The organism is Levilactobacillus yonginensis (genome assembly GCF_964065165.1).
GTDB classification, from domain to species: domain Bacteria; phylum Bacillota; class Bacilli; order Lactobacillales; family Lactobacillaceae; genus Levilactobacillus; species Levilactobacillus yonginensis_A.
On record NZ_OZ061549.1, the window covers coordinates 1 to 57269 of the forward strand.

53 protein-coding genes, 14 tRNA genes and 3 rRNA genes (1 of these 70 running past the window's edge) are annotated in these 57269 nt (G+C 47.0%); 53 read left to right on the top strand and 17 right to left on the bottom strand.

Annotated elements, in window-relative coordinates; translation table 11 throughout:
- Positions 1-103: 103 nt before the first annotated feature.
- From AB3Y94_RS00005 to AB3Y94_RS00025, 5 genes are all read left to right on the top strand, one after another.
- Positions 104-1450 (top strand): DEAD/DEAH box helicase, encoded by a 1347-nt coding sequence (locus tag AB3Y94_RS00005; RefSeq protein WP_367294611.1) that lies wholly within the window; start codon positions 104-106, stop codon positions 1448-1450.
- 50 nt (positions 1451-1500) lie between these two features.
- Positions 1501-1573 (top strand) — tRNA-Arg (locus AB3Y94_RS00010).
- A gap of 330 nt (positions 1574-1903) precedes the next feature.
- Positions 1904-2167 carry a hypothetical protein gene (locus tag AB3Y94_RS00015; protein WP_367294612.1) on the top strand — a complete coding sequence of 88 codons (264 nt, stop codon included), beginning with the start codon at positions 1904-1906 and terminating at the stop codon, positions 2165-2167.
- Between the two features lie 431 nt (positions 2168-2598).
- Positions 2599-3051 carry a universal stress protein gene (locus tag AB3Y94_RS00020; RefSeq protein WP_367294613.1) on the top strand — a complete coding sequence of 151 codons (453 nt, stop codon included), beginning with the start codon at positions 2599-2601 and terminating at the stop codon, positions 3049-3051.
- A gap of 158 nt (positions 3052-3209) precedes the next feature.
- Complete coding sequence (locus AB3Y94_RS00025; RefSeq protein ID WP_367294614.1) at positions 3210-4565, top strand: gluconate:H+ symporter; 1356 nt, start codon at positions 3210-3212, stop codon at positions 4563-4565.
- 188 nt (positions 4566-4753) lie between these two features.
- Here AB3Y94_RS00025 and AB3Y94_RS00030 read toward each other — a convergent pair whose 3' ends face one another.
- Positions 4754-5695: a glycosyltransferase family 2 protein gene (locus tag AB3Y94_RS00030; RefSeq protein ID WP_125683704.1), complete on the bottom strand. Its 942-nt coding sequence runs from the start codon at positions 5693-5695 to the stop codon at positions 4754-4756.
- A 456-nt stretch (positions 5696-6151) separates the two neighbouring features.
- Here AB3Y94_RS00030 and wecB point away from each other — a divergent pair, with 456 nt between their 5' ends.
- From wecB to AB3Y94_RS00045, 3 genes are read left to right on the top strand one after another with little or no spacing between them, the layout of a single operon-like run.
- Complete coding sequence (gene wecB, locus AB3Y94_RS00035; protein WP_367294615.1) at positions 6152-7285, top strand: non-hydrolyzing UDP-N-acetylglucosamine 2-epimerase; 1134 nt, start codon at positions 6152-6154, stop codon at positions 7283-7285.
- Positions 7278-8135 (top strand): nuclease-related domain-containing protein, encoded by an 858-nt coding sequence (locus AB3Y94_RS00040; protein WP_125683708.1) that lies wholly within the window; start codon positions 7278-7280, stop codon positions 8133-8135. The genes wecB and AB3Y94_RS00040 overlap by 8 nt, the downstream gene beginning before the upstream one ends.
- Positions 8136-8156: 21 nt before the next feature.
- Positions 8157-9095 (top strand): YihY/virulence factor BrkB family protein, encoded by a 939-nt coding sequence (locus AB3Y94_RS00045; protein WP_367294616.1) that lies wholly within the window; start codon positions 8157-8159, stop codon positions 9093-9095.
- Between the two features lie 89 nt (positions 9096-9184).
- Here AB3Y94_RS00045 and AB3Y94_RS00050 read toward each other — a convergent pair whose 3' ends face one another.
- Positions 9185-9646 (bottom strand): flavodoxin, encoded by a 462-nt coding sequence (locus tag AB3Y94_RS00050; RefSeq protein WP_367296455.1) that lies wholly within the window; start codon positions 9644-9646, stop codon positions 9185-9187.
- Between the two features lie 180 nt (positions 9647-9826).
- Here AB3Y94_RS00050 and recX point away from each other — a divergent pair, with 180 nt between their 5' ends.
- Together recX and AB3Y94_RS00060 are read left to right on the top strand one after the other, a co-directional pair.
- Positions 9827-10627, top strand: coding sequence for a recombination regulator RecX (gene recX, locus AB3Y94_RS00055; protein WP_367294617.1), 801 nt, complete (start codon positions 9827-9829; stop codon positions 10625-10627).
- Positions 10628-10656: 29 nt separating this feature from the next.
- Positions 10657-11838, top strand: a complete 1182-nt coding sequence (locus AB3Y94_RS00060) for a serine hydrolase domain-containing protein (RefSeq protein WP_367294618.1) — start codon at positions 10657-10659, stop codon at positions 11836-11838.
- 233 nt (positions 11839-12071) lie between these two features.
- Here the strand turns inward: AB3Y94_RS00060 and AB3Y94_RS00065 are convergent, their stop codons facing one another.
- Positions 12072-12317: a YdeI/OmpD-associated family protein gene (locus tag AB3Y94_RS00065; RefSeq protein ID WP_367294619.1), complete on the bottom strand. Its 246-nt coding sequence runs from the start codon at positions 12315-12317 to the stop codon at positions 12072-12074.
- Between the two features lie 165 nt (positions 12318-12482).
- Here AB3Y94_RS00065 and AB3Y94_RS00070 point away from each other — a divergent pair, with 165 nt between their 5' ends.
- The 5 genes from AB3Y94_RS00070 to AB3Y94_RS00090 all read left to right on the top strand — a co-directional run bounded on the left by AB3Y94_RS00070 (position 12483) and on the right by AB3Y94_RS00090 (position 17882).
- On the top strand, positions 12483-13040 hold the full coding sequence (locus AB3Y94_RS00070) for a DUF402 domain-containing protein (RefSeq protein ID WP_367294620.1): 558 nt from the start codon (positions 12483-12485) through the stop codon (positions 13038-13040).
- Between the two features lie 167 nt (positions 13041-13207).
- On the top strand, positions 13208-14350 hold the full coding sequence (locus AB3Y94_RS00075; RefSeq protein WP_367294621.1) for an AI-2E family transporter: 1143 nt from the start codon (positions 13208-13210) through the stop codon (positions 14348-14350).
- A gap of 125 nt (positions 14351-14475) precedes the next feature.
- Positions 14476-14892 (top strand): glycerol-3-phosphate cytidylyltransferase, encoded by a 417-nt coding sequence (tagD, locus tag AB3Y94_RS00080; RefSeq protein ID WP_125683723.1) that lies wholly within the window; start codon positions 14476-14478, stop codon positions 14890-14892.
- A 66-nt stretch (positions 14893-14958) separates the two neighbouring features.
- Complete coding sequence (locus AB3Y94_RS00085; RefSeq protein WP_367294622.1) at positions 14959-15843, top strand: hypothetical protein; 885 nt, start codon at positions 14959-14961, stop codon at positions 15841-15843.
- A gap of 14 nt (positions 15844-15857) precedes the next feature.
- The gene (locus AB3Y94_RS00090; protein WP_367294623.1) at positions 15858-17882 is read left to right on the top strand and encodes a CDP-glycerol glycerophosphotransferase family protein; all 2025 of its coding nucleotides are present in this window, start codon (positions 15858-15860) and stop codon (positions 17880-17882) included.
- Between the two features lie 74 nt (positions 17883-17956).
- Here AB3Y94_RS00090 and AB3Y94_RS00095 read toward each other — a convergent pair whose 3' ends face one another.
- Positions 17957-18508: a hypothetical protein gene (locus tag AB3Y94_RS00095; RefSeq protein WP_367294624.1), complete on the bottom strand. Its 552-nt coding sequence runs from the start codon at positions 18506-18508 to the stop codon at positions 17957-17959.
- 171 nt (positions 18509-18679) lie between these two features.
- Between AB3Y94_RS00095 and AB3Y94_RS00100 the strand changes: the two genes are divergently transcribed.
- Both AB3Y94_RS00100 and AB3Y94_RS00105 read left to right on the top strand, forming a co-directional pair.
- Entirely contained in the window at positions 18680-20257 is a 1578-nt protein-coding gene (locus tag AB3Y94_RS00100) for a peptide chain release factor 3 (protein WP_367294625.1), read from the top strand.
- A 317-nt stretch (positions 20258-20574) separates the two neighbouring features.
- Entirely contained in the window at positions 20575-22701 is a 2127-nt protein-coding gene (locus AB3Y94_RS00105; protein ID WP_367294626.1) for a lectin-like domain-containing protein, read from the top strand.
- A gap of 83 nt (positions 22702-22784) precedes the next feature.
- Here AB3Y94_RS00105 and AB3Y94_RS00110 read toward each other — a convergent pair whose 3' ends face one another.
- Entirely contained in the window at positions 22785-24140 is a 1356-nt protein-coding gene (locus tag AB3Y94_RS00110) for an FAD-dependent oxidoreductase (RefSeq protein WP_367294627.1), read from the bottom strand.
- Between the two features lie 240 nt (positions 24141-24380).
- On the opposite strand from AB3Y94_RS00110, the gene AB3Y94_RS00115 reads away from it, so the two are divergent.
- Positions 24381-25814 carry a C69 family dipeptidase gene (locus AB3Y94_RS00115; RefSeq protein ID WP_367294628.1) on the top strand — a complete coding sequence of 478 codons (1434 nt, stop codon included), beginning with the start codon at positions 24381-24383 and terminating at the stop codon, positions 25812-25814.
- 519 nt (positions 25815-26333) lie between these two features.
- Positions 26334-28925: a cation-translocating P-type ATPase gene (locus tag AB3Y94_RS00120; RefSeq protein ID WP_367296456.1), complete on the top strand. Its 2592-nt coding sequence runs from the start codon at positions 26334-26336 to the stop codon at positions 28923-28925.
- A gap of 105 nt (positions 28926-29030) precedes the next feature.
- On the opposite strand, the gene AB3Y94_RS00125 is transcribed toward AB3Y94_RS00120, so the two are convergent.
- Both AB3Y94_RS00125 and AB3Y94_RS00130 read right to left on the bottom strand, forming a co-directional pair.
- On the bottom strand, positions 29031-30137 hold the full coding sequence (locus tag AB3Y94_RS00125) for a MucBP domain-containing protein (RefSeq protein WP_367294629.1): 1107 nt from the start codon (positions 30135-30137) through the stop codon (positions 29031-29033).
- A 383-nt stretch (positions 30138-30520) separates the two neighbouring features.
- Positions 30521-32764 carry an AAA family ATPase gene (locus tag AB3Y94_RS00130; RefSeq protein WP_367294630.1) on the bottom strand — a complete coding sequence of 748 codons (2244 nt, stop codon included), beginning with the start codon at positions 32762-32764 and terminating at the stop codon, positions 30521-30523.
- Positions 32765-33063: 299 nt separating this feature from the next.
- Here AB3Y94_RS00130 and AB3Y94_RS00135 point away from each other — a divergent pair, with 299 nt between their 5' ends.
- The 24 genes from AB3Y94_RS00135 to AB3Y94_RS00250 all read left to right on the top strand — a co-directional run bounded on the left by AB3Y94_RS00135 (position 33064) and on the right by AB3Y94_RS00250 (position 48121).
- On the top strand, positions 33064-33267 hold the full coding sequence (locus tag AB3Y94_RS00135; RefSeq protein WP_164508722.1) for a hypothetical protein: 204 nt from the start codon (positions 33064-33066) through the stop codon (positions 33265-33267).
- 165 nt (positions 33268-33432) lie between these two features.
- On the top strand, positions 33433-33699 hold the full coding sequence (locus tag AB3Y94_RS00140; protein WP_125692229.1) for a phosphocarrier protein HPr: 267 nt from the start codon (positions 33433-33435) through the stop codon (positions 33697-33699).
- 8 nt (positions 33700-33707) lie between these two features.
- Complete coding sequence (ptsP, locus tag AB3Y94_RS00145; protein WP_367294631.1) at positions 33708-35429, top strand: phosphoenolpyruvate--protein phosphotransferase; 1722 nt, start codon at positions 33708-33710, stop codon at positions 35427-35429.
- A 212-nt stretch (positions 35430-35641) separates the two neighbouring features.
- Positions 35642-36820: a glycosyltransferase family 4 protein gene (locus tag AB3Y94_RS00150; protein WP_367294632.1), complete on the top strand. Its 1179-nt coding sequence runs from the start codon at positions 35642-35644 to the stop codon at positions 36818-36820.
- A gap of 12 nt (positions 36821-36832) precedes the next feature.
- Positions 36833-37855, top strand: a complete 1023-nt coding sequence (locus AB3Y94_RS00155; RefSeq protein ID WP_367294633.1) for a glycosyltransferase family 4 protein — start codon at positions 36833-36835, stop codon at positions 37853-37855.
- 4 nt (positions 37856-37859) lie between these two features.
- On the top strand, positions 37860-38894 hold the full coding sequence (locus AB3Y94_RS00160; protein WP_367294634.1) for a YbhN family protein: 1035 nt from the start codon (positions 37860-37862) through the stop codon (positions 38892-38894).
- A gap of 76 nt (positions 38895-38970) precedes the next feature.
- Positions 38971-39207, top strand: a complete 237-nt coding sequence (locus AB3Y94_RS00165) for a YkuJ family protein (protein WP_367294635.1) — start codon at positions 38971-38973, stop codon at positions 39205-39207.
- Between the two features lie 135 nt (positions 39208-39342).
- The gene (locus tag AB3Y94_RS00170) at positions 39343-41400 is read left to right on the top strand and encodes an LTA synthase family protein (RefSeq protein ID WP_367294636.1); all 2058 of its coding nucleotides are present in this window, start codon (positions 39343-39345) and stop codon (positions 41398-41400) included.
- A gap of 560 nt (positions 41401-41960) precedes the next feature.
- A 16S ribosomal RNA gene (locus tag AB3Y94_RS00175) occupies positions 41961-43526 on the top strand.
- Positions 43527-43608: 82 nt separating this feature from the next.
- Positions 43609-43683: transfer RNA gene (locus AB3Y94_RS00180), tRNA-Ile, on the top strand.
- 22 nt (positions 43684-43705) lie between these two features.
- A tRNA-Ala gene (locus AB3Y94_RS00185) sits at positions 43706-43778 on the top strand.
- A 175-nt stretch (positions 43779-43953) separates the two neighbouring features.
- A 23S ribosomal RNA gene (locus AB3Y94_RS00190) occupies positions 43954-46872 on the top strand.
- A gap of 69 nt (positions 46873-46941) precedes the next feature.
- Positions 46942-47058: ribosomal RNA gene (gene rrf, locus AB3Y94_RS00195) — 5S ribosomal RNA — on the top strand.
- Together the 16S, 23S and 5S rRNA genes with 13 tRNA genes alongside form the textbook arrangement of a ribosomal RNA operon.
- Positions 47059-47065: 7 nt before the next feature.
- A tRNA-Asn gene (locus tag AB3Y94_RS00200) sits at positions 47066-47138 on the top strand.
- A 9-nt stretch (positions 47139-47147) separates the two neighbouring features.
- Positions 47148-47238: transfer RNA gene (locus AB3Y94_RS00205), tRNA-Ser, on the top strand.
- A 12-nt stretch (positions 47239-47250) separates the two neighbouring features.
- Positions 47251-47323, top strand: a tRNA-Glu gene (locus AB3Y94_RS00210).
- 4 nt (positions 47324-47327) lie between these two features.
- Positions 47328-47400, top strand: a tRNA-Val gene (locus tag AB3Y94_RS00215).
- A gap of 25 nt (positions 47401-47425) precedes the next feature.
- A tRNA-Asp gene (locus tag AB3Y94_RS00220) sits at positions 47426-47499 on the top strand.
- Positions 47500-47551: 52 nt separating this feature from the next.
- Positions 47552-47624: transfer RNA gene (locus AB3Y94_RS00225), tRNA-Phe, on the top strand.
- 5 nt (positions 47625-47629) lie between these two features.
- Positions 47630-47712: transfer RNA gene (locus tag AB3Y94_RS00230), tRNA-Tyr, on the top strand.
- Between the two features lie 7 nt (positions 47713-47719).
- A tRNA-Trp gene (locus AB3Y94_RS00235) sits at positions 47720-47790 on the top strand.
- A gap of 14 nt (positions 47791-47804) precedes the next feature.
- Positions 47805-47877, top strand: a tRNA-His gene (locus AB3Y94_RS00240).
- Positions 47878-47934: 57 nt separating this feature from the next.
- Positions 47935-48005: transfer RNA gene (locus tag AB3Y94_RS00245), tRNA-Cys, on the top strand.
- Between the two features lie 31 nt (positions 48006-48036).
- Positions 48037-48121, top strand: a tRNA-Leu gene (locus tag AB3Y94_RS00250).
- 164 nt (positions 48122-48285) lie between these two features.
- On the opposite strand, the gene AB3Y94_RS00255 is transcribed toward AB3Y94_RS00250, so the two are convergent.
- From AB3Y94_RS00255 to AB3Y94_RS00290, 8 genes are all read right to left on the bottom strand, one after another.
- Complete coding sequence (locus AB3Y94_RS00255; RefSeq protein WP_367294637.1) at positions 48286-49470, bottom strand: tyrosine-type recombinase/integrase; 1185 nt, start codon at positions 49468-49470, stop codon at positions 48286-48288.
- A 73-nt stretch (positions 49471-49543) separates the two neighbouring features.
- On the bottom strand, positions 49544-50155 hold the full coding sequence (locus AB3Y94_RS00260) for a hypothetical protein (RefSeq protein WP_367294638.1): 612 nt from the start codon (positions 50153-50155) through the stop codon (positions 49544-49546).
- An 84-nt stretch (positions 50156-50239) separates the two neighbouring features.
- Positions 50240-50458 (bottom strand): hypothetical protein, encoded by a 219-nt coding sequence (locus AB3Y94_RS00265; protein WP_024855613.1) that lies wholly within the window; start codon positions 50456-50458, stop codon positions 50240-50242.
- 182 nt (positions 50459-50640) lie between these two features.
- Positions 50641-50862 (bottom strand): hypothetical protein, encoded by a 222-nt coding sequence (locus tag AB3Y94_RS00270; RefSeq protein ID WP_042749418.1) that lies wholly within the window; start codon positions 50860-50862, stop codon positions 50641-50643.
- Between the two features lie 670 nt (positions 50863-51532).
- Positions 51533-51856: a hypothetical protein gene (locus tag AB3Y94_RS00275; protein WP_251953147.1), complete on the bottom strand. Its 324-nt coding sequence runs from the start codon at positions 51854-51856 to the stop codon at positions 51533-51535.
- A 129-nt stretch (positions 51857-51985) separates the two neighbouring features.
- Positions 51986-52723, bottom strand: a complete 738-nt coding sequence (locus tag AB3Y94_RS00280) for a zinc-ribbon domain-containing protein (protein ID WP_367294639.1) — start codon at positions 52721-52723, stop codon at positions 51986-51988.
- A 100-nt stretch (positions 52724-52823) separates the two neighbouring features.
- Positions 52824-53234 (bottom strand): ImmA/IrrE family metallo-endopeptidase, encoded by a 411-nt coding sequence (locus tag AB3Y94_RS00285; protein WP_367294640.1) that lies wholly within the window; start codon positions 53232-53234, stop codon positions 52824-52826.
- Positions 53235-53238: 4 nt separating this feature from the next.
- The gene (locus AB3Y94_RS00290) at positions 53239-53622 is read right to left on the bottom strand and encodes a helix-turn-helix domain-containing protein (RefSeq protein ID WP_367294641.1); all 384 of its coding nucleotides are present in this window, start codon (positions 53620-53622) and stop codon (positions 53239-53241) included.
- A 138-nt stretch (positions 53623-53760) separates the two neighbouring features.
- Here AB3Y94_RS00290 and AB3Y94_RS00295 point away from each other — a divergent pair, with 138 nt between their 5' ends.
- Complete coding sequence (locus tag AB3Y94_RS00295; protein ID WP_081320364.1) at positions 53761-54051, top strand: helix-turn-helix transcriptional regulator; 291 nt, start codon at positions 53761-53763, stop codon at positions 54049-54051.
- Complete coding sequence (locus tag AB3Y94_RS00300) at positions 54051-54236, top strand: hypothetical protein (protein WP_047021379.1); 186 nt, start codon at positions 54051-54053, stop codon at positions 54234-54236. Before AB3Y94_RS00295 ends, AB3Y94_RS00300 begins: the two co-directional genes overlap by 1 nt.
- Here the strand turns inward: AB3Y94_RS00300 and AB3Y94_RS00305 are convergent.
- Entirely contained in the window at positions 54229-54402 is a 174-nt protein-coding gene (locus tag AB3Y94_RS00305; protein ID WP_125583702.1) for a YjzC family protein, read from the bottom strand. The genes AB3Y94_RS00300 and AB3Y94_RS00305 overlap by 8 nt on opposite strands.
- Positions 54403-54502: 100 nt before the next feature.
- Between AB3Y94_RS00305 and AB3Y94_RS00310 the strand changes: the two genes are divergently transcribed.
- Positions 54503-54673: a hypothetical protein gene (locus AB3Y94_RS00310; RefSeq protein ID WP_156470520.1), complete on the top strand. Its 171-nt coding sequence runs from the start codon at positions 54503-54505 to the stop codon at positions 54671-54673.
- A 22-nt stretch (positions 54674-54695) separates the two neighbouring features.
- On the opposite strand, the gene AB3Y94_RS00315 is transcribed toward AB3Y94_RS00310, so the two are convergent.
- Positions 54696-54911: a hypothetical protein gene (locus tag AB3Y94_RS00315; RefSeq protein WP_061777468.1), complete on the bottom strand. Its 216-nt coding sequence runs from the start codon at positions 54909-54911 to the stop codon at positions 54696-54698.
- Between the two features lie 209 nt (positions 54912-55120).
- Here AB3Y94_RS00315 and AB3Y94_RS00320 point away from each other — a divergent pair, with 209 nt between their 5' ends.
- The 7 genes from AB3Y94_RS00320 to AB3Y94_RS00350 form a co-directional block, all read left to right on the top strand.
- The gene (locus AB3Y94_RS00320) at positions 55121-55618 is read left to right on the top strand and encodes a transcriptional regulator (RefSeq protein ID WP_367294642.1); all 498 of its coding nucleotides are present in this window, start codon (positions 55121-55123) and stop codon (positions 55616-55618) included.
- A 4-nt stretch (positions 55619-55622) separates the two neighbouring features.
- Positions 55623-55904, top strand: a complete 282-nt coding sequence (locus AB3Y94_RS00325) for a hypothetical protein (RefSeq protein ID WP_367294643.1) — start codon at positions 55623-55625, stop codon at positions 55902-55904.
- A 5-nt stretch (positions 55905-55909) separates the two neighbouring features.
- Complete coding sequence (locus tag AB3Y94_RS00330) at positions 55910-56077, top strand: hypothetical protein (protein WP_156470519.1); 168 nt, start codon at positions 55910-55912, stop codon at positions 56075-56077.
- 109 nt (positions 56078-56186) lie between these two features.
- Complete coding sequence (locus AB3Y94_RS00335; protein ID WP_367294644.1) at positions 56187-56465, top strand: hypothetical protein; 279 nt, start codon at positions 56187-56189, stop codon at positions 56463-56465.
- Positions 56450-56674 (top strand): hypothetical protein, encoded by a 225-nt coding sequence (locus AB3Y94_RS00340; protein WP_061777466.1) that lies wholly within the window; start codon positions 56450-56452, stop codon positions 56672-56674. Before AB3Y94_RS00335 ends, AB3Y94_RS00340 begins: the two co-directional genes overlap by 16 nt.
- Positions 56674-57159 carry a siphovirus Gp157 family protein gene (locus AB3Y94_RS00345; protein WP_367294645.1) on the top strand — a complete coding sequence of 162 codons (486 nt, stop codon included), beginning with the start codon at positions 56674-56676 and terminating at the stop codon, positions 57157-57159. Before AB3Y94_RS00340 ends, AB3Y94_RS00345 begins: the two co-directional genes overlap by 1 nt.
- 12 nt (positions 57160-57171) lie before the next feature.
- Positions 57172-57269, top strand: partial view of an ERF family protein gene (locus AB3Y94_RS00350; protein ID WP_125642700.1) — the 5' end (the start) only. 598 nt of this gene lie beyond the right edge of the window; 98 of the gene's 696 nt are visible here — the first part of the coding sequence; the start codon lies at positions 57172-57174; the stop codon falls past the right edge of the window.

Genomic DNA, 57269 nt, shown 5'->3' on the forward strand with positions numbered 1-57269 from the left:
GTGGCTCAAATGGAGTATCACCGTTAACGACGTGCTTTACAGTTTACGGGTAGCGGGTAACCTCCGTTTCCCCGCTGATGAGCACTAGCAGAAAGGAAACAGTATGTTAAAACAATTTGAGGCGCATTTTAAAGATTTAGGTTACAGCGAACCCACCGCCATCCAAACGGCTGTCTATGATTCAATGGTCGGGGATAAGAACGTGTTGGGGCTTGCGCCAACCGGATCAGGGAAGACGGTGGCGTTTACGTTACCAGCCCTGGCCAACCTGTTACCAGGAGATGGTATTCAGCTGATTGTCTTAGAACCCTCGCAGGAGTTGGCCATTCAGACTAGTCGGGTGATTCGAGACTGGGCCAAATTGCTGGACTTGAAAGTCGCCGCTTTAACGGGTGGCGCTAACGTAAAACGACAAACAGAACGATTGAAAAAGCGCCCAGAAATCGTGGTGGGGACACCAGGTCGGGTATTGAACCTGGTTAGCGACCGAAAACTGAAACTGCATCTGGTTTCACTTATGATTGTTGATGAAGCGGATGACCTGTTAACGGGTGATACGCTGGATACGGTCCGTTCAATTGCTCAGGCGGCGCCCGCGGACGTGCAACTCGGTTTCTTTTCCGCAACTGACACACCAATCCTACATGAGCTGGACCAGTGGTTTGGTCAGACCGTCGAACGAATCGACGTGCGGGATCAAGATGATACACAGGGGCAAGTTCACCATGGTATGTTAGAAGTGGGAATGGGCAAGCGTGACCAGATGCTCAAGCGGCTGTTAGCGATGCCTAACTTTCGGGCGTTAGTTTTCTTCAAACAGGCCAATACTTTACGAAAAACGGCAACTCGGTTTTATCATGACCACGTTTCTGCGGCCAGTCTGACGAGCGATTTACGGCAGGTACAGCGGGAAAAAGCCTTACAAGACTTTCGACTGGGACACATCAAGTTGTTACTGACGACCGACGTAGCGGCACGGGGATTAGACATTCCGAAGTTGCCAGCTGTCATCAATTATGATCTGCCAACTTCGGTCAATGAATACGTTCACCGGGTCGGCCGGACCGGTCGGATGGGTGAACCAGGGCAAGTAATTAGCCTGGGGGATGATCATGATTTACGGGATTTAAAGAAACTTTTGAAGGAGACGGATTATGAGTTAGAACCCGTTTACTTCAGTGGACGGGCGTTGACCACTGAACGCCCAGTGGCAACGGCCAAAACAGTGGAGAAAGCTCCGGTAACGGCAACGTCCACAGGTTCTAAGCAACAAACGATGGTTGAGGAGACGGTGGCAGATTCGCAATCAGCTAAGCAGAAGCCACGTAAAGCCACCGTAGCCAAGGCAGAAACACCGAACCCAACTAAGAAAAAGAAACATAAGAACCGACATACTAAGAACAAAGGGATGCGGAAAAAGTGGCGGGATCAAGATGCCCAAAATAAGTAGTCCTTTACAATTAAAAAGATCCGTGTCAGAATAAATTACGGATCTTTTATGGCCCTATAGCACAACTGGATAGGGCACTCGCCTCCTAAGCGAATGATCCCGGTTCGAGTCCGGGTGGGGCCATTATCAGCGTGTGACTGCGGGTCGTTAGCTGGTTCCGCTTAGCGTCACAAGTGCACGTTTTAGCAACGGTCACGGGAAAAATTCCCTGGCCGTTTTTTGTATACCACCAATTAACAACCCTACCACCGGTTTACCAACATAATAAGTTGAAACCTATTGTGAGATTATTATTAATAGGAAGAGTTTCACCAAATAGGTGGTCCACGGAAGATTGAGGACGGTCTGAGATTGCTGCTTACTAGGTATTTTCATCATAAATTCAACCGCTCACAAGAGTAACTTGGCAAGTCCGCTAATCTCCCGTATCCTAGAATTAAAGGAGGGGAGCTAATGTTTCGAAGATCGATGCGGGATGTTTGGGGGTTATTTGGTTTAGGTATCGGACTTGAAATTGTCTTTTTACCGCTAACATTCTTATTTCACCGTAAGATTCAGGCCTGGGAGTTGTTCAAAGTTTGGTGGCAAGGGCCAGATAAGCTGGCAACGTTGGCCCTGATAGTGGCAGTTATTTTGGGATGCTGGCTAGTCACCACATTGGTAATTTATGGTTTTCGTTGGTTGAATGCTAAGTTACGTGAACATGATGTTTACTAACCAATATCGGTACTGTTAATTAGTTTAAGTTGGTCGCACGCCAGAGGTCAGGGAGTTTGGTGAATATGGTAATCGCTGCAGGTCCTATGAACGTAGTTTTAAGAATAACTCATGATAGCCTTTTTAGGCATCCTTAGACCGCCATGAATTATGGTGTGAGCTGAGGGGCGATCGCTATAGGTGTAGGTGCATCAGTCTACTTAATCAGTACTTTTTTACTGGCTTAGTAGAAGATCAGGCTTGTAGACTCGGACTTTTCAAGGCTTCAAGTTAGGTCCGTGCCGTTCTAGCCCGTAGCAGGCGGCTGGTAAGGCGGGAAGGTCTGCGAATATTGGTTTACTGGGCTTTAAAAGCTTTCAACTGTTCAGACTCCCCATGGGGATAGTTTTCATCTATAATGGGGGTAGTCAAACAAGGAGGATGATTTTTCGATGGATAACGTTGAATCAATGAACCCTAAGAAATTTACACGCATCTTGGTGGGGGTCGATGACTCACCTGACGCGCAGTTGGCTTTCCGGTATGCAATGAACCGAGCCAAGTTTGATGACGCTGAACTGGTCATTTGTTCTGTGTTGGAATCGGATAACATGAATATCTACCAGGCGTTGAGTAAGGATTACGTCCACGGTCAACGTTCGGACTTACAAAAACATTTACAACAGTATCAAAAATTGGCGGAGCGCTTCGGTATCACCAAGGTGAAGTTTGTCATCGGTGAAGGGGACCCCGGCGAGACTATTGTTAAAAAGATTATTCCAGAGGTTCAACCGGACCTGTTAGTCATCGGGTCGCTGTCTCAATCCGGTGTTCGCAAATACTTTGGGAGTCAGGCAGCTTACATGGCAAAATATTCTCCAATCTCTGTGATGATTGTCAGATAGCGTTTTCACGACTGTTTTCACGCGTGAATTGTAAATAACATTCAATTGCCCCCTTGCAAGTTGAAAATATTTTTCATACAATGGTTCTTATGCGAAAGAGTTGAAGCGACTGCGGCAGGTCGTTCATCAGAATTAAGCATAAGAAAAGAGAGAGAAAAATGCAGTTCGTGATTTTGTTATTGGGTATTTTACTGTTACTCTTCTTGATTATTCGAGTAAAGTTAAACACCTTCGTATCACTGATCGTTACCTCAATTTTGGTAGCGCTTGGATTAGGCATGAATCCCGCAAATATTGCGGAGTCAATCAAAAACGGTATTGGGAGCTCCATGGGCGAACTGATTATCGTTTTTGGTTTTGGTGCCATGATTGGTCGGTTGGTGTCCGATGCTGGTGGATCCTACCGGATTGCCCGGACACTGATTAAGATTTTTGGGAAGCGACGTCTTCAGGTTGCCATCGTAGTAGCTTCCTTTCTAATTGGGATTTCCCTATTGTTTGAAGTGGGGCTGGTACTGGTTACGCCAATCGTCTTCGCGGTTGCGCTAGAGGCCGATGTGCCGTTCCTCTACCTAGGAATTTCAATGGCCGCTGCACTGTCAGCCACACAAGGATTCTTACCACCACAACCGTCACCAACTGCTGTTGCAACCGCTTTGGGTGCTAACGTTGGTGAAATGTTGATGGTCGGAATCATTGTGGCGATTCCGTGTGTCATTGTCGCTGGTCCTATCTGGACACGCGTCATTCGTCGGTTCAATCCCGGTTTGTTCGTCGTCAAAAAGTCCTTACCCGCCTTTGGTGAAGTGAAGGAATTTGATTTGAAGGAAACGCCAGGCTTTGGTCTGTCCGTCTTCACGTCACTGTTCCCAGTTGTCTTCATGATTTTGGCAACGATTTATCAAATGACAGTTAACGGAGGGACTGCTCCAAAAAATCCGCATGGTCTAGACGCTGTCATCACAATGCTGGGGAATCCAGTGATCGCCATGGTGATTGCTTTGCTGTTTGCCATCTGGTCCATGGGTTTCCATCGTGGTCGTACCATGAAAGAAATCAGTGGAACGCTGGAAGATGCCATTAAGTCGATTGCTATGTTACTGATGGTTATTGCCGGTGGGTCTGCCTTTAAGCAAGTCTTGATCGACGGTGGCGTGGGGAAGGCCGTGCAACAGTTGATGATGCACTCTAGTTTCTCACCGATCCTGTTAGCTTGGTTAATTACCGTCATCTTACGGATCTCACTGGGTTCAGCCACGGTATCTGGGATGACTGCTTCTGGGTTGATCACACCACTGATGCACACATTAGGTGCTGACCCCGTCATGATTGCTTTAGCAATTGGGGCCGGTTCATTAGCTGCTTCTCACGTGAACGATGCCGGTTTCTGGATGTTCTCTGAGTACTTTGACCTGAGCGTTAAGCAAACATTCCAGGTTTGGACAACTTTGGAAACGGTCATCTCAGTGGTCGGACTGTTGATGGTCTTACTGATGAACCTCATTATTCACTAAATCATTTAAACTTTGGGTTCGGGACAATTGTCTCGGACTTTTTTTATTACCGTATGTGTCAGAACATGGTCGGGCAAAGCTGGCTACCTGCTGTCACATGTTGCAGTAACGTAAGATTATTTGAAACTATTTGGGAGCAAAAGAAAAGGGCCCGCAACGCTCTGTGAGCATTTGGGTCCAAATGAGTCTTATTTTTCTTCGCGAACAATGTACTGTGGGCGGTGTTTCGTTTCTAGGTAAATCTTACTGATATACTGGCCTAATATCCCTAGACAGAATAATTGGATTCCACCAACTAATAAGAGGATAACGACGAGTGATGGCCAGCCTGCGACCGAACCCCCAACGGTGAGGGCCCGAACAATGACAAAAATTAAGCCGATGATCGACAAGATAAATGAAATACTGCCGACCCAGGTGGCCAAGCGCAGGGGAGCATTGGAAAAATCAATGATTCCTTCGATTGAGTATGAGAATAATTGCTTTAAACTCCAGTGGGTAGTCCCCGCGGCACGTGGTTGGCTTTCATAAGCCAGGTAGGTCGTCTTGTAGCCGACCCAACTGAAGATTCCCTTGGAAAATCGATTGAATTCGGGCAATGAGAGCACGGTATCAACAAATTGGCGGGTCATCAAGCGGTAGTCCCGGGCGTTGGGTTCAATCCGCACGTCCGAAATCTTGTTGATGACGCTGTAGAAACTCGTTGACAGGAAGGCCCGCAACTTGCTTTGACCACGACGTTCCTTCTGAATGGTCCCAACACAGTCATACCCATCGTTTTCAATTAACGCGAGCATTTTTGGCAATAACTCAGGTGGATCTTGTAAGTCGACGTCCATGACTGCCACCACGTCCCCGGTCGTGGCTTGAAGTCCGGCAGCGAGAGCCGACTCTTTCCCAAAGTTGCGGGAGAACGATCGAAAATGAACCGTCTCAGGATACTTTTGGTGTAACTCTTTCATTTCGTTTAAGGTGTGGTCACTCGACCCATCATCCACAAAAATGTATTCCGGCGTTACCGTCGGTGTAGGGGTGTTCATTGAATCGATCACCTTGCTAACGGTTCGGTAAAATAAGGGAATTGACTCCTCCTCGTTATAGCAAGGAACGACCAGACTAAGCTTTTTCATCACAGACATTCCTTTCACACAACGTTACTATCTTACCTCAATTATTGGGGGCTTACCATGACAATTCCTTTAAATTTATGCGACGATTAATCACATGCTCAATTGGCTGAAAGGGTTGATACCAGTAGCGACGGTCGTGTAAGCGGGAACGTCTTACCTGACAACCGTGAATAAAAATCCAGACTTTGTAATTGGCGCGGAATTAAAGCGATTGCGAAGTTGATGGTTTTATGGTTTCAAATTCGAGTGAGAAGTCAGTTCGGTAGCCGAAACGCCTCCGTGACAGGTTTCATCCCTGGCCGCCGTATCGCAATCGGCTTAAATCATAGGCCCTTAGAGTTGAAGCTAAAAATTTTCCCTCAGTTTAGCACATTTGCCAGCAAAATTCGTATTTAATATCATGAAGGCAGGGGTTCTGCTATAATTGACCTAATCAACACCACTGGAGGAAGAATTGTGACGAAACCAATTAAAGTTATGACGGTGTTTGGTACCCGTCCGGAAGCCATTAAGATGGCACCAATCATCCTAGAAATGCAACAACGTCCCGCCGAGTTCACCCCGATTACGGCCGTTACGGCGCAACACCGGGAGATGCTGGACCAGGTGCTTGATATCTTTAAAATTAAACCAGATTATGATTTAAATATCATGCGGCCTAAGCAGTCGTTGAGTCAGATCACGACGCGGGTGCTGACTAAACTTGATGCGGTCATTGAAGATGCACAACCAGATATCGTTTTGGTCCATGGGGACACGACAACGACCTTTGCAGCCAGCGTTAGTGCCTTTTACCACCAAACCATGTTAGGCCACGTTGAGGCGGGGTTACGGACTTGGGATAAGTACTCACCGTATCCGGAGGAAATGAATCGGCAACTGACGGATGTATTAAGTGATCTGTATTTTGCACCAACTCAGCTGTCCCGGCAGAACTTATTAAAGCAAGCGCACGCTGACAATCATATCTTTGTCACGGGGAATACTGCTATTGACGCTCTCAAACAGACGGTTGATGCGGATTATCATCACGCCGTGTTAGATCAAGTTGACCCTAACCGTCGACTGATTCTATTGACGATGCATCGGCGGGAAAATCAAGGGGCACCTATGCACGCGGTGTTAAAGGCTGTTCGCCGCGTGGTTGAGGCTCATCCTGACGTTGAAGTGATTTATCCAGTTCATTTGAGTCCTGCCGTTCAGAGTGTGGCTCACCAGGAGCTAGATGGGATGGACCGGATTCATTTGATCGATCCGTTGGACGTTATTGATTTCCACAACATTGCCGCACGGAGTTTCCTGATTATGACGGATTCAGGTGGGGTTCAAGAAGAAGCTCCCTCGTTGAACAAACCGGTATTGGTCCTTAGGGACAGTACGGAACGGCCAGAGGGTGTTGAAAATGGGACATTGAAGTTGGTAGGCACCGACCCAGAACGGGTCACAACAGCTATGGAAAGCTTGTTGTCCGACCAAGCAGCTTATGATCGCATGGCTCAAGCCGAGAATCCTTACGGTGATGGTCACGCTTCAGAACGAATTTTGACAGCTATCCAAGCTGCCATCAATGGAGGCAATGCGAATGGCTGAGACGGCGTATGACCGGGCCGAGATTAAGACCACTGAGCAATTATCTGAAATTATGCGGGATATTCACCAAGCCGCAAAGAAAAAGAATGAACGCTTTGACTACAAAATTTTAAGAAACGTTCACTTTGCCAATAAGGTCAAAAATCCTGTGACGCAGGAAATGAACGAGGGTGATTCCTGGCGGGTCATGCAGATCGATAATCTGTTGGTGACGTCATTTGGGGTCATTAACGTGGAGAGTAAGTATTGGCGGGGCATGATTTTCCATGACTTGTCGGAAGAAATCTTTTCGTCCAGTCTGGATGATTTTTCAGCGGTCAATTTATCCAGTCGAGAAAAAGAAAAAGAGACAACGAAGATGCTGACTGGACGGCTCGACCGATTCTTCTTGCCCAACTTATCGGAAGAAAATGAATCTCTGACTCAGGGCTACACGATGAGTTTGGAGCAGGAAGGACGAGGGCAGCGTTCCATTACGTTGCACACGGGGATCAGTAACCCGGCGACCCAGTCGGAGCTTTCTTCGAAGCTGTTGGTGCGCTACATTAACAGTGAAATCACGATGCATAAGAAATTAGAAAATAAGAATGAACGAATTATCGACTTTGTTAAGCCATTAGTCTATTACAACTACTACGATCGGTATGATCACAGCAATTCACTGGTCGTCGGCAATAAGACAAAGCTGAATCCTAATGATGCGTATAATTGTACGGCCGTCGGTAACTATCAAGACCTGGCGACTTTCATTGAGTCGTTCCGGCAGGCAAAGCGGGTCCGCTTTAGTCGCAAGACGCTGGAAAAAATGATCAGCACACTTAAGTTCGCTGAGGATTATGGGTCGTTCTAAAGCGAAAGGGGGCTGAACACAGTGGTCATTCAGTGGCGTAAGCGTGCGAAACAGGCAGTGCACGTGATTAAAACCATCAGTAAGCATTACACAATGGCTAACGTTTCCGATTCGGCCGTTGTGCTGGCTTACTATACCCTCTTATCGTTATTCCCAGCGTTGTTGGTTCTAGCGAGCCTGTTGCCGTATCTTAATATTCAGACGGATACGGTTTTAAATAGTCTTGAGCCACTAATGCCAGAACGGATTTTTGACATGATGGCCCCCATTATTCACTCTTTTCTCAATAATCGGAGTGGTGGCGTATTGTCCATTGGGGTCGTCATCTCCATTTGGTCTTCTTCACGGGCAGTAGCCGCATTTCAGCGAACGGTCAATAGTGCGTATGGGGTTGCGAAAAACCAAAACGGAATCGTTAATCGAATCGTGGCATTTTTCTGGATGGTTGTGCTGATTGCGTTAATGTTTATGTTGATGATTTTCTTTAGTTTTGGTCAGATTGTGTTGGAACAATTGACACCATTGCTACATTTGCCAACCACAATCTTGGATTATGTCAACGGGTTGAAGTGGCCACTGACTTTTTTCGTGGTATTCGTGGTCCTTATGATTTTATTTTACTTTGTGCCTAGCGCCAAATTAAAATGGCGGTTCGTGTGGCCAGGAGCCTTAGTGGCGACGGTTGGTTGGTTATTGCTATCGCAAGCTTTTTCACTTTACGTTAAGTATTTCGTTCACAACATCGATAGCTACAAGACGATTGGCACGTTTATTTTCTTAATGTTCTGGCTGAACTTTACTGGTCTGATTCTGATGTTTGGGGCGGTTTTGAATGCGTCGATTCAAGAACTCATTGTCGGTGCGATTCAGGAGCAAAAGTCGTTGGCATTACCTAACCTGCTCAAATATCGACGATATCGGTTGAAAAAAAATGGCGTGCGGCCTAAGGCCAAAAAATAGCGAATTGTATATTGTAGTAAGTAAAACGACCCACGGCGACCTGTATCAGGACAGGTTGCCGTGAGTCGTTTTTGGGCTGAATGTTTGCTTTAGTCGGTATGCGTCTGCCGGTAAGTGTTGACCAGCTGGGTGGCAAATAGATCGAGTTGGTCAATAGCTGCCTGATCAGGCTCTAGGTTTATTTTGACGCCAGTAGCGCCACTAGTGGCATGGGTCTGGTGAAAAGCTGCTTCAAAGTGGTCAACGGTGGTGTTGTAGTACTTGCCGTAGAAAGTATCCCCCGATCCGGCAACACCATAAATTTTGCCCTTCAGGTCCAACGTCTGTAGGTCCTCGTAGAAGTCGATCCCTTCGTCGGGCAGAGATCCTTCATCGTAGGTGTAGGCACAAACGACGCAGATGTCAGCTTGTTTGAACGCTGCGGCATCAGTCTGAGAAATCTCGGTTTCTTTGACCTGACAGCCGAGTTCTTCTAACTTTTCTGTGACGATGTCTGCCACGTCTTCATTGTTTCCGGTGATGGTGGCAAAGACCACGTGAGCTGTTACCAAATCAGACCACTCCTTCAAGTTGATTAGTTGTGCTAATTATAGCAGGACATGGTCAACCCGAAAAGTTAATTGGCTAACTAATCTGGCTGTTCGCTTTCCCCGAGTGCCTGAGAACTGGTAGAATAATTGCAAGAACAGCCATAAGTTGTTCGGCGAAATTTCTAAAAGGATGTGACATTAATGGCCGTCATTACCATGATTGAGGCTCAGAAACGTAGCGGCCGTTATAACGTTTACGTTGACGGAGAATATGCTTTTCCAGTGAGTGAGAGTGTCCTGATTGATTTCAGCCTATTTAAAGGCATGGAAGTCGATAAGGAATTAGAAGCACAACTAGTTGATGCGGATAACGTCTCGAAAGCCTATAACCGGGCGTTAGATTATCTTTCAAAACAGTTGCGGACGGAAAAAGAAGTCCGGGATAAACTGGCTGACTTGGAAGTGCCACCAGAAACCATTGATTTAACCCTACAAAAACTACGGGAACTGGTTTTGGTCGATGACGCCCATTACGCTGCCAGCTACGTGCGGACGGTGATGCACACCGGGGACAAGGGCCCACGGGTGATTCGCCAGCATCTACGTCAAAAAGGTGTCGGAGAAAAGGGGATTGACGATGCGTTGACCCTTTATACGCCAGAAGAACGCCTTGCCGTGGGGACGGCAGTGGCCGAAAAATTGGCTAAGCGGTATCATCGGCAAGCGTTTGGGACCCAACAGCAGAAGATTCGTCAGGGGTTGCTGACCCGTGGGTTTGACAACGATGATGCCAGCAAGATGCTGGCCACGTTGGAGCTGACGCCCGACGTTGATCAGCAGCATGACCTGCTGGTTAAACAGGGAGAGAAGCTGTGGCACCGTTATCGCACACTGAGTCATTCTGAACGTCAATATAAGACCAAGCAAGCATTGTACCGAAAGGGATTCAACCTGGATGACATTAGCGCTTGGCTTGCTGATTTAGGGGAATCGGCTGATTAGTTGAGAATAAGAGTAAGGGGGAGCTTGCAATGAAGAGACAAACGATGGGGGCAGTTATCGCGTTGGGGCTGGTGTTAGGACTTGGTGGGGGCCTCGCATGGTGGTTCAGTGGTCAAACCAATTCGGACGCCCAACCGGAGTCATCTAGTAGCTCAATTGTGCAGCCGGTCAAGCTTAAGCCACGACCGAAGAAGGTCGTCCCTCCCAAGAAGGTTGTGCCTAAGGAGACCGCGGCAAGCCGGGAGATTGATACTATTTTGCGGGCTAATCGATTTGTGGGAACGGCATTGGTTATGCACCAGAACAAGGTAATTTATCAAAAAGGATTTGGGTATGCCGACGCCAGTCAGAAAAAGAGGAATGGTGTTAACAGCATTTACCAGTTAGCTTCCGTGCAAAAATCCTTCACGGCTGGGTTGATCATGAAGCTGGCTGCCGCTGACAAACTCTCACTAAATGACAATTTGGCCAAGTACTATCCGCAGATTAGGGGCGCTAATTTAATTACATTGCGGGATATGTTGGATATGAAGAGTGGTCTGACATTGACTGCCTTTCCGGACAGCTTGAACTCGGAACGGGGGATGGTTCGCTTTATCCTCCGAAACGTTATCAGCAATCCTAAGGCAATTGGTAAATGGGATTATTCACCGGTCAACTTTATGCTTTTGGCAGGAATTATTGAAAAGGTCACGGGTCAGAGTTACCGGCAATACTTCACGGAAAACATCATTCAACCGTGGCACCTGACCCATACGGGATTCGTCTTCCGGATGGACCAGCGGCGGACGTATTCGCAGGGATATCAGAACAATAATGCAGCTGATGTGGGAACTAACTATGATTCGGCCTATCCGGAATCTCGAGCGTCCATGTTCTATCAGTTTGGGACGGGGCAAGTCTACATGTCGGCTCATGACTTATTTGTTGGAGAACGTAACATGTTATTAGGTAAGCTATATCCCCAAAATGATGTCAACACGTTGCTGGCGCCGGGGTCTTCTTCTATGTACGGTGGTGGGGCTTACGTGTACCCCAACTACATTCGGGTGCATGGTCTGGCTTATGGGTATGAAGCGGCCGGTCTGGTCAGCAAAGATGGGCAGGATGGTGTGATTCTTCTGACCAACTACTACCGGGCCAACCAATTGGCACAAACGTCTGCCATTTCTATTTGGAACCTGCTCGAAGCGGGGCAGTTGAACAGTTAATGGCTGTTATAACCACCATTAACTTGCGGATTAGGAAAATTAGTGTGGTCCAGCCGCTCAGCTTACACGGTAGCTTACCCAACTAAACTGGTACTAGTTAGTTCGGCATGAATGACACGCGTGGTATTAGGTTATCTTTCAAGTTTCAGAAAATAATGAACGCAAAAACTCGACGGTTAGCTATTGATTGGCTAACCGTCGAGTTTTTGTGGGTGCTAATCCGAAGGTGTCCCTTATTTATTGGGACGACTGCCGTAAGCCCGCTTGGACTTATAACCAGCCGCTAAAATCAGCCGCATGTCGTCAATGTGGCGTTGCTTGGTAGTCGCTGCCTTTGCGCCAAATACGTAGCGGGCCCATTCACGTTGGTAGCCAACAGTGAGGCTGTTGAAGAAGGCCGTTAACTGGTCATCGTCTGCTAAGAGTTCGGCAACCTGGGGGATCATTGGTTCAAAACTACTGAGTGGTGCTTGTGCCATGATTGATTCACCTCGTTAATTCACTTAAGTTTACCGTAAATTCGGTGGTTCCCCAAGGAATTTGTCTGTCAGAATCGGTCTGAACCTATTCAAAGGGGCCCGAATCTGGTATAATGTTGAGTGAATTTTTATAGTTACCCGTTACTTAGAAAGTAGGGTTTATACATGACGCGCGAAGCTAGAGGACCTAAGGAAGGCGACTTCATTACGATCAAAAGCTACAAGCACGACGGAAGTTTGCATCGAACTTGGCGCGACACTATGGTACTCAAAACAAGCGAAAACGCCCTCATCGGCGTCAACGACCACACATTGGTCACTGAAGACGATGGCCGGCGGTGGGTGACACGTGAGCCCGCAATCGTTTATTTTCATAAGCATTATTGGTTCAACATTGTTGCGATGATTCGAGACAATGGGGTGTCTTATTACTGCAATTTGGCTTCCCCATACGTTTTGGATAAAGAGGCACTTAAATACATTGATTACGATCTCGACGTGAAGGTTTTTCCGGATGGTGAAAAACGCCTGCTCGATGTTGACGAGTATGAAGATTTTAGCCAACGGTGGCATTATGGCGAAGAGACGGACCGCATCTTAAAGGCCAATGTCTTGACGCTTGTCGATTGGATCAATCATCATAAGGGGCCTTTTTCCCAAGCCTATGTCGATCTCTGGTATCAGCGGTATCAGGAGCTTCTACGGCGCTCGAATGATCAGTAAGAGTTGTCTTCCGTACCACCAGGAGCAAGTCCATTCGTGGCTCGCTCCTTTTTTAAAAAATAATGCCAGTCTTGGTCAGTGACCACGCTGCTAAATGCTATTACGAATACATAAGAAATAACCTAGTTGTTTGATTGTTAGTATCTCTATCTGAAAGGACTTTGCCCATGAAGTGGATTGCCAACTCACGTTTAATGTTTTGGTCCATTGAATTATTGATTGTCGCGGCATTGATTTGGGTCTGTACCCAAATCAGTTTCCTCTTTTCACCAATTGGGGTCTTTCTCTCGACCATCTTTGCCCCCATGCTGTTGTCCGGCGTTTTGTTCTATCTCTTGAATCCAATCGTCCGGTTCCTGGAGAAGGTTCGTTGGCGGCAATTTCGGATTAATCGAACCGGTGCGGTAGCCATTGTTTTTTTACTGTTAGTGGCGGTACTCGTTGCTGGTGGCATGTGGATCATGCCCCGTTTGGTTAATCAGATAACTAACCTGATTGGCAACATTCCTGACTTTGCCAAATCTAGCGAAGCGGTCTTCTCAAACCTGATGAAGCAACCACTATTTAAGGATGTTGATTTTTCTAGGTACTTGACCCAGTTGCAGAGCGCGTTGTCTAAGTACGCTGAGAGCTTCATGAGCGGCTTAACGACCGGTATTGGGACAATCATTGGAACGGTGACGACAGTGACCGTCACGGCCGTTACAGTGCCTGTAATGCTGTTCTATATGTTAAAGGACGGTGAACGGTTCATGCCGGCGGTTCGCCGGTGGCTGCCAGCCAAACATGCGGATCAGACGGCGGAGCTGTTGAGTCGGATGAATGCAACGATTGCCCGGTACTTGGGTGGTCAGATTCTTGAGTGCCTATTCGTCGGGACGTTTACGGCGGTGGGGTACATGTTGATCGGTGAACGGTACGCCTTGTTGTTAGGCGTGTTCGGTGGCCTTTGCAACCTGATTCCGTATGTGGGACCATACATTGGCATTTTACCAGCCCTCATCGTGGCGTTTACCATCAGCACAAATATGGTTCTGTACGTGATTATCGTGGTGATTGTGGTACAACAAATTGATGGAAATCTGGTTTATCCGAACATTATCGGACGTTCCCTCCAGATTCACCCACTGACCATCATAATCATCTTGCTAGCCGCCGGGAATATTGCTGGGCTGTTGGGAATGATTCTAGCAGTGCCGTTGTATGCGGTAGTTAAGACGGTCATTCAATACATTTACAGTATTTGGCGGTTGGAACATCCCGATAAACCAGCGGCAGAATTACCGGTCAACTTCTCAAGAAAAGACTAACGTTTGTGGTTTGAAGTTGACGTCACGGCTCAATATGCTACTATTTAGTTTGTTATTGGAATTTTAGCGAAAACCTCCGACGAGAGCATTCGGAGAGATTAACCAGATAAAGTAGGAGATTCTACATGAAAAAAGTAATTACTTATGGAACGTTCGACTTATTACACAAGGGTCACATTCGGCTGCTCAAGCGGGCCAAAGCCTTAGGCGACGACTTAACCGTTTGCGTTTCTTCCGATGAATTTAACGCGGAAAAGGGTAAGCGCGCTTACACGTCTTACGAAGACCGTAAGTATATCTTGGAAGCCATCAAGTACGTGGACCACGTGATTCCTGAAACCACTTGGGATCAAAAGATCCGCGACGTTCAAGAAAATGATATTGATATCTTCGTCATGGGTGACGACTGGAAGGGGAAGTTCGACTTCTTGAAAGATTACTGTGAAGTTGTTTACTTACCACGGACGGAAGGCATCTCCACGACTAAAATTAAGCACGACCTTGGCCTGACTGAGGAAGAAGACTGGCAGGAAAAGGAATAGTGTTGGTGATGATCCTTAGTCGTAGACTAGGGATTTTTTCTTGGAGCGCGTAATGGAGGCAAACGAATGCAACAGATTATTTTTCTAGTGACATCCTTGAACGGGATGCACAAACCTAATTTCTCAAAACAGCTCTTGCAGGCCTTAGCTCGCGGTGCGCGGGTGAGTGTGATGGTTGCGTTGATTGACTTTGACGATTCCTGGTTGGTTCGCGAATACTTGAATCGATTGGCCAAGAAGCATCGACAGGTGGCAGACGTTGAGTTAGTGACGTTAGCGGATATGTACCGTCACGAGTCGGGCCTCAAACTAACGAGTGATGAGCGAAATGCGCCTGATTTAAACAATTTTGATGAGCGGTTGTTTGCGGATAACCGACAACAAGTCAAGCGTTACTTGAATGCAGGCCACTTAGTTGCAGAGCTTCGTCAATTGGATGATGAAACTCCTATGGTCTTGCGTCAATATAAGGCCGATCAGTTGGTTCAGACGGATACCTATGGTTTAGACGGTCAGGTTGTCGCCATCGAAAAGATCGTTGATGAAGTTGCCCAGACGAGTTACGTTCTGAACGAACAGGGTGAAGCTGTCCTGCGCTTCGTTCGACACGAACGACCAGTTGAACAGGTTTATAATTTGAGTACGAACTCTGTCATGACGGCCGTTGAGTTTTCTGGTGCCAAACAGAATGCGGAGCAGGCCAATATGACGCAACGGCAACGGGAAAAGGCCGAAGCGGAGGCTATCGATCACACGTCGATCATTAAGACGACCGAAGCATACTATGGTGTACTGGCTTATTCCAACTACCGTCGATTCGCAGATGTCTATGCCTTTTATCAAGCGGTTTTGAGTCGCTTGTTGACGTCGGACACGCAATTGTACGTGGACCTAGCTGCCAATGCAGCATTCTCTCCACAGATGCCGAACCAGTTGATTTTTAATTACTAAGGAGTTTTTCCATCGTGCGTGCGATTTTATCTGGATTACATCATAAGAAAAATAAACAAGAACTAGAACTTGAATTGATCGACGTTCCAGAACCATTTGATGACTTAGCGGTCACCTTCTTGGAAAAGCAGACCCAGGCCTCCATCACGTTCCCAATCAGCAAAGTCGTCAGTGCTGAAGTGGTCCGAATTCGCGTGGATGCTAACGATTTGCAATTTGATCAGGAAGGCCAAAGTGAGTTTAGTTGGGAATTGTATCTCAACCTGCAGCAACAGCATACTCGGGGCCTTATTCAGGTAGAAAGTGAATACCTGAGTGACCGTCATCAACTATCCTTAACCAGCTTCTATCAAGTGAACAGTGATGCCAACGGAATGGCGTTATTCAACATGCACACGCAACAGGCTAAGTCTGACTTCACCATCAATGCAATCAACTTGCAGGATGATCAGTTGCAGGTCATTGGCCGTAGCCGGTTGAACAACCAACCTATTGAAAATCAACGGTTAGTGCTGAAGAATACACAGCAGGATAGTTCGGCAGAGTGGCCGATCACCAAGATGGGGATTCACGGACTATTCACCGCGGCGATTCCACTGTCTGATTTAGCGGCGAACACGACACAGCAGCTGTTCATTCGTTCGACCGTTGATGGTGAGGACCTGGAACAGCGGGTCGTGTTGGCCAAGTCACTAGCTGGCCAGGTTACACAAGCTATTACAGGCAGTCACCGCTTAGTGATTTTAGAGAAGCGGTACGACAACGGGATTCGGGTGCAGGAAACGGCGGCTCCCACGATGCCACAGCGTTTGGCCAATGTGCCAGGCAAGGTAGGGGGGGTCACGCGGTTGTTGTCCATGCTGATGGATAAGGCAAACTTATTCCGGATGCGGCGACTCTTTAAGCGTGGTCACCGGCCATACGATCAACCAACGATTATCTTTGAAAGTTTTGGTGGGCGGCAGGTCAGTGATTCACCATACGCCATCTACCGCTTATTTACGCAGCTCTATCCTGGGTTTACCTTTGTCTGGTCGATCGACCGGGTTCAGAAGAAATTCTGTAAGGAAAATGGGATTCCGTTCGTCATTCGGCGGACCTCTAAGTGGGTGAGAACGCTGGAAAAATCTAGCTTCTGGATCAGCAATGCCCGCTTTCCATCCTGGGTACGTAAGCCAAATTACGTGACCTACATTCAGACTTGGCACGGCACGCCGTTGAAAAAGTTGGGATTAGACATTGAAAATGTGTCAATGCCAGGAACCACGACGGCCAAGTACCACGCTAACTTTGTCCGCGAGGCCAATCGGTGGGATGCTCTGGTTTCGCCTAACGACTACTCCACGAAAATTTTCCGGTCGGCCTTTGGGTTTAACAACCAGATCCTTAAGGTTGGTTATCCACGGAACGACGAACTGATTAACAGCACGCCGGACGATGTGGTGGCTTTGAAGGAGCAGTTGGGAATTCCGCTGGATAAGAAGGTCGTGCTCTACGCACCAACGTATCGGGATAACCAGTTTGCTGAGAAGGGGAAGTACACGTTTGAACTGCCATTTTCTCTGGATGAATTCCGAGAACGATTTGGTCAAGACGCGGTCTTAGTTCTGCGGATGCACTATTTGATTAGTAATGCGTTGGATATTAGTGGGTATGAAGGGGTCGTCTTTGACTTCTCTAACCATCCCAACATCTCTGACCTCTACTTGGTCAGTGACATGTTGATCACCGACTACTCGTCTGTGTTCTTCGACTTTGCCTACCTCAAGCGGCCAATCTTGTTCTATCCGTACGACTATCACATGTACAAGGATGAACTGCGGGGCTTCTACCTCGATTACGAGAAAGATTTGCCGGGTGAGATTGCTCATGACGAGAGCCAGTTGCTCGACTTAGTGGCTGCTAAGTTACAGACGCCAGACATGAGCGACAATACTAAATTCATGGACTTCTACCGTCGTTTCTGTGCCATCGATGATGGGTTGAGTTCCTTGAAGATTGTGAACTACGTGGTTCAACAGATAGAAAAGAACAGCTAAACTTGTTGGTACGAAAAGAGGCCGGGAAAAATTCCCAGCCTCTTTATTTCTGCAGATTTAATTGGTCGCAGTTCTTAGTGGTACGTTACAGCTTTATGATAGGCGTGCTCCGTTAGCCGTTGTTGGGTACTAGCGGAATCCGTCAATTGCGCAAAGTAATGGTGTAGGATTTGCCGATAATTATGACGAACGAGCTGTACGTCAGGATATTTGGCCCGCGTCAGCTGGTGCTGGGCGGTTTCGGCTAGCTTCACGGAAGACTTGGGTTGCTTTAAATTCTTGATCAGATAGGTCACATTTTTGCTAGCCTTCTTGGCTTGGGGACTGACCGGTTGGTTGGCTGTCCGGCTGCTAGCCAGAGAAGCGTGCATGTTGTTGGTTAAGCTGGTAATTTCGTAATATTGATCCTTCTTGACCTGAAAATTGTCATAACGCTTAAAAAGCAACGTGCTGAGCAATGCAGCAATGATTATTAATCCCGCACCACAGAGGATGACACTCATCATTGGTCGAAGGGGTTTCCGGTGGCTCCTGGCAACTAGGAGTCCAATCAGGGCACCCACCACTACGATGGCGCCCAGGATAAAGAGTGCTTGTATTAAAAAGGCTTCAGTACTCGCCGACATAGTTTCACCCGTTTCTAAATAAACTTCATTATATCATCATACCACGAAAAGTGGCTCGGCCCAACAAACAGTGAATTGTGCCGCCAAATGTGTTAAAATCAAAGCGCTGTGTAAAATTGAAAATCACTAGATAAACTTAAAAACGAAAATAAAATTTTGTGAGGAAAAAATATGAACGAAAAAGAATTAGCATCAGCGGTCGATAAGCGCCGAACTTTTGCCATCATCTCTCACCCCGATGCCGGGAAGACGACGATTACTGAACAACTCCTGCTGTTCGGGGGGGTGGTCCGTGAAGCCGGAACCGTCAAGGCCCGGAAGAGTGGCAACTTTGCCAAGTCTGACTGGATGGAAATTGAACAGAAGCGGGGAATTTCAGTAACGAGTTCCGTGATGCAATTCAACTACCAAGGCAAGCGCATCAATATTTTGGATACGCCAGGACATGAGGATTTCTCTGAAGATACTTACCGGACGTTAATGGCGGTTGATTCCGCCGTCATGGTGATTGATTCCGCCAAAGGGATCGAGCCCCAGACTAAGAAATTGTTCCAAATCTGTAAGATGCGGGGCATTCCAATTTTTACTTTCATGAATAAGTTGGACCGGGATGGTCGGGATCCGATGGACCTGATTGCTGAACTGGAGGATGTCTTGGGTATTGAAGGATATCCTATGAACTGGCCAATTGGCATGGGACGTGAATTAAAGGGGCTCTACGACCGTTACCATCAACGTGTGGCTTTGTTCCGTCCGAACGATGAGGACCATCAATACTTGCCACTAAATGATGAGGGCGACCTGGTTGAACCAAACGACTTACAGAATGACGGGTGGTACCAAGACGCGCGTGATAACATGGAATTGATTGGTGAAGCTGGAAATCAATTTGATGAAGCTAAAATTGCTAGTGGGGATCAAACCCCCGTCTTCTTCGGGTCAGCGTTGGCTAACTTTGGGGTTAAGACGTTCCTAGAAACTTATCTTCAATACGCCCCACAACCAGCCTCTCACCATACGGAAGAGGGGACCGATGTGGCGCCGACGGACTCAGAGTTCTCTGGGTTTGTCTTCAAGATTCAAGCCAACATGAATCCGAATCACCGTGACCGGATTGCTTTCGTCCGGGTATGTTCCGGGGAATTTGACCGTGGTATGGACGTGATGCAAGAACGAACCGGGAAGAAATTGCGGCTCTCCAATGTAACCGAGTTTATGGCTGATACCCGTGAAAACGTGGAAAAGGCGGTTGCTGGGGATATTATTGGACTCTATGATACGGGGAACTTCCAAATTGGGGATGCCATTTATACCGGTAAGAATAAGATCAAGTTTGAAAAACTACCACAGTTTACGCCTGAACTCTTTGTGCGGGTTGCGGCCAAGAATGTGATGAAGCAAAAGTCCTTCCACAAGGGAATCAATCAACTTGTGCAAGAGGGGGCCGTTCAACTGTACACGTCCTACTCAACTGGTGATTACATTCTGGGTGCCGTAGGTCAGCTGCAGTTTGAAGTCTTCCAGTTCCGGATGCAAAATGAGTATAATTCTGAAGTTATCATGGAGCCGATGGGTAAGAAGACTGCGCGGTGGATCAACCCGAACCAACTGGATGAACGGATGTCTTCATCCCGGAACCTGTTGGTGAAGGATAACAATGGCGAGCCACTGTTCCTCTTTGAAAATCAATTTGCTGAACGTTGGTTTAAGGATAAGTATCCGGATGTTGAATTGACGGCTAAACTCTAATTAGGGGTTAGGTGTCTGAGAGGATCCGCTTTAAAATAGCATGAACGAAAGTGGTTCTGGAAATCTGATTAAGATTTCTGGAACCACTTTTTAGTTACCATGGCTAATCTGCTTAAGTGACTACGGGCGAGCCAATTGGTTCTTATCTACAATAGCGTTACTAGTTATTTACACAATCGGTCAAATTTTGAATGCTTGCCGACGGATTTTGGCAAAAAGTTCGTTATAAATTAAATCGTGCTAAACTATTCGCAGAATCATTAGGGGGACACATCGTTGCTACCCCACAATATTAGGGGTAGAGAGGAGCGATTGCGATGGTATTCAGAAAATGGTGGGGACTGTTAATTGGCATTGGGATTCTGACAACGACGGGGGTGGTGGCACAGGCAGATGCAGATTATGATCAAGCCCTAAGAAGTGCCTCACAGGGAATCTCCTTAGATAATATTTTCATACCAGGGACGACTAGTAATAATCAGGCGGCAGTGGTGGAAGCGACTAATCCGGCCATTACTGGGACTCAGGCGGCTAAAGTTACGAACGGTAAGAAGCAATTTGGTGCCCTCTGGTCAACTTCGAATAACTTTTTTCAGCTGAACAAAAATCAGTCAGCCTCAATGTGGCTTTACTTTGGGAATACTGGGAAGAAGGCGGCAGATGGGATGGCGTTGGTATTTCAAAACGATCATCGGGACTTAGCTGCGACACCTAGTTTTGGTAAAACGGTCTCTGGAGAAACGCTGGGTGTTTGGGGAGTTGACACGGATAAGCGGCAAAAAACCTCAGAAAAATTGGCCCAGTCGGCGATTCAGAATAGCTGGGCCTTAGAGTTCGATACGCACCTGAATGCGTCGACCAATTATGGAAATGCTGGGGCTGCTGACTCATTTGATGTTGGGGTGAAGGGACCGCACATCGCTAGTAATTATCCGGGTGATCAGGAGACTTACGAGATGCAGCGGACTTCTACGCTGTTGCCCATCTACAGTGTTGGTTACTATGCCACTCAGATTCATAAGGGGTTGATCAGCGGCGATTACACGTTGTTAGCTAGTGGCGCGTGGCATCATTTAAGTTTGGTTTGGCAGGCGAATACACAGCAGATGACCTACACGTTTGATGACAAGAATCCTGTTACGGGGATGAACCAGGTCGGTCGTTCTGCCACTGTACAACTAGACCGTAAAAAAATAGATCCTGATGACAGTGGTCAGATTCGCTGGGGATTCACCGGGGCCACGGGAGACAGCTATGAGAATAATTTGGTGGTTTTCGAAGAGGTCCCTGGACTCGTGGACGCTGAGGCAACGGCAACGTTGACGAATCTGGCGACTGGTAAAGTGCTGGCAGATGGTGAGGCTTTGAAGAGTCGGGACCCGTTTAAACTGACGTATCAGTTGTCCTACGTGGCTGGTAAGCAGTCGTGGAAGGATGTGATTGCCGAGCTGAATTTGCCGCAAAACCTCACGTATGAGCGGGCGACTATCACCTATGCTGATGGATCTAGTCATCAGATTTCATTGGCAGGCCTGAGCGAGCAGACACTTAGCTATCAATTAACCAAAGCACTGTTTGACGAAAATGCAACCGCTACCATTTCTTTGTCCGGCGTGGCGGCTGACGTTGATGTATCGACACCTGTCCCAGCCGTTGGTAGTGCCTTTAAGGCAGTCAACGGGGTGGTTACGACGGCTACCCCAGCGGTGACCATCAATCCCAAATTTGACCTACACTTGCTATCGCTTTCTGGTAATAGCCAGACGGTGAAGCCGGGGGTTGACGGTCTGGTGAACGCACAGGTGGTCATCCCGGATGGCGTTCACTTGAAGAATACAGATATCACGGTTCATCCGCAACTTAACGGGATTGCGCTGCCAGACTTTCAGATACCTGCGGGTGCGGACAATTCTAGCGGTCAGTTTACGATGACGGTTCCGGCCAAGTCGTTAAAAGCTGGGGACAATCAGCTGATTCTCACGGTAGAGGACCCTTATGGTAATGTTTCTAATACGATGGCTCATCAGCTGACAGTATCCCGTCAGCTGGTATTTCAGTCCGTTGCCGAAGCCAGTACTTTTCGCGACGTCACGCTGACGGGGGAGAGTCAACGTGTTAAGCGGTCCGGGGACTGGCGGGTCCAGGTCTTGGATACCCGCGAGGCCGGCGCTAAATGGACGGTCCAGGTGACCAGCACACCATTTCAAACGGCCACTGGCGGGCGTTTGGCTGGGACACTGTCCTACTACGATGAAAACGGACCAACTGTCATCAATGAGGTGCCAGTCACTGTGGGTCAAGGAACGGCAGCCGATACGGACGTGGTGACCGATGTAGCTGCTGATTGGAATGAAGACCAGGGACTGTTGCTGGAAATCAATAGTGGGGCGGCAGAGGGAACCTATGAAGGAACCGTGACGTGGACGTTAAATGACGTCCCTTAGACTAGGGCAAACGAAGTGAACGGTTGAAGCTAAGCAAAAATAGAGCCACCCTAACGTTAAAGGGTGGCTCATCTTTTTAGTGGTTATTTAGCAGTTTCAAGTTCAGCAACCTTTGCCTGGGCAGCTTGTGCCAGGATATTCAGGTAGTTGAACGGCCGGTCAAAGTTTGGTTGGAACAGCATGTCGACCATAGCCAGGTCGTCAATCGTATTTTCGTTTTGGATGCAGACGGAAAGGGTGTTAGCAGACTGAGAAACGTCGTACTTACTCATCAAGGCCCCACCCAGAATCCGCTTGGAGTCTGGATCAAATACTAGTGACATCATGACTGGTTCGGTCGTTGGCATGAACTCTGGTCGGTAGTTATCGGTAATCAAAACTTGTTCTGCCTTGATACCTTGCATCTTAGCAGCGGCTAAGGTTAACCCCGTTGAGACAATTGTCCGACCGTAGAGTGCCAGGCCAGATGAGGATTGGGTCCCCATGTACTTCACCGTTGGCTTCACTAAGTTTTTCCCAACCAGGATACCTTGACGAACCGCATTGGTGGCCAAAGGAATGTAGGCGTTTTGATGGGTGGGGTTGTAGTGAACAGCGGCACTGTCACCGGCTGCAAAAATGTCCGGGTTGGATGACCGCATGTAGTCATCGGTAATGATGGCCCCATTCTTGGCCATGTCGACCTTGCCTTTTAAGAGGCCAGTGTTTGGTCGGAAGCCGATGCAAAGGATGGCCAGGTTGGTGTCGTAGCTGCCTTTGTCCGTTTTAATAGTTACGGTGTCTCCGTTGTCCGTGAAACTTTGTACGGTTTCACCCATGGCAAGTTTGACGCCGTTATCTTGGTAATCTTTTTCGATAACATCGGTAAATTCTTGGTCGAAGTATTTAGGCATGACGCGATCCATAGCATCAATTAACGTAACGTCGTGACCAGTGGTGGAGTAAGCTTCAGCTAGTTCAGCACCAATGTAGCCGGCACCAATCACGGTGATGTGCTTGGCGCTCTTGGCGTCTTCAATTAATTGCTGGGCGTGACCCCAGTTCTTGCACAGCTTGACCTTATCACTGTCAATACCAGGAATCTTGGGGATGATTGGCCAGGAGCCTGAGGTCATGACTAATTTATCATAGTTTTCAGTGGTTTGTTCGTGTGAATTTAAATCTTCAACCGTCACGGTCTTTTGGTCGGGATCAACGTCTAAAACATTATGGTTCATTTGAACGTTGGCTCCCAAACTCTTCAGTTCTTCAGGACTGGAGTAGAACAAGCCTTGAGGGTCAGCGACCTGACCACCTAAGTAAAGGGCGATACCACAGGACAAGAAGGAGATGTTATCGTTTTTTTCGTAAACGGTGACTTCTGCATCTGGATGGTCTGCTAAAATTTGCTTGATGGCAAAGGTACCCGCATGTGTACAACCTACAACTGTAACTTTCATGAATGTTGCCTCCCAAAACAAGTTTTTTTTCAATTGAGATGGTCTTCACAAGAAAACGGTTGTGAAATCTCTCTCAATTGATTACAACTCTATTTTAGACAATTCGTTGTTAATGTCAACACTTTTTTTGAAAGTGTTACCATTTTGATAGTACGAGGGCTAAAAGCCGAAGCTAGTCTTGCTGCGAGAAAAGGGGTACACTATTGCTTGTAGAACTTTTAAAGGAGTTGGATATTTAACATGAAAGCAGCAAAACATCTCTCTGCATGTACCACAGTGTTGGTGGGGAAGCTCGCCACGGCGGATGGGTCCACGATGATCGCCCGGAACGACGACACCTTCTTACCTTTGACGCCACAACGATTTTACGTTCACCCGGCCGAACACAATCAGCCAGAACGAACTTGGACCTCGAATCAAAATGGGTTCACTGCCCCAATTCCTAGCGATGGGTACCGTTACTTGGCAACGCCAAACGTTGAGATTGATAAAGAAGGGGTTTACGCTGAAAGCGGGTTTAACGAGAAGAACGTGGCAATGAGTGCTACTGAAAGTGTGTATGGTAATCCACAAGCACTGGCCTTCGACCCACTCGTTGCCGATGGCCTCGCGGAAGATTCTCTGCAGACGATGGTTCTTCCTTACATCAATTCTGCTCGGGATGGTGTTCGTTACCTGGGTAACTTGATCAAGCAGTATGGGTCACCCGAAGGTAATGGGGTATTATTCTCCGACCACGATGAAGTTTGGTATATGGAAATCGTCACCGGCCATCACTGGGTTGCGCAACGAATTCCTGATGACGCGTATGCAGTGGCCGCCAACCAAGTTGCGATTCAACAAGTTGCGTTTGACGATCCCGATAACTTCATGTTCTCTGAGGGAATTCAGGAATTTGTGATGACAAACCACCTGAATCCTGACCAGAGCGGTTGGAACTTCCGGCATATTTTTGGTACAAGTACGGAAAAGGATCGACACTACAACACACCGCGGGTCTGGTTTGGCCAACACGTGTTGAATCCAGAAATTGAACAGGATCCGGAATCCAGTGAATTACCATTTATTTGTCGGACCAGTCACAAAATTAGTGTGGAAGATGTGGAATACATTTTGAGTTCCCACTACAACGAAACCAAGTATGATCCACTGGGTCAGGGACCAGAAGCTGATCGGAAGAAGTTCCGGCCAATTTCTATGAATCGGACGCAGAATTCTCACGTCTTGCAACTGAGAAACGATGTCCCAGCTGAAAGTTCGGCTATCTTCTGGCTGTGCTTTGGGGTACCCGCTTTCAGCCCATACGTGCCATTCTTTGCGAACGCCACGGATACTGATTCTTCCTACAGTGAGACGCCAGTTCATCTGGACGACCAGAGTGCTTACTGGATGTACCGGAAGTTGTCGATGATTGTTGAGTCGCACTACCGGAACTTCATTGAACAAGACACCGATTACGTCACGGCGGCCAAGCAGGACTTGCGGACGCACGTAGCTAACACCTTAGCAGGGAGTCAGAACTTGAGCGGAGATGAACTTACCGCTTACTTGACTGAACAGAATCATCAGGTGGTCGCAGCGATGCGGGCAACCACGACGAAATTTACCAATGACTTAATTGAAAAGGGACTGACTTTGTCGAAGCTGACCTTCAACATGGACAAGAACCTATAAGTTACAGCGATAGCGTAAAGGACTGGCAGATTGCCAGTCCTTTTTTTATGGAAGGCTGAAATAGTGTGAATGCTACTTAAAGCCTGTCACAACTATGATATTAGTGTGTAGTTCAGTATGGCTTTCCACCTTGCCGGCCGCCGGATATGAGCTGGAATGGTGCCGGTCGCAACTTGAAGACACGAGGTCTTCGTGGCTTCAAATCGAGCGAGAAGACTGGTGGCTTTTCCAGCTTGAGGCGTCCCACAGCAGGCGGAATCTCTGGCTTCCGGAGTGCAACCAGTTTACCCTAATTGACCCTTCACCTTAATTAGTTAACGAATAAATCAGAGTGAGTGCGTGGTTAGCAGCGACGTTTTGCCGAAAGTGAAGCGTGAATTCACAAAATTTTTTCGAATTTCTAGGAATCTTCACAATTCGTCCATATCGTATACAAAACTTTTCGTTTTAATAAGTATATAGTAATTAATAGGATAATTCATTTATATAACAGAGGAAAATGGCATGAAGAGAAAAGAGATGAACAATGTAGAATTGACGGGCCAGGATGGGCTGACAACGCAACAAGCGCAGATGCAATTGGCTCAGGTTGGCGCTAACGAATTGGTGGCAGCGCGGAAACCACGGTGGTGGCAACAGGTCGCCCACCATTTAAGTGACGTTTCCTCCTTAGTCCTACTGTTCGCCGTGGGACTGGCAACGTACATGGCCGTAGCTCAGGGTGGGGGCTGGACGAAGCCACTGGTTATCGGCGCCATTCTGATCATCAACGTGGTGATTGGGATGTACCAGGAAGCCTCGGCCGAAAAGGCGTTAGCGGCACTGCAATCCATGAGCTTACCGACCACGACTGTTCGGCGGGATGGGATTGCTCAGTCTCTACCGGCAAAGGATGTTGTGCCGGGCGATCTCGTGTTGTTAAAAGCAGGGGACCAGGTTCCCGCGGACGGCATTGTCCTGTCCAGCACAAACTTGGCCGTGGACGAAGCCGTGTTGACTGGAGAAAGTGTCCCAGTCGTGAAGGAGACACTGACAGACGTCACTGCATTGCGGGACACCCACCAGGTCTTTTCCGGAACGGCCGTGACTGCTGGAACAGCGGTGGCTCAGGTCGTCACTACGGGAATGGCAACTGAATTGGGCCAAATTGCCGGTTTGTTGAACAAGACGAAAAAACGGGCTACTCCGTTGCAGGGGCGTTTAAACCGACTTTCCGGTTGGCTGACTAGTTTTGCTATTATTGGGGGCTTCATCATTTTTGCCCTGAGTATCTGGATGCAAAATCAAGGGATGGCGGACAGCTTAATGATTGGGATTTCGCTGGCAGTGGCTGCCGTTCCCGAAACGTTGCCGATTATTGTCACTATCAGCTTAGCTCATGGGGTCAAACGGATGGCGAAGCGTAACGCCATTATGCGGCGGGTCAATGCCGTTGAAACAATTGGGGGCGTTGATGTGATTGCCTCGGATAAGACGGGGACTTTGACGCAAAATCAGATGACCATTACACGGTACTGGACGCCGAATACGCAGAATTCGATGGCTGCAGAACATTTGTCACCAGCGGGAGCCAATCTGATGAAGTACTTGGGTTTGGCGACGAACGCAGAAATCCAAGTGGTGGCCGGCGAGGAAAAGACGACTGGTGATCCCACCGAATTGGCAATCGTGCGGTGGTTAGCGAGTCATGATCACAGTCGGCAAGCTTTTGAGCACACCGCACCGCGGGTTGCTGAAGACCCATTCGATTCTACCAAGAAAACGATGGCGACGATTCACCAGCTTTCAGATGATGAGCAGCTTGTTATTGTGAAGGGCGCCTTTGACCGGCTACCCGTGGCTTGGCGTCAGGGTGAACAGGCTCAGGCCCAGCAGATTCATGATGAATTTGGGAAGAAGGCACTTCGTGTTCTGTCAGTGGGATACAAAGTGGTGCCAACCACGACCAAGGTGGAATGGACGAGTTTAGCCACTGATTTGACGTTTGCTGGATTAGTGGGAATCATCGATCCACCCCGGCCGGAAGTAATTCCAGCTATCCGAGAAGCTAAACGGGCAGGGATTAAACCTGTAATGATCACAGGGGACCACATGGTGACTGCGGAGGCAATTGCCAGAGAAATTGGTCTATTGACGGCTGGGCAACTGGTGATGTCAGGCGATGAACTGCGAACGCTAACGGATGATGAGTTAGCCGCAAAGATTCAGAACGTTGCGGTCTACGCGCGAGTGTCGCCAACCGATAAGATTCGAATCGTTCAGGCCTGGCAGCAGGCCGGTAAGACGGTCGCGATGACTGGTGATGGTGTCAACGATGCGCCCGCATTGAAGGCGGCCGACGTTGGAATTGCCATGGGAATCACGGGGACCGAAGTTTCCAAGGGTGCTGCGGATATGGTTTTAACCGATGATAATTTTGCAACGATTATCGCGGCAGTCAAGGAAGGTCGAACGGTCTACCAAAATATTTTGAAAGCCGTTGAATTCCTAGTTGGTGTGAACTTCGCTCAGATTTTCTTGATGGTCGGTGCGGTCCTGATGGGGTGGGGTGCCCCGCTGTTAGCGGAACAGCTCCTATTGATTAATGTGCTAGCCGATGGAATTCCTGGCTTTTATATCAGTCGGGAACCAGGTGAAAAGGAGGCCATGGAACAACCACCGGTGGCCAACGAAGAAAGTCTCTTCGCCCGTGGATTAGGGAGTCGATTAGCCCTCCGAGCGACGACATTTACCTTTCTGACACTTGGTGTGTACGCTCTGGGTCGGTTCGTTCTGACTAACGACCAAGCAACGGTTGGAATGACAATGACCTTCCTCGTATTGGCCGTTGGGTCCATGATTGATATTTACGCCATTAAAGATCGTCAGCCGCTGACACTAGGGAGTCTGCGCCGTAATCCGGTGCTCAATTGGTCCCTCCTGTTGGCAGTAGCGTTGGTAATCCTGATTGCCACGGTGCCGGGGCTGCAAGCAATGTTTGGCCTCGTTTCCTTGCCAGCGGTTGCTTGGCTGGTGGTAGTTCCAGGGATGTTCTTGCCAACACTGGTGTTAGAACTAGCGAAACGTGTCCAGCAGCAACGCCCAGCACAATTGTGGGCCGAACTGGACTAGGAAGTTTGGGGAAATCATCACCGCAACGGTGGTTTCTTACCGGTAAATCAAAAGGAACCGTCAAATTCGTTTAAAGAATTTGACGGTTCCTTTGTTCGTTCAAGTTTAGATATTTTCAGTAGGTGCTAGTTTCACGTAACGAGCGTTGATATAGGCGTCCGGACCAATCTGGAACCAGACGAGGTGCTGGTCATCAACGATCCGCACGCGAATGTCCAGGTCAGTGCCATGTTTAAGTTGGCCAGCTACTTCACCGTAGGGTTCCTGATAGTAGGAGACGGCTTTGCCTGGCACGTAATCAACGGTCCCCATCTGACTGAAAGGTTGGGGGTGCCAGTTGCGACGGTGCGGCAATTCTAGCGTGGTTTGCCGGTGGTCCTGGGTGGTCGTCTCAGCCGCGTTCAACCACTGCTCACCGCCCAGGTTGTACCACACACTCCCATCGGTTAGCGTGATGATACCAAATAGGCGCCATAACGAGCTTGCTGGGAACTGGTAACCGTAGAGCTGTCCGGCTGGCTCGTCGAAGACGTCATGGTCGGTGGTTAAGCGGACAAATTGATGAACGCGTTGTACCGTTTGCCAGGACTTACGTCGGTAAAAGTAAACCACTTGTTGGTTCTGGTCTGTAAAGGTTCCCCGTTGACGTCCCTGTGCCTGAAAAATGTGGTAGTTGGTCAGGTCGGGTGGGGTTAGGGAGAAGCTTTCGTCTAACCGGCCGCGATGAATCACGGGAAGTTGTAGCAGTTTGCCGGAGTCGAAGTCGACTAAGTAGCTGATAACCGGTTGGCCCCAGCAACGGTCATAGATTAGCGTCGTCAAACCGTAGGGAGAGATGAAGTCTTGTGTGAACCCGTGAATATCCCAGAGCGCATACCCCAGGATTTCGGGAAAATGAAAATGAACCGAGCTACCTAGGTTACCGGTCAGCACAAGTGCCGGTTGAAGGGCCTGGTCATGAATGTCCACCAAGCGAATGACTAACGTTGCTTGGGGCAAAGCTTGTGGTTGTTCAGAGACGTAAAAGTCGGGATTCTTAGTCAACTGAATGGGTGGGGTAACGGGCGTGGCACTTGGCGCTGGGGTTACCGTCGGTTCGTGTGGAACCGAATCCAGTGACCGTTGTGGTCGTTGAATGGCGTGTCGCGGTCGCCGAACGGGGCGTTTCTGATTAGGTTCAATCAGATTACGTAGCCAGTCAAAAAATGCCATGTCAGTTCACCTCCAGAAGTTTCCTTTAAAATACAGTATACCGCATTCCTACCGTTGGCGGCAGGCCCTTTTTCCAATGGCAGTTGAGTTGGTGACCTGTATTGGGACCTGGAGACGATCAGAGAGTGGATCTTTGCCGCAACCGGTAGCCCTGTCCTGCAGGCCTCGCGAAAGCTACCACCAAATTAGGTCGCTGGCGGTGAGATTGTGAGGTGAGCATTTAGACCGGTTGAAATGGTTAGCGAATTTAGCAGTTGAGACGAAAAAATGAAGATGCTTTGCGTAGATTACAGGTATGCTGTGATGCTGGGAGGGGGGATGCGGAATGCGGGGACAACAAAAAAACGGTAGCGTCACAGCACTATCGTTTCTTTAAAAATCATTTATTTGGAAGATGAAGCATCGTCACTAGCTTCAGTAGAAGGCTTTGGGGCGTCGTTATCGGCGGCCAGAGTAATCTTACCGTCCTCAATCTTCGCGACTAAGTTCTTAACGTCACTGTGGTCGAGGTAGAAGTCAGCAATGCGATCCTCAATTTCTTCTTGAATCACTCGCCGTAATGGTCGAGCTCCCATGGCTGGGTTATAGCCCTTAGCCACCAGTTGCTCTTCGACGGGTTCCGTTACGTGGATGTGGAGGCCTTGGCCAGCCAGCATCTGGTTAACGTCACCAATCATCAAATCAACAATGTTCATCAAGTTTTCCTTGCTGAGTGAGTTGAATTCAATAATATCGTCAAAACGGTTCAAAAATTCCGGCTTGAAGTAGTTGGTTAAGTTGCCCAAGACGGAGTGAGTGGTTCCTTCAGCGGCAGCGCCGAAACCAACGTTGGCTTCAGCGTCTCCGGTACCAGCGTTACTGGTCATGATGATCAGCGTATCCTTGAAGGAAACGGTCCGTCCTTGTGAGTCGGTCAAGCGGCCGTCGTCAAGAATTTGTAGGAACATGTTCATGACGTCGGGGTGCGCCTTCTCAATTTCATCCAACAGAATCAACGTATACGGGTGACGTCGAACTTGTTCGGTTAGCTGGCCCGCTTCTTCATAGCCGACATAGCCAGGTGGTGACCCAATCAGCTTCGAAATGGAATGCGGCTCCATGTACTCAGACATGTCGAAGCGTACCATTGCATCGGCTGAACCAAAGAGCTCATCAGCTAATTGCTTAGCTAATTCCGTCTTCCCAACACCAGTTGGTCCAACGAACAGGAAGGAGCCAATTGGGCGACCCGTTCCGTTTAAACCAATACGGTTACGACGAATAGCCCGGGCAACCTTGTCGACAGCCTCATTTTGACCAATGACGTGTTTCTCAAGGTCAGGAGCCAAACTCTGTAGTTGATGCTGTTCTTTCGCCTGTAACTCACCAACAGGGATGGACGTCTTTTCTTCGACGATGTCCTGCATATCCTTGACGGTAACTTCCGCGGATTGATTGTCGGACGCATTCGTTGCGGATTCTTTGGACTTTTCTAGTTTGGTGACCTGGTCACGGTAGTAGGCAGCCTTTTCGTAGTCTTCCTGTTTCAAAGCTGCTTGTTTCTGATCTTCAGCTGCCTTGATCTTTTCGTCAATGGCTTTTGGATCAGCCACGTTGATTGTCAGGTTCTTCCGGGAACCGGCCTCATCCAACAGGTCAATGGCCTTATCGGGTAGGTAACGGTCTTGGATGTACCGATCGGATAAACGAACAGCAGCTTCAATGGCGTCGTTCGTGTAGTGAACGTGGTGGTAGTCTTCATACTTCTTCTGAATACCCTTTAAGATCTCAACCGCTTCGTCAGCGCTAGGTTCGTCCACCGTTACGGGTTGGAACCGCCGTGCCAAAGCTTGATCTTTTTCAATGTCGCGGTATTCATTTAACGTCGTAGCCCCAATCAATTGGAAATCACCACGAGCGAGGGCGGGCTTCAAAACATTGCCGGCGTCCATGCCACCTTCGGCGTTCCCAGCACCCATAATTTCATGAATTTCATCAATGAACAGGATGATGTCAGGACTAGACTGAACTTCCTTCATCAGTTGTTGCATCCGTTGTTCAAACTGACCGCGAATCCCGGTTCCTTGAACTAGGGATACGACATCTAAACGGATAATTTGTTTGTTGGCAAGTTTTTCGGGAACGTTGCCTTCGACAATGCGTTCCGCAAGACCTTCGATGACCGCAGTCTTCCCAACACCGGCTTCCCCAATTAGAACGGGGTTGTTCTTAGTCCGGCGGTTGAGAATTTCGATGACTTGAGCCGTCTCTTTGTCCCGGCCAATGACGGGGTCAATCTTGCCATCCTTAGCGAGTTGCGTTAGGTTTAGGCCGTACTGACTGAGTAGGCCTTTCCCGCCGGAACCTTGACCACCGGATGGTTGGGTTGGCTGACCGTTTTGTGCGGAAGATTGCCGGTAATCTGCTTGGTTATTGTTTCCGCCTTGCATGGCCCGGAAAATATCATCCAGGTTACCAAAGCCGAATGGATCTTGTGCCATACGGCCACCTCCATTTCCAGAATCGTTTTGTTGCTGCTTAAGCAGTTGGTAACAATTTTGGCATAGGTCAACTTGTTGCCGCTGCCCGTTCACGCTCATGTAGAGGTGAATTGTTGCTTCATTGCGGTGGCAATTTTGACATAGCATCTTGTCGTCTCCTTTCTTGCCTGGAATTCTCGTGGGAAAACCCACGTGGTCGTTATGAAAAGTCGTTTGACCTTTCTTGACCATTGACCACATTATACCGCGTTCGACTCACCTTGCAAGTATTTTGTTCGGCGGGTGAATCCCGGTAACTGGGCTATTTCCAGCGAACGACTACATTTTAGCACTCTCATAGGTAGAATGCTAAAACGACGACCACATTTTTAGTAAATTGCTAATTTTTTGACCTGACGCGGTTTTCACCGTAGAATATGAAAGGCATCAAGAATAGGGGTGGCGAGTTGGATAAAGACTATACAGATTTGATGAACCAATTAAAGGATAAAAAGATAGATAGTTTTACGGTAACGCCAGCAGAATTTCCTGCGTTTCAACGGGCCTTCATGGCATTTGAAACCAGAAAACGGGTTGTGGGTCAGGCGGAAAAGAACGGCCAACTCATCTATCACTACGATCATGACGCAGGTGAAGATGCGGAATCTTAATTTTTTCATGTAAGCGGTTCATGAAGCGCTTGTAATTTACTGCTGAGATTGATATTCTTAGTAGGTAGGCGTAGCTCGTGGAATGGTTGTTTGGCCAATGCGCAAGGTCAAGACGGGTTATGTTCGGTAAGTAGTCAACCTAAGCTTAAAGGAGATCGATCAATTATGGAAAAACGCGAATTTCATGTTACAGCAGAAACTGGGATCCATGCACGTCCCGCAACTTTATTAGTACAAGCAGCCAGCAAGTTTAACTCTGAAGTTAGCTTGCAGTACCAAGACAAGTCCGTTAACTTGAAGTCTATCATGGGTGTTATGTCCTTGGGTGTTGGCCAAAATGCCGACATTACCATTACGACTGACGGTGATGACGAAGCTGACGCCATGAGTGCTGTGGCTGAAACGATGAAAAAAGAGGGTTTGTCTGACTAATGAGAGCGATGCTCAAGGGAATTGCCGCGAGTGATGGTGTGGTCTGCGGGCCGGTCTACCGACTGGTTGATCCAGACCTCAGCTGTGCACCCCGGTCAATCAAAAATCTTGATTACGAATTGAAACGATTCCATCAGGCCCTTGACGCTGCTACCTCGGAAGTTGAGACGATTAAAACTCGCGTAACGAAGAACCTGGGCGCTGATGGTGCTCAGGTTTTTTGTCACCAAATTTCCCTGTTGAGGGACCCTGAACTGATCAAACACGTTGAGCGGATTATTAATGAGCAGCGTATCAATGCCGAAGTGGCACTGAGCCGGGCCGTCGAGCAACTAGAAACAGTTGACCAGCCGTTGCAAGACAATCCGTATTTGGAAGAACGATTGACGCAGCTTCATCAGGTGACTAAACGTGTGACTGCCCATTTATTAGGGGTTAAATTACCGGACATTGCGCTGATTGATCATCCCGTTATTTTGGTGGCCCACGAGCTGGTTTCTAGCGAGGCTTTTCCGACGGACATGTCGAATATTCTAGGGATTATTACAGACTTGGGTGGCCGGGTTGCTCACGTTTCCTTACTTGCACGGGCCAAGGGGATTCCAGCGGTTGTCGGAACGCAAACCGGTACCGCGCAGTTGCGAGATGGCGAAACAATTTTGATGAACGGAAAGCTAGGCAACGTTACATTGGGGCCAAGCTCAGCCGAATTGTACCACGCTAAGACGGCGATGGCGAAGCAACAGGCAAGCTCAGCTAAGTTGGCGGAGCAGCCGAATCATGGGACCCTGACGAAGGATGGGGTAGATGTTTTGTTGGCCGCCAATATGGCGACGGCCGCTGATCTGCCTGCGATTATTCGAGGCGGTGCTGAGGCAGTGGGGTTGTTCCGCACGGAATTTCTCTACATGCAGACCGATTCATTACCTTCTGAGGATGAGCAGTTCGTGGCGTACCGTGATATTTTACAAAAATTAGCGCCACGTCCCGTGGTTATGCGGACGCTAGATATCGGTGGAGACAAATCGTTACCCTATCAGGTGGCTGGTCAAACGCAGAATTCGTTTCTGGGAGCACGGGCCATTCGCCAGAGTCTGGCGCATCAACAGATGTTCCGCAGTCAGTTGCGGGCTCTCCTACGGGCGTCAGCGTATGGTAATCTCAATATTATGTTTCCCATGATTTCGACGTTAGATGAGTTTCGGCAGGCCAAAGCCATTTATAATGATGAACGTTCTCAGCTCACAGCTGCTAAGATACCTTTGGGGCAAATTCACGTGGGTATGATGATTGAGGTCCCTGCGGCAGCAATCTTAGCGGACCGTTTTGCACAAGAAGTGGATTTCATGAGTATTGGGACCAATGATCTCGTTGGCTATACTTTAGCAGCAGATCGAACGGATCCTGACGTGGCCTATCTGTATCAGCCTTACCATCCGGCCGTATTACGGTTGATCGATAGTATTATTCGGGCCGGTCATGCGGCTGGTATCCCGGTGGCGATGTGTGGTGAAATGGCCGGTGATCCGATTGCCGTGCCGCTATTGCTGGGGATGGGGCTTGATGAGTTTTCAATGGGCGCCAATGAACTTGGGCGTACGCGTGAGTTGATTGGGCAATTAAAAGCCCATGACCTAGCGTCCTTAGTGGAGACCGTGCTAAGCTCGGCCAGTACCAGCCAAGAGGTTATCACGATGGTTCAGGCGGTAGCCCCAAACGTTATTAAATGATGCTATGGCAGTGGTATGGCGGCTTCACATGGGCAAAAGCAAAGCTATAATAGAGCGTTTCTGGAGCAGTATCTTTCTGGAAGCGTTCTTTTTGTTTGCTGCAACCGGTTGTGGTTTGCAATCACCTAGGCAAACCCATATAATTGTGTTGATTGTACAATAGAGATACTGGTTATTTTTTTAATCAAGCACAAAATCAAGGGGGATTGGCGATGAACATTGGCATATTTACGGATACCTATTTCCCTCAAGTAAGTGGGGTAGCAACGTCCATCAAGACGTTACGGGACCAGCTGGAAAAGCAGGGCCATCAGGTCTACATATTCACCACGACCGACCCGCACGTTGAGAAGAATGTTTATGAACGCAACGTTTTTCGGTTCTCAAGTATTCCGTTCGTGTCCTTTACTGACCGCCGAATTGCTGTCCGGGGGCTGTTTCAAGCTTACCAGATTGCGAAGGAGTTAAATTTGGATGTGGTCCACACCCAGACTGAGTTTTCGATGGGCTGGATCGGTAAGTTTGTGGCGCGGAATTTGGAGATTCCGTGTCTACACACCTACCACACCATGTATGAAGATTATTTGCATTACGTGGCGAATGGTAAAATTCTTAAGCCCGTTCATGTTAAACAGGGGACGTTAGCTTTTTGTTATCACCTAACAGGGGTGGTGGCACCGAGTGACCGGGTGCTGACGACTTTAACTGATTATGGGGTCAAGGTACCGATTCGAGTTATTCCGACCGGGGTCAATTTACACCAGTACGAGCAACCCGATACGGCTAACTTACGGCGACAGTTGGGTTATGAGCCGGATACGCCGGTCATTTTATCACTGAGTCGATTAGCTTACGAGAAAAACATTAAGGCTAGCATTGCGGCGATGCCTCAGATTTTGGCGCAGGTGCCTAACGCGCAGTTGCTAATTGTTGGGGAAGGCCCTGCTCATGAAGATTTGGTTAAGCAGACGGAAGAAGCTGGCTTGACTGATCACGTTTCCTTTACCGGTGAAGTCAGTAATGATGAGGTTTTTCGATACTATCACATGGCTAATGTGTTTCTGTCGTCTTCCGATTCGGAATCGCAGGGGCTAACGTACATTGAAGCCATGGCAGCTGGTACCAAGATTGTGGTCATGGCGAGTCCATATGCGGACGACTTATTATCCAGCCGGACTTTAGGGGTGACCTATCGTACGACTGATACCATGATTAAAAATGTGGTCGATTACCTGCTTCATGGGGATGAAGAGCAGGATCCTGATTTGTTGACGCGGACGTTATCTGAGATTTCAGCGGATACGTTTGGTCAACACGTGATTGAATTTTATCGGGACGCACAGGCTAGTTATGAGCGCTCACACGAGGATACCCCGGACTTTACTGATTAGAGGAGTTTTTGGATGTTAAAAATCAACATGTTTTCTGCAGCCGATTCTGTCAAGGGTCAGGGTGTGGGGAGTGCCTACCTGGAACTTATGAATCTTTTACGGACAAGGTTGGGTGATGAGTTTGATGTATCTGTGAATAAGTACCGTCGGGTCGACCTGACGCACTATCACACGATTAATTTCTCATACTATCTCTCAACATTTCTGCCACACCGGGGCCGTAAAGTGGGCTACGTCCATTTTCTACCGGAAACATTAGAAGGCAGCGTTAAGATTCCCCAACCGTTTCGAGCAATCTTCTATAAGTATGTGATTGCTTTTTACAAACGAATGGATCACATTGTGGTGGTCAATCCGACCTTCATTCCGAAATTAGTGGCCGCCGGAATTCCTGAAGAAAAGGTGACGTACATTCCGAACTTCGTTAGCCGTGATGAATTTTATCCGGTGGATGCCCAGCAAAAGGTAGCGTTGCGGCAGAAGTATGGGTATGATGATCATCGATTCACGATACTGGGAACTGGTCAGATTCAGGAACGTAAGGGACTATTTGACTTTATCAAGCTTGCTCGTCACAATCCAGACCTCCAGTTTATCTGGGCTGGGGGCTTTTCGTTTGGACGGATGACGGATGGATATGCTGCACTGAAGAAGGTTGTCGATGACCCACCGGCTAATTTGAGTTTTCCAGGAATCGTTGATCGGGATAAACTCGTTGACTACTATGATATGGCGGACCTGTTTTTGTTGCCATCGTTTAATGAATTATTTCCCATGTCGGTCTTAGAAGCCTTCAGCACGGGGACCCCCGTTTTGCTACGGGACTTGGATCTTTACCAGGCAATTATTGCTGGGGACTATCAGCCGGCTAAGGACTACGATGCAATGAACGCGCAGCTGCAAACGTTACCGACGGATGAAGCGGCCTTAGAACATTGGCACCAGAAGAGTTTGGCGGCAGCCAACCGTTACTCTGAAGAACATTTAGCAGGGATTTGGCTTAAATTCTATCAGCAACAAGTTAAAGAGAGGTAACTGAATGTCACGTCGAAATAAATGGGTACTAGCTGTAATGTTACTTTTGGGGATTGCCATTTTCGCCTACTCACTCCGTGACATTAAATTTTCAGTTTTGATCAATGATTTCGTACACATTAACTTCTGGTGGTTTGGGGTCGCCGTCTTGTGTATGGTGATTTATTTAGGGTTGGAAGCGTGGATCGTAAAGGTCTTCATTTCTGACCGAATTACAGGCTTCACGTTTAAGGACGCGCTACGGATTCCTATGGTCGAACAGTTATTCAACGGGATTACGCCGTTTTCATCTGGTGGGCAGCCAGCCCAACTAATTGCGTTGATGCAGACCGGGGTCGATGCGGGTAAAGCCAGTTCAGTTCTGTTGATGAAATTTGTGGTATACCAATCTATGATTGTCATCAACTTCTTGTTTGCACTGTTGATTGGGTTCCACAGTATTCAGGATAAACTGCACGCACTGGCTTGGCTGGTCGTTTTCGGATTTACTATTCACTTTGCGGTGATTGTTGGTCTGTTGATGGTCATGTTCTGGTACGCATTCACGAAGAAGATGGTGGGGGTCATCCTGTACCCGATGCGGTGGTTTATGAAACCCAAGCGGTTTGAACGAATGGAAGCCAACCTTAACGGGAAGATTGATTCATTCTACGCGGAAAGTGTCCGAATCAGCGGACAAGGAAAACTCATGCTACGGGTGTTTGTCATTACCTTTTTCCAACTGATGTTTTACTATCTAATTCCGTATTTTATTATGTTGGCGCTCGGCTATACGTCGGCCAGTATTGTGATGGTAACCAGTTTACATATTCTGATTGTGATGGTGATTTCACTATTTCCAATTCCTGGAGGCTCTGGAGGAGCGGAGTATAGCTTTGAAATGATTTTTAGGAGTTATATCACGTCGAATAGTAAATTAGTTCTAGCAATGATTTTGTGGCGTTTGTTAACCTATTACTTAGGGATGTTGGCTGGTCTGATTGCGATGATAATCCGTCCAGACAAGGTTGTCGAAGAGAAGAATCAGGTAAATGACTAAGATTTTCTGGATTAGGGCGTGCCATAGTGGCCCAAGTTTGGTAAAATCATTATGAAAGCTAGAAAGGGGACCAACCATGGAAGAATCTCAACTGATTGGCATTATCAATCGCTTAAAGGCGATGCAAGAAGATGCTACCGACGAGCCACAACCCCGTCGTTTTGAAAAAGAAGGCGTGGAACAAGCTACGGTCGTATTTAACCAATTGACCCACACTTACACATTAACCGAACACAATCCGGAAATAACTTTCGAGTTTGATAACATTGATTTAGTCGCTATCGAATTATTCGATTTACTGACGGATAACTAACAAAACTATGGGTGCCATAGTTTTGTTTTTTTTAGACTAAACATTGAATTTTTTCAAAGGTTATTGAATCGAATTGATTACCCCTCGATATCAGCTATACTGTAGTAATGTTAATTATTTTCTGGAGGCTGTCTCATGGCGAACTTTTTTAAACGGAAGACAAACTGGTTGAACACCCGAATGGGCTTCTTCTTGTTAGTCATCGTTCTATTTTGGGTAAAGACTTATATTGCCTATCAAACCGAATTCACTTTAGGCGCGAAGGGGAGTGTGCAACAGTTTCTACTGCTAATCAATCCACTACCGGCAACTTTATTGGTATTCGGTATTGCCCTCTACTTCCGGGGACGGTTGGCCTACTGGCTGATGATGATCATCGATGTGTTAGAGTCGACGTGGATCTTCGCGAACGTCCTTTACTACCGGGAATTCTCGGACTTCCTTTCATTTGGGATCATGAAGGGGTCCAGTGATGTTGGGAATAACCTGGGGAAGAGCATGGCTCAGATTACCCACTTATATGATTTCTTTGTTTACTTGGATATCATTGTTTTGATTGTCTTACTAGTTACACATGTGATTCGAATTGATGCGCGACCATTCAAGCGGCGGTATGCTTTTTCAATCACAGTTCTATCGTTTGGTCTTATGTTTGCAGAGTTCGGGATGGCGAATGCCAACCGGTCGGGACTGTTGACGCGGACATTTGACAACAACTATATCGTGAAGTATCTCGGGTTAAACGAGTACGCGGCCTTTAACGCTTATCAGACACAAAAGGAAAGTGCGACGCGGGCGAGTGCCAATGCCAGTGATATGAAGAGTGTGTTGAAGTATCTTAAGCAAAATCAAGTCAGTCCTAACGTTTCCTACTACGGTAAGGAAAAGGGAAAGAATGTTTTTGTGATTCATTTGGAGAGTTTTCAACAATTTTTACTCGACTATAAGGTTGGCGGGAAAGAGGTCACACCGACTCTAAACAAGTTCTATCATAATCAGAACACGCTTTCCTTCGACAACTTCTATAATCAGGTAGCACAGGGGAAGACCTCTGATGCGGAAATGATGTTGGAAAATTCCCTGTTTGGATTACCGCAGGGGTCAGCGATGACGACGTATGGGACGCAAAATACATTCCAGGCAGCGCCAGCCATTCTAAGTCAGGAGGCTGGGTATACGACGGCCGCATTCCATGGGGATGTGCCGAGTTTCTGGAATCGGGATAACACCTACAAGTCATGGGGCTATCAGTACTTCTTTAGTTCTAGCTACTACACTGAGAAATCTGGTTATACGGTGGGGTATGGACTTAAGGATAAGATTTTCTTCAAACAGTCGGCTAAATACATAGAACAGTTACCACAACCGTTCTATGCGAAGCTGATTACGCTAACGAACCACTATCCGTACGAACTAGATAAGAAGAACACAGATTTCCCAGCGACTAAAACTGGGGATAAGACTGTGGACCCTTATGTTCAGACGGCTCATTACTTGGATCAATCTTTTGCAGAGTTCTTAAGCTACCTGAAGAAGGTGGGCCTTTATAAAAATAGTGTGATTGTGGCGTATGGTGATCATTATGGTATTTCAAATAATCACCGGCCAGCGATTGCACAGTTGTTAGGGAAGAGTAAGGTCACTAACTTTGACCTGGCTCAGTTCCAAAAGGTACCGTTCATGATTCACGCTACTGGACTCAAGGGGGGCATCAACCATACCTATGGTGGAGAGATTGATGTCTTACCAACGTTGTTGGACCTGTTAGGAGTCAAGAACACGGATACGGTGCAGTTTGGTCAGGACTTACTGGCTAAGAATCGGAATCAGACCGTTGCATTTCGGAACGGTAACTTTGTTTCGCCGAAGTACACCAAACTCGGGGGAACTGTCTATGATACAAAGACCGGGGATGTGTTGGAATTGACAGCGGCTCAGAAAAAGGCGGTTGATCAATTGCAGAACCACGTGACGACGGAGCTTTCGTTATCTGATCGGGTGATTTACGGTGACTTGCTGCGGTTCTATAAGCCGGCAGGTTTTGCTAAGGTTGATAAATCGTCCTTTACCTATAAGTACAAGCCGGCCATGGAAAGATTGGCTGAGGTGGAAAAGAAGGAAAAGACGAGTGCGCTTGCTAAAAATGATGGTAAGACCACAGACTATAAGACCGATGCGCCTGAATTGAAGTAGACCACCGATTCAAATAAACCCTCACTGCCAGCGATGGTAGTGGGGGTTTTTCCGTGGTTGGATGGGGCAAATGGGGGACCTTAACGGGTAAAGTTGCAATTTATTTCAGTAAATATTCATTTTCCCCTTGACCAGGCGGCTGGATATTGGTAAACTATTTTTTGTTGTCATTAACCGGAACAAACATTATGACAGCAACGAGATTTCACTGCTAAAGAATTTAAAAAAAGGCTTGACGGTCTGCTTGATTCTTGATATAGTAGTAAACGTTGTTGAGAATAATTATTCAATTGATTCAAATAACTTCGATATTTATTCAAAAAGTTGTTTAAAAATTGATTGACAGGTTTTTGACAGCATGATATACTTTAAAAGTTGTCACGGAGCGTTAATCGTTTCGTTAATAACTGGTAGACCTTTGAAAACTGAATATTGTTTCGACAAACCAAATATGTGTAGGGCGGTTTGATACTTGGTATCAAACCCAAACAATATTTGCGAAGTCAATTCGCTTTTAAAAATGTAACAACAATCGATGAGCTATTCAAGCACATCATCTATAAGATGAGAGTTTGATCCTGGCTCAGGACGAACGCTGGCGGCATGCCTAATACATGCAAGTCGAACGAGCTTCCGTTGATTGACGTGCTTGCACTGATTTCAACATTGAAGCGAGTGGCGAACTGGTGAGTAACACGTGGGAAATCTGCCCAGAAGCAGGGGATAACACTTGGAAACAGGTGCTAATACCGTATAACAACAAAAACCGCATGGTTTTTGTTTGAAAGATGGTTTCGGCTATCACTTCTGGATGATCCCGCGGCGTATTAGTTAGTTGGTGAGGTAAAGGCCCACCAAGACAATGATACGTAGCCGACCTGAGAGGGTAATCGGCCACATTGGGACTGAGACACGGCCCAAACTCCTACGGGAGGCAGCAGTAGGGAATCTTCCACAATGGACGAAAGTCTGATGGAGCAATGCCGCGTGAGTGAAGAAGGGTTTCGGCTCGTAAAACTCTGTTGTTAAAGAAGAACACTTCTGAGAGTAACTGTTCAGAAGTTGACGGTATTTAACCAGAAAGCCACGGCTAACTACGTGCCAGCAGCCGCGGTAATACGTAGGTGGCAAGCGTTGTCCGGATTTATTGGGCGTAAAGCGAGCGCAGGCGGTCTTTTAAGTCTGATGTGAAAGCCTTCGGCTTAACCGGAGAAGTGCATCGGAAACTGGGAGACTTGAGTGCAGAAGAGGACAGTGGAACTCCATGTGTAGCGGTGGAATGCGTAGATATATGGAAGAACACCAGTGGCGAAGGCGGCTGTCTAGTCTGTAACTGACGCTGAGGCTCGAAAGCATGGGTAGCGAACAGGATTAGATACCCTGGTAGTCCATGCCGTAAACGATGAGTGCTAGGTGTTGGAGGGTTTCCGCCCTTCAGTGCCGCAGCTAACGCATTAAGCACTCCGCCTGGGGAGTACGACCGCAAGGTTGAAACTCAAAGGAATTGACGGGGGCCCGCACAAGCGGTGGAGCATGTGGTTTAATTCGAAGCTACGCGAAGAACCTTACCAGGTCTTGACATACTATGCAAATCTTAGAGATAAGACGTTCCCTTCGGGGACATGGATACAGGTGGTGCATGGTTGTCGTCAGCTCGTGTCGTGAGATGTTGGGTTAAGTCCCGCAACGAGCGCAACCCTTATTATCAGTTGCCAGCATTAAGTTGGGCACTCTGGTGAGACTGCCGGTGACAAACCGGAGGAAGGTGGGGATGACGTCAAATCATCATGCCCCTTATGACCTGGGCTACACACGTGCTACAATGGACGGTACAACGAGTTGCGAAGTCGTGAGGCTAAGCTAATCTCTTAAAGCCGTTCTCAGTTCGGATTGTAGGCTGCAACTCGCCTACATGAAGTTGGAATCGCTAGTAATCGCGGATCAGCATGCCGCGGTGAATACGTTCCCGGGCCTTGTACACACCGCCCGTCACACCATGAGAGTTTGTAACACCCAAAGCCGGTGAGATAACCTTCGGGAGTCAGCCGTCTAAGGTGGGACAGATGATTAGGGTGAAGTCGTAACAAGGTAGCCGTAGGAGAACCTGCGGCTGGATCACCTCCTTTCTAAGGAATATACGGAGGCTACACATACTTTGGCGAAACAATGTTCAGTTTTGAGAGGCTTACCTCTCAACTAAATGATTTTGGGCGTATAGCTCAGCTGGTTTAGAGCGCACGCCTGATAAGCGTGAGGTCGATGGTTCGAGTCCATTTATGCCCATTGACCGCGAGGTCATCATTTTGGGGAATTAGCTCAGATGGGAGAGCACCTGCTTTGCAAGCAGGGGGTCAGCGGTTCGATCCCGCTATTCTCCATTGATGCGTAAGCATCAAGGAATTTGTTCTTTGAAAACTAGATATTATCAATTATTTTCTTATTAATTATTTTTATTAAAGATAATTAAACCGAGAACACCGCGTAATTTTGAGTTCTTTTAATTAGTTTATATCGCTAATACTCAATTAATCAGCGATTACGAAGTAATCGTTAGGTTAAGTTATGAAGGGCGCATGGTGGATGCCTTGGTACTAGGAGCCGATGAAGGACGGGACTAACACCGATATGCTTCGGGGAGCTGTACGTAAGCTTTGATCCGGAGATTTCCGAATGGGGAAACCCAGTAGTTTTAACCAACTATTACAACTTAGGGAATACATACTTAAGTTGAGGCAGACGTGGGGAACTGAAACATCTAAGTACCCACAGGAAGAGAAAGAAAAATCGATTCCCTAAGTAGCGGCGAGCGAACGGGGAACAGCCCAAACCAACGAGCTTGCTCGTTGGGGTTGTAGGACTGAACATTTGAGTTACCAAAGTCAATGATAATCGAAGTGTCTGGGAAGGCACGGCATAGAGGGTGATACCCCCGTAGATGAAATCGTTGACCCTCAGTTCAGGATCCTGAGTACGGCCACACACGTGAAACGTGGTCGGAATCCGGGAGGACCATCTCCCAAGGCTAAATACTCCCTAGTGACCGATAGTGAACCAGTACCGTGAGGGAAAGGTGAAAAGCACCGCGGAAGCGGAGTGAAATAGTTCCTGAAACCATGTGCCTACAATTAGTTAGAGCCCGTTAATGGGTGATAGCGTGCCTTTTGTAGAATGAACCGGCGAGTTACGTTAATTTGCAAGGTTAAGATGTAAAGATCGGAGCCGTAGCGAAAGTGAGTCTGAAATGGGCGTTGCAGTAAGTTGACGTAGACCCGAAACCAGGTGACCTATCCATGTCCAGGTTGAAGGTGCGGTAAAGCGCACTGGAGGACCGAACCCGTGTATGTTGAAAAATGCTGGGATGAGGTGTGGATAGCGGTGAAATTCCAAACGAACTTGGAGATAGCTGGTTCTCTCCGAAATAGCTTTAGGGTTAGCCTCGGAGTTAAGAATCGTGGAGGTAGAGCCACTGTTTGGACTAGGGGCCCGTCATGGGTTACTGAATTCAGATAAACTCCGAATGCCACTGATTTATATCCGGGAGTCAGACGATGAGTGATAAGATCCACCGTCGAAAGGGGAACAGCCCAGACCATCAATTAAGGTCCCTAAATACATGCTGAGTGGAAAAGGATGTGGAGTTGCACAGACAGCTAGGATGTTGGCTCAGAAGCAGCCACCATTTAAAGAGTGCGTAATAGCTCACTAGCCGAGTGATCCTGCGCCGAAAATTTACCGGGGCTAAGCATGTTACCGAAATTATGGATGCGACCAATAGGTCGCGTGATAGGAGAGCGTTCTAAGGGCAACGAAGCTAGACCGCAAGGACTAGTGGAGCGCTTAGAAGTGAGAATGCCGGTATGAGTAGCGAAAGATCAGTGAGAATCTGATCCACCGAATGACTAAGGTTTCCTGGGGAAGGCTCGTCCTCCCAGGGTTAGTCGGGACCTAAGCCGAGGCTGAGAAGCGTAGGCGATGGATAACAGGTTGATATTCCTGTACTAGTTAATCATGTTTGAACGATGGAGGGACGCAGTAGGCTACGGTATGCGCACGATTGGAAATGTGCGTTCAAGCGTCAAGTCTGGTGATGAGTCAAATGCTTATCGCTAAGGACAAGGCGTGACGAGGACCGAATTTTAGTAGGGAAGTGCCAGATGTCACACTGCCGAGAAAAGCTTCTAGTTAGTGATTAATTACCCGTACCGCAAACCGACACAGGTAGTCGAGGAGAGTATCCTAAGGTGAGCGAGTGAACTCTCGTTAAGGAACTCGGCAAAATGACCCCGTAACTTCGGGAGAAGGGGTGCTGCACGCAAGTGCAGCCGCAGTGAAAAGGCCCAGGCGACTGTTTATCAAAAACACAGGTTTCTGCAAAATCGTAAGATGACGTATAGGGGCTGACGCCTGCCCGGTGCTGGAAGGTTAAGTGGATGAGTTAGCTTCGGCGAAGCCCAGAAATGAAGCCCCAGTAAACGGCGGCCGTAACTATAACGGTCCTAAGGTAGCGAAATTCCTTGTCGGGTAAGTTCCGACCCGCACGAAAGGCGTAACGATCTGGGCACTGTCTCAACGAGAGACTCGGTGAAATTATATTACCTGTGAAGATGCAGGTTACCCGCGACAGGACGGAAAGACCCCATGGAGCTTTACTGTAGCTTGATATTGGGTGTTGACACAGCTTGTACAGGATAGGTCGGAGCCGTAGAACTCGGAACGCTAGTTTCGAGTGAGGCGCTGGTGGGATACGACCCTCGCTGTGTGAACACTCTAACCCGCACCACTAATCGTGGTGGGAGACAGTGTCAGGTAGGCAGTTTGACTGGGGCGGTCGCCTCCTAAAAAGTAACGGAGGCGCCCAAAGGTTCTCTCAGAATGGTTGGAAATCATTCGCTGAGTGTAAAGGCAGAAGAGAGCTTGACTGCGAGACAGACAGGTCGAGCAGGGACGAAAGTCGGGCTTAGTGATCCGGTGGTACCGTATGGAAGGGCCATCGCTCAACGGATAAAAGCTACCCTGGGGATAACAGGCTTATCTCCCCCAAGAGTCCACATCGACGGGGAGGTTTGGCACCTCGATGTCGGCTCATCGCATCCTGGGGCTGTAGTCGGTCCCAAGGGTTGGGCTGTTCGCCCATTAAAGCGGTACGCGAGCTGGGTTCAGAACGTCGTGAGACAGTTCGGTCCCTATCCGTCGCGGGCGTAGGAAATTTGAGAGGAGCTGTCCTTAGTACGAGAGGACCGGGATGGACATACCTCTGGTGTACCAGTTGTGCCGCCAGGCGCATCGCTGGGTAGCTATGTATGGATGAGATAAACGCTGAAAGCATCTAAGTGTGAAACTCGCCTCAAGATGAGATTTCCCATTCCTATATGGAAGTAAGACCCCTGAGAGATGATCAGGTAGATAGGCTGGAAGTAGCAGCGCTGTGAGGCGTGGAGCGGACCAGTACTAATCGGTCGAGGACTTAACCAAGTAGAGTTGGTGTTCTCAAAGGAAATAATTGAATAATATCTAGTTTTGAGAGAAGAAGTTCTTTCATAGTGTAGTGGCGATAGCCTGAAGGATACACCCGTTCCCATGCCGAACACGGAAGTTAAGCTTCAGCACGCTGATAGTAGTTGGGGGATCGCCCCCTGCGAGGATAGGACGTCGCTACGCGAATTATTCCGGCATAGCTCAGTTGGTAGAGCACCTGACTGTTAATCAGGTTGTCGACGGTTCGAGCCCGCCTGCCGGAGCTTTATAATGGAGAGTTGTCCGAGTGGCTGAAGGAGCAGCATTGGAAATGCTGTAAACGGGTACTAACCTGTTTCGAGGGTTCGAATCCCTCACTCTCCGTTTAATGAGTATGACCCGTTGGTCAAGTGGTTTAAGACACCGCCCTTTCACGGCGGTAACATGGGTTCGAATCCCGTACGGGTCATTTTGGAGGATTAGCTCAGTTGGGAGAGCGTCTGCCTTACAAGCAGAGGGTCACAGGTTCGAGCCCTGTATCCTCCATCGTAACATAGCAAATTCATATTATGGTTCGTTGGTCTAGTTGGTTAGGACGCCTCCCTGTCACGGAGGAGATCACGAGTTCGAGTCTCGTACGGACCGTTGTTATGTTATTAACAATTTAATACACAACAAACATATTACATGATGGTATGGCTCGGTAGCTCAGTCGGTAGAGCAATGGATTGAAGCTCCATGTGTCGGCGGTTCGATTCCGTCCCGCGCCATTTATGGTGGGGTAGCGAAGTCTGGCTAAACGCGGCGGACTGTAAATCCGCTCCTTCGGGTTCGGTGGTTCGAATCCACTCCCCACCATCATTATAGGGATATAGTTCAATGGTAGAACAACGGTCTCCAAAACCGTCGATGTGGGTTCAACTCCTACTATCCCTGTTTGTAATGTGATGGCGGTATTGGTGAAGGGGTTAACACACCGGATTGTGGTTCCGGCACGCGTGGGTTCGATTCCCACATACCGCCCTAGATTGGGGCATCTTAGAGAAACAGTTGGTCCAGTCAGATTGGATAGACGATTATGGTGGTATAGCCAAGTGGTAAGGCAGAGGTCTGCAAAACCTTCATCGTCGGTTCGAATCCGATTACCACCTTTGACTGGGTGTATCCAATCAGAATTTTTTTGCCGGAGTGGCGGAACTGGCAGACGCGCTGGACTCAAAATCCAGTGTCCGTTGAGGACGTGTGGGTTCGAACCCCACCTCCGGTATAACTATAATTCATAAACCACTTTCAAAAGAGCAGGAACGTTGATATAACAGCGTTCCTGCTCTTTTTTATATCTAAAAAAATATATTCGCATATGGTTTTGCAAAAGTGCGCACCCAAGGTGCACCCATTCAGGAGTGAGAATCACCCATTTGGGTGCACCCATCACTCGGCCTTGACTTTGAAGTCGGACCAGTCGGCCTTCTTCCCCAGGTCAGTGAAGATCTCACGGGTGCGGACGGTCTCTTCCTGCTCCAGTTCCTTGATGATATGGAGATAAGTCTTCGTTGTTGTGGCGATGTCCTGGTGACCAAGTCGGTGGCTGATATAGGCAATCGACATCTTCTGATACAGCAGAATGGACGCGTGAGTGTGCCGGAGCCCGTGGAACCGCAGGTATATGTTGATGTCGGCGTCCTTCATCAGTTCGTGTAACCGGTCGTTGAGGGCCTTAGAAGAGGGGACACGGTTGTAGCGCGACAGAAAAACCAGGCTGTGTGGATTGGTCTTGTCGTTAACTTTCAAGTAGCGTTTTTGCTCATACTGCAGTTTGGTCAAGATGTTCACCAGGTTGCGGTCAATCGAGATGGTCCGGACGGATGCCGGGTTCTTGGTGGGGCCAAAGTCACGCTTCGTCCAGTTCCAGGTCTTCGTGATCTTGATGAAGCCACCCTTGCTATCGATGTCGTCCCAGGTAAGTCCCGCGATTTCTTGCTGGCGCATGCCGGTGAGTAGGGCAGTCAGAACCATATAGGGGACAACGTCAATGCCTTCCAAGTGGTTCAGCGTGTAGTTGTACAGCTTGGCTGCATCGTCATATGAGAGCCATTTGATCTCACGGGTCCGGCTGCTGTCGTAGACGACGTGAGTGTTTTGCGTGAAATCCCGGCTGATGACCGAATCGTTGACTGCATTGCGGACAGCGGCCCGGATGTGTGTGTTGATTTTGTCAGCGGTCGCCTTAGCGTGGGGCTTCGCGTCCTTGCCGTTTCCGTTCCCGAACCAGTTGAGAAATTCCTGGTAGTCGGCCGTTTTGATCTTACGGAAGAGGTTGTCGCCGAAATACTCATCAATGACGTTGATGGTATACTGGTACCGGGCAATTGTGGTATCTGACAGACCAGGTTCCCGGAAGATGTGGAACCACTTCTGAAAGTAGTCGCTAAAAGAGATGTTCTTGTCGTCGACGTCGGATCCGTTCTTGTAAGTGTCTTCCATCACCCGGGCGGCCACTTCGGCTTCCTTCTTAGTGCGAAATCCTTCCTGTGAGCGTGACGTCCGCTTGCCGTGAATGTCTTTGAAGTAGACCTTGGCCTTCCAGCTGTCACCGCGTTTGAATATTTGTGCCATGATAATTCCTCCATTTAGAACGTATGTTCTTTGAACACGTTAAAGAAAAGACCAATTAAGGGCTAAGTTTAAATTATTCGCCATCATACTTAAATGATCCCATCAGGGAAGTATGTGCAATCTTGTTACCAGCACTGTCTTGAATAGTAATGTACATTTCAGTCGAGCCAGCGTCGTCAGGAAATGGCGTGTAATTGTCTCTTAAGTTGCCAATTGAATTCCAAGCGGTCTTCACTACAGTTTTCAGCTCATTGCTTGAGTATCCGAGAGCGTCATCGGATAACGTGACCATTGTTTCACCGCTATCTTTATCAACGTAAGCGTCTGTGATAGCGCCTTTTGTTTTTTTCGGAACAGATTTAAGTGCCTTTTTGTAGTCTGCTAGGTTTTCTTTTTCATTTTTAGCCTTGGCTTTATTGACCTGGGCTTTTTCCTTTTTAGATGATTCTCGCTTTGAACTAGCTTTCGATGATGAAGCCTTTTCAGTTTTAGTTATGTGGTGTGATGTTGCTGCTTTTGTAGCCGTATGGTGAAAGGCCATCGGAAAGCCCACAAAAAGCATAATTAATGCCGCAATTACAAATGTGCTTGTCTTGGTTTTTTCTTTTCCCTCCTTATTTTCACTATAGGCACCGTATGCCCATAAGCAGATTACTATAATTAATATCCAACCAATTATTCTCATAAGTGATCCTCCTAAAAATATGTACAGCTTTTAACGTCGTCGGGTGTGGACAATAGGATAATTGAATAGACACTTGATAAGGCTTTAAAATCTATTTCTGAAAGGGTGAGCCTCAGGAGAATCTTGTGGATTAGCATGTTTCCAATGTCCACCAAATTTTTTACCAATAGGCGCATTTTCTTTAAGGCAGGTGAAGCGTTCGCCCTGTTCATTTTCAATAATAAAAATGCGGTTGAACTCATTCCGAGTCTCTACAATTTTGCAGTTCTCATGTTTAACATTGAAGACATCAACGAAATCCATATTAAGGCCTCCCATATCAGTTGGACATAAATTATACCCATACGAATTGGACGAAAATAATAGACCAGTGATAATAATTGTCGACATTGACTACAACATTTTTTGAAATTATGCTTATTCCTGAAATCTAATCGAAGGGAGTTACCAGGCAGAAGCTACGTCTTAGGCATATAACAATCCAGTTACACAAATTTATCATGAAAAGGATGTGCATCAGGAGAGTCACTAGGCTTGGCATGTTTCCAATGATCGTGAATTTTGGAAGAGCGAGGTGCATCATCTTTCAAACAGGTAAAACGTACTCCCTGTTCATTTTCAATAATAAACACACGTTTGAAGTCGTTCTGAGTTTGAATGATCTTGCAGTCGTCATGTTTAACATTAAATACATCAGTAAAAACCATTTAATTACCTCCATAATGCAAAAGTTAGTGTTTTGACCGTATGTGAAAAACGTAAAAGGACACAATTATGATAACTAATACAATCAGAGCAATAACTGGTAAGTGGTCGATTAGATCATTTATCAATTGAAAAACATCTTTCCTTAACGTTAAAGTCATCTCCTCAGATAGTTACCTAAATGGACCTTGTTGGACTCGAACCAACTGAACCCAATGAATCCTACGAGAACAGAACTCACATCCTACGGTTTAGGAAACTAGTGCTCTATCCTGTTGAGCTGAGGGTTCGGATAATTGTGGTAAAAAGCAAACGTGTGTTTTATAATCGTGATGAATACTGACAAAATGAGGTGAGTTACATTGCAAAAATCTATGACAGTAAAAGAAATGATTAGTTTTCTTCAGCAATTTAATTCGGATACTCAAGTTATGGTTAGAAGCGATAACTATAACGACATGGGGATTAATGATAACATTACTGAGGATAGTTTTGAGATTCCAGGGGATGGGTCAATTGTTATTAGATGTTGAAGGCTATTCGTCTACTTCAAATTCAGCAAATTTATTCTTTTTTCTAATATTTGCTAATCGCTGAAATGAAGGAAGTTTGCGTCCATCAGAAATGAATCCTTTCACAAAATGTAGTTACGTGATTACTGTATATGCCCAGCTATTTTTTTAGCCACTTGGTATTGTAATGGCCTTTAACGACCCAAACATAACCGCTAGTGTTCTTTAGCTTAGAAGACTTCAATGTCCAACTTAAATTGGCTGAATTATAAACCTTAATTTTGGTTCCAATCTTTAAGCGCTTTTTTGCATGTGTTTTCCAACTTTGGGGATTAATTTGATAAGCAGTGACGGATTTTTTTACGTGCATCGTCCGGGTTTTATACCAATAGGAAGAATTGCACCCTGGTAAACTGGCTAATGCAGTAGTGGCTACACTACTTGAAAGCAATGCAATAGTTAATGTTAAACAGATTTTTTTCATGCTTTCCTCCTGAAATATGTAGTCAGCTTTTAACGTCATCGGGTGTGGACAAATGCTTCTCCCCGGAATCGAACCGAGGGGAGTCACCAGACAGAAGCTAGGAGCTTATTACTTAATTAAAAATAAGGACTAATTATCGTCATGACCAACGACTGTTGCTTTTTTTGCAAATATTACCGGGACGGTATTAGAGCCACCAGACTGTGTATCATAGTCAGTCATTTTATCTAGAACACCATTGATGGAAACATAGTCGTCCTCAATCGCCTTAGTTTTTCCACGAACTGCTACTTCAAATAGTTGATCTGTGTCGTCATCGATGTAAACAAGTAATGTCGTAACGTCCTTGCTTTCACTAGCTTGTAGGACCTCTCCTTTACTAATAGAGTAGGGCTTTCCGTAATAATCATTAGATTTGATTAATTCTCCGTATCTAATTTGGTTGGCGTTAGTTTCCCCTTTTTCGGCTAATTGATCTTCGCTGTTACTATCGAGAACTTGTACGGATTTGCGTACGGAAGTTGATGTACTACTGCTGGAACTGGAAGAGCTATTCTTTTTTGCAGTGGATGTTGCAGAAGATTCATCAGAGGAAGATGATGAATCCGAATCATCAGAACTGCCAAGGGCACCAATAACTCCAATGGCTAAAATAACAATTACAATCCAAACCCACCAACGCTTATACCATTTTTTCTTTGGTTTCTTGGGCGAACCTTCAATCTTATCTTCGGCGTTTTCGACGTCTTTTGCTTGATCGCTACTCGCTGAAGATGCCTGCTTAGCACCACAGAAAGGGCAAAAATCAACTTTTGACGGTATTTCCTTTCCGCAATTAGTGCAATGCGTTTTCGTATCATTATCCATAAGATAATTCCTCCTAAAAATATGTACAGCTTTTAACGTCGTCGGGTGTGGACGGAAATATTAGTCTCTAACGCATTAAAATCTAATCAATGCGTTTCTTCTAGTTATTGATGCACTTTTTAAATCGTGAAATTACAGCATTTAGTAGACAGCTGGGGATGCCAAATTGTTCCATAAAGGGAGATACATTATTGAACGTGTATCCAGTAGCATCAACATAAATTGGAATCAAAATGTCTAATCCGGTCATATTGGCCGCGCGTTCATACTTTGACTTGTTGGAGAAACTAGAATAGTAGAGTGTTCCTTCATCGCCATTAACGACGTGTCCTAGTTCATGAGCCATTTGGAAGGGGATTTCTTTCTTCTCATGCCAATTCGTATTAACAACAATCGTTTTAGTATCAGGTCGGGATGCAGAAGGAGTATGACAATCAAAATGGTTGGTTAAAATTACGGTTATTTTATGATCGTACGCGTATTTCATAAGATTAACGATAATTATGTCCATACAGCTAGTCCTTCTTTCCGCCCCTGAGCAAACGCTCCATATACTCTAAGTCTTCATCAGGTATTATTCGACCTTCAAATGTCATAATTTTCTTTTTATCGTTGATTTGTTCCTTAAGGTCAACGTATTCGGGCTTGTCTGAATCGCTTGTATCACTTAGTTTAATACCTGCGAGCTCAAATAATTCTTCTGGACTAACATGCAATCCGCTCGCAAGTTTCCGCAGAGTAGCTGGCTTAGGATTTGAGTCAGCTTTATGGTTGATTAGTTTGGATAAGTAGGCAGCAGACACGCCGATTTGAAGCGCACCTTTACGTATTGACCACTTGTTCTTGTCTAAAATATTTTTAATGTAGTCTCCAAGCTTAGAATCGTTTATTTCAGGCATCTGTCGGCTCACCCCTTTACTTTTAATGAACTAATAATAATATATTTGTTTAGAAAAATGTATAAAAAATAGCAATAAGTGTTGCATGTTTCTAAACGAAGGGGTAATATAGATATTGTTAAGAGCGAGGTGAAAACGATGATTACTAAATCAAGACTGAAAGTGAGAAGTTCAAGAGCGCTGAAACATCAAATTGCAATGGCTGGGCTAACAACAAAGGAATTGGCGGAGTCCGTTGATATAACGGCATCTTATGCATCTACCATTATTAATGGCAAGGCTAATCCGGCGCCCACCACGGCATTAAAGATTGCTGTTAAGTTGTCAGAACGGTTAAATAAAAATATGGGTGTTAATGATATTTTTTTTGATGTAACCGTTAAGAAAAATACAACACTTAATTCCATTGAGACTGAGGAGGTGAGCTGATGAAGCTACTACGTCATCACATTACGTTGTACTTCAATGAAAAAAACGAGGCAGTTTTTGAATCTTGGATTCAATTGAGCCTGTTCGGCAGAAACTTTTACTTTTCTGACGACAAGATTCTACTGAATCCAGAATCTGCAAACGACCTCGTCGTGTTAGAAAGATTAGTTAGAAATGCTAATTAACCTTTTTCCACTTGTTGTGAGTTCCCTGACTAGTTGGCGGTAATGTTGAAGTATTGTTCTTCATCGTTGCGTGATGAGGATTAGATACTTTACCGCCTCGTGGTCCCACTTCAATGTATCGACCGGATTTGACATTATCAATACCCGGTTCAAATAGCTTGGCCATAATTTTCACCTCCTTTGTGACAATTATGTCACTTAAAGGGTGGATAGAATTATTTTTTAAGAAAATCTCAGCTGAACAGACAGCATAAGGAGATGAGCTGATGAATGATGAAATTCTTAGTGAATTGAAACGAACTAATAGATTATTAACATTGTTAGTACTTTGTCAGGGAGAATCGAACTTACAAGACGAGCTACTTAAAGGGGCTGTTGATGCAATCAAAAATAGTCCCACTGCACAGATTCTGTCAGCAAAAAAGGAGATGGACTAATTGCCCGTCTCCTAAGTGCAAACTAGATCAAGCCCATTTTTCGAAGGTGTTTTTTCTGATCTTCTGTGGTTGGCCTTTGTTTGCGATGTTCGATATTTGCTTTTGCATTTTCAGATTTGTTGTTCTTGATAGCCAATGCTAAAGCCTTATTGTAAAGGGCTAACTTTTCATCAAGGGTTTTAGCTTCAACATCAGATGCAACAACTGAGTTTGCAAAGGAGTTAGGATCAACAAGCATGTTTGTCACCTCCTTCCAGCACTAATTGTACCAAAGAAGGTGATGGGTATTCATTTTTCAATGAACATTCTGAGGAGGTGAGCTGATGAAGGAGTATTGGGAATCATCGTTGTGGTGGTGCTGCTTGCCGGTTCCTCCAATAACTAAATTGTATCAGCGGTCCTCGTCAAAGGAATTTGAATGGGTTGCCAAGTAAAGGAAGTGATTGAATGAAAAATAAATTTGCAGAGCAGCTAAGTCTGGATCTCGTTGGTTTTATGCGGAAAGATGTCGCTGAAGGAGCACATATTTCTAAGTCACAGCTTACCCGGATGTCCAATGGTGAACGGTCCGGTGACAAGAGTATGAGAGTTGCAATTGCGCACAGGCTGCACAGCATTCTCTTAGCCCTGTCGGGTGCCAGAACGGATTATGGGCTGCTGTCTTTCTTGAAAGACACGACGAAGCACAACGATGTTATCTCAGCGATGTTTCGGCAGCGCAAGGAGGAGAACGATCGGCGAGCAATTGAAGAGGAATTCGATGAGGCAATGAGTACTGAAAAGAAGTTTAGATCTCCACAGCAAGTGCTACTCATCGACAAATACTTTGATGAATATGCCGAAGAAATCATGTCGGAAAATACCGATATTGTGATGAAGGCAGATTATGCAGGCATCAATTTACAGAATGTCTTCAATAAAGCTAACACAAGGGTAGGAGGCTAGAGCCATGGCGACGTTCGATCCACAAGCGGTGGCCGAGAGGGTCATCGAAGACCAAGTGAACCAAATGCTTGGCGAAAATGACAAGCTTCAAATCTCCGTCAACCTTAGTCAGCTGGCGGACATGACCGGGGTCTCCACTAGCAATCTTGAGCAAAACTTCGTTCCGCTGGGATACGTGGCAAAGCTCGAACGTCGTGCAGGAGCCCCTGGCAAGCGTGGCAAACGCGTTTGGTTGTTCCCGGAAGTTCGGGACGCCTGGCGCAGGTACTTAGATGAGAGGAGTTAATAATTATGGATTTGTTCTACTACTACGTTGGTGAGGTTGTCTCATGGTTCGGCCTGATTGCACTGTGCGTCAGCTTCGGCTACTGGCTATCTGAATCGGTTCACGCAATGGGCGGCTGGAAGGCCTGGGCAATTGATTTCTTTGGACTTGAGTTAAAGGAGGAACAGAAATGATTCTATGGCACAAAAAAAGAGCCCTGACCTGGCCGTCAGAACTCGAAGATAAATTGCATGTATCACATTTCTTTGACTTCAATTCTACTCTGAAAGGGTGGTGGATTCAATGACTTTAGGCGGATTTGCACCACACTATGATGAGTTAATGGCCGGCGACACTACCCCGCAAGACATCACCGGGTTACGACTGTTCGACGGCGAAGAATACCTGAAACTCGACGGTGGGGATATCTACGTGCCCCGCAACGCCGAAGCAATTCGGAGCTTCCTGTACGACTACAGCGACCGGGACACCGACAGCCTTCCGGACAACCGATCGGAACTAACTGATTTAGTTGGCGAAGAGTTTGGCGACATGGAGGTGATCACATGGATCAAGTATTAGGCAAGCAAACTGCAAGCGGCCCCGTGATTCTTGTGGCCCAGGTTACTAGCAAAAGTCGTAATCGGTTGGCCGATATTCGCGGCGAACTATTTAATCTTATCGAAGCGATCGACGAACCGGGACACCCAATCACCAACGAAGAACTCGATCATTTGTATCGAATTAACGATCAGCTGGCAGAATGGCAACCCGAAGTGGAGGTTAAGTAATGAATCTTTATCAATTGGAAGACAATCTATACCAAGTCGTTCGATTAGCCGAAAGTGCCGATCCGGAAGATCAACAGGCGTTTGATGACACGATTCTCAGTCTGAAAGATGGCATTGCAGATAAGGCAATCGGCTATGGCAAGGTAATCAAGCAGCTAACGTCCGATGAAAAGCAACTTGCCGAGAAAATGAAGGCCGATGCTGACCGAAAGGCTTCACTCGCTAGCAACATTAGACGATTAAAGGACGACTTACAGCAAGGACTAGAGGCGGCCGGTTTAGACCACGTTAAAGACGTTGACCTAGCAATTTGGATTCAGAATAACCCGGCCAGTGTCAATTTAACGGACGAGGAGAAAGTACCTGGTGACTTTATCAAAACGACAACTAGTCTCGATAAGAAGGGTATTCTCGCCGCCCTTAAAGACGGTGAAGACGTTCCAGGAGCTGAATTAACGCAAGGCCGATCCATTCGGATTCGATAGGGGGTAAACATTATGGTCGAGACAAAAGAACTCAATTTGATTCAGAAATTGAATGAAGCTTCAAAACATATCGGTCCAATCGGAAAGGACGGAAACAACTCCTTCCAAAA

Bases quoted from the DNA above. Each gene is read 5' to 3' on its own strand.
- AB3Y94_RS00105 (WP_367294626.1), top strand. From the start codon at position 20,575: ATGGTATTCAGAAAATGGTGGGGACTGTTAATTGGCATTGGGATTCTG.
- AB3Y94_RS00340 (WP_061777466.1), top strand. From the start codon at position 56,450: ATGGATCAAGTATTAGGCAAGCAAACTGCAAGCGGCCCCGTGATTCTT.
- AB3Y94_RS00260 (WP_367294638.1), bottom strand. From the start codon at position 50,155: ATGAGAATAATTGGTTGGATATTAATTATAGTAATCTGCTTATGGGCA.
- AB3Y94_RS00150 (WP_367294632.1), top strand. From the start codon at position 35,642: ATGAACATTGGCATATTTACGGATACCTATTTCCCTCAAGTAAGTGGG.
- AB3Y94_RS00120 (WP_367296456.1), top strand. From the start codon at position 26,334: ATGAACAATGTAGAATTGACGGGCCAGGATGGGCTGACAACGCAACAA.
- AB3Y94_RS00115 (WP_367294628.1), top strand. From the start codon at position 24,381: ATGAAAGCAGCAAAACATCTCTCTGCATGTACCACAGTGTTGGTGGGG.
- AB3Y94_RS00160 (WP_367294634.1), top strand. From the start codon at position 37,860: ATGTCACGTCGAAATAAATGGGTACTAGCTGTAATGTTACTTTTGGGG.
- AB3Y94_RS00315 (WP_061777468.1), bottom strand. From the start codon at position 54,911: ATGCTTGTTGATCCTAACTCCTTTGCAAACTCAGTTGTTGCATCTGAT.
- AB3Y94_RS00305 (WP_125583702.1), bottom strand. From the start codon at position 54,402: ATGGCCAAGCTATTTGAACCGGGTATTGATAATGTCAAATCCGGTCGA.
- AB3Y94_RS00100 (WP_367294625.1), top strand. From the start codon at position 18,680: ATGAACGAAAAAGAATTAGCATCAGCGGTCGATAAGCGCCGAACTTTT.
- AB3Y94_RS00070 (WP_367294620.1), top strand. From the start codon at position 12,483: ATGACGCGCGAAGCTAGAGGACCTAAGGAAGGCGACTTCATTACGATC.
- AB3Y94_RS00015 (WP_367294612.1), top strand. From the start codon at position 1,904: ATGTTTCGAAGATCGATGCGGGATGTTTGGGGGTTATTTGGTTTAGGT.
- AB3Y94_RS00255 (WP_367294637.1), bottom strand. From the start codon at position 49,470: ATGGCACAAATATTCAAACGCGGTGACAGCTGGAAGGCCAAGGTCTAC.
- AB3Y94_RS00170 (WP_367294636.1), top strand. From the start codon at position 39,343: ATGGCGAACTTTTTTAAACGGAAGACAAACTGGTTGAACACCCGAATG.
- tagD (WP_125683723.1), top strand. From the start codon at position 14,476: ATGAAAAAAGTAATTACTTATGGAACGTTCGACTTATTACACAAGGGT.
- AB3Y94_RS00155 (WP_367294633.1), top strand. From the start codon at position 36,833: ATGTTAAAAATCAACATGTTTTCTGCAGCCGATTCTGTCAAGGGTCAG.
- AB3Y94_RS00310 (WP_156470520.1), top strand. From the start codon at position 54,503: ATGAATGATGAAATTCTTAGTGAATTGAAACGAACTAATAGATTATTA.
- AB3Y94_RS00060 (WP_367294618.1), top strand. From the start codon at position 10,657: ATGAAGAGACAAACGATGGGGGCAGTTATCGCGTTGGGGCTGGTGTTA.
- AB3Y94_RS00320 (WP_367294642.1), top strand. From the start codon at position 55,121: ATGAAAAATAAATTTGCAGAGCAGCTAAGTCTGGATCTCGTTGGTTTT.
- AB3Y94_RS00300 (WP_047021379.1), top strand. From the start codon at position 54,051: ATGAAGCTACTACGTCATCACATTACGTTGTACTTCAATGAAAAAAAC.
- AB3Y94_RS00285 (WP_367294640.1), bottom strand. From the start codon at position 53,234: ATGGACATAATTATCGTTAATCTTATGAAATACGCGTACGATCATAAA.
- AB3Y94_RS00345 (WP_367294645.1), top strand. From the start codon at position 56,674: ATGAATCTTTATCAATTGGAAGACAATCTATACCAAGTCGTTCGATTA.
- AB3Y94_RS00065 (WP_367294619.1), bottom strand. From the start codon at position 12,317: ATGGCACAAGCACCACTCAGTAGTTTTGAACCAATGATCCCCCAGGTT.
- AB3Y94_RS00275 (WP_251953147.1), bottom strand. From the start codon at position 51,856: ATGAAAAAAATCTGTTTAACATTAACTATTGCATTGCTTTCAAGTAGT.
- AB3Y94_RS00330 (WP_156470519.1), top strand. From the start codon at position 55,910: ATGGATTTGTTCTACTACTACGTTGGTGAGGTTGTCTCATGGTTCGGC.
- ptsP (WP_367294631.1), top strand. From the start codon at position 33,708: ATGCTCAAGGGAATTGCCGCGAGTGATGGTGTGGTCTGCGGGCCGGTC.
- AB3Y94_RS00265 (WP_024855613.1), bottom strand. From the start codon at position 50,458: ATGGATTTCGTTGATGTCTTCAATGTTAAACATGAGAACTGCAAAATT.
- AB3Y94_RS00025 (WP_367294614.1), top strand. From the start codon at position 3,210: ATGCAGTTCGTGATTTTGTTATTGGGTATTTTACTGTTACTCTTCTTG.
- AB3Y94_RS00290 (WP_367294641.1), bottom strand. From the start codon at position 53,622: ATGCCTGAAATAAACGATTCTAAGCTTGGAGACTACATTAAAAATATT.
- AB3Y94_RS00270 (WP_042749418.1), bottom strand. From the start codon at position 50,862: ATGGTTTTTACTGATGTATTTAATGTTAAACATGACGACTGCAAGATC.
- AB3Y94_RS00280 (WP_367294639.1), bottom strand. From the start codon at position 52,723: ATGGATAATGATACGAAAACGCATTGCACTAATTGCGGAAAGGAAATA.
- AB3Y94_RS00075 (WP_367294621.1), top strand. From the start codon at position 13,208: ATGAAGTGGATTGCCAACTCACGTTTAATGTTTTGGTCCATTGAATTA.
- AB3Y94_RS00130 (WP_367294630.1), bottom strand. From the start codon at position 32,764: ATGCTATGTCAAAATTGCCACCGCAATGAAGCAACAATTCACCTCTAC.
- AB3Y94_RS00140 (WP_125692229.1), top strand. From the start codon at position 33,433: ATGGAAAAACGCGAATTTCATGTTACAGCAGAAACTGGGATCCATGCA.
- AB3Y94_RS00325 (WP_367294643.1), top strand. From the start codon at position 55,623: ATGGCGACGTTCGATCCACAAGCGGTGGCCGAGAGGGTCATCGAAGAC.
- AB3Y94_RS00085 (WP_367294622.1), top strand. From the start codon at position 14,959: ATGCAACAGATTATTTTTCTAGTGACATCCTTGAACGGGATGCACAAA.
- recX (WP_367294617.1), top strand. From the start codon at position 9,827: ATGGCCGTCATTACCATGATTGAGGCTCAGAAACGTAGCGGCCGTTAT.
- AB3Y94_RS00165 (WP_367294635.1), top strand. From the start codon at position 38,971: ATGGAAGAATCTCAACTGATTGGCATTATCAATCGCTTAAAGGCGATG.
- AB3Y94_RS00005 (WP_367294611.1), top strand. From the start codon at position 104: ATGTTAAAACAATTTGAGGCGCATTTTAAAGATTTAGGTTACAGCGAA.
- AB3Y94_RS00125 (WP_367294629.1), bottom strand. From the start codon at position 30,137: ATGGCATTTTTTGACTGGCTACGTAATCTGATTGAACCTAATCAGAAA.
- AB3Y94_RS00095 (WP_367294624.1), bottom strand. From the start codon at position 18,508: ATGTCGGCGAGTACTGAAGCCTTTTTAATACAAGCACTCTTTATCCTG.
- AB3Y94_RS00030 (WP_125683704.1), bottom strand. From the start codon at position 5,695: ATGAAAAAGCTTAGTCTGGTCGTTCCTTGCTATAACGAGGAGGAGTCA.
- AB3Y94_RS00335 (WP_367294644.1), top strand. From the start codon at position 56,187: ATGACTTTAGGCGGATTTGCACCACACTATGATGAGTTAATGGCCGGC.
- AB3Y94_RS00040 (WP_125683708.1), top strand. From the start codon at position 7,278: ATGGCTGAGACGGCGTATGACCGGGCCGAGATTAAGACCACTGAGCAA.
- AB3Y94_RS00110 (WP_367294627.1), bottom strand. From the start codon at position 24,140: ATGAAAGTTACAGTTGTAGGTTGTACACATGCGGGTACCTTTGCCATC.
- AB3Y94_RS00020 (WP_367294613.1), top strand. From the start codon at position 2,599: ATGGATAACGTTGAATCAATGAACCCTAAGAAATTTACACGCATCTTG.
- AB3Y94_RS00295 (WP_081320364.1), top strand. From the start codon at position 53,761: ATGATTACTAAATCAAGACTGAAAGTGAGAAGTTCAAGAGCGCTGAAA.